The organism is Phytomonospora endophytica (assembly GCF_014202425.1).
GTDB classification, from domain to species: domain Bacteria; phylum Actinomycetota; class Actinomycetes; order Mycobacteriales; family Micromonosporaceae; genus Phytomonospora; species Phytomonospora endophytica.
This window is the reverse complement of sequence record NZ_JACHGT010000002.1, coordinates 458999-513647: the sequence shown is the minus strand read 5'-3', so window position 1 is coordinate 513647 and position 54649 is coordinate 458999. Positions and strand designations below refer to the sequence as shown.

Below are 54649 nucleotides of genomic sequence, written 5' to 3'. Positions count from 1 at the left end.
CGCGCTGGAGCGGCTGGCCGTGTCCACCTCACCGCCGGGCACGCTCGACCTGGCCGCGCTGCGCGCCCTCGACACCGAACTCCTCGCCGCCACCGACCCCGTCCGGCGCTGGCACCTCGACACCGCCTTCCACGACACGATCGTCGCCGCGTGCCCGAACGCGAGCCTGCGCGCGATGATCCACGCGCTTCGGGTGCGGGTCACGCGCTACGAACTCGCCTACATGCGCGACGGCGACCGCGAGAGCCACTCCGCCCCACTGCACGCGCGGATCCTCACCGCCTTCGGCGAAGGCGATCGCGAGGCCGCGGCCGACCTCATCGGCCGCAACTGGGACGGTTCGCACACGATGGTCCTGAACTGGCTGGAGGGCGGGAAGTGAACAGCATCGGCGTCATCGGTGTCGGTGAGATCGGCCGGGCCCTCGTCGAGGGCCTGTGCGGCGGGCCCGGGGAATCGCCCGAGGTGTTCCTGTCGCCCCGGGGCGCGCGCACGGCCGCCGAGCTCGCCGCGCGCTTCGAGCGCGTGCGGGTCTGCGCGGACAACCAGGAGGTCGCCGACCGCGCCGAGATCGTGCTCGTCGCCGTGCGCCGCGCCGACCGGCACGAGGCCCTGCGCGGCCTGCGCGTCGGCGAGGGCAAGGTCGTCGTCAACGTGATGGCGGGGGTCGGCAACGACGACCTGCGCACGCTGCTGGGCACCACGGCACCGCTGGTGCGCGCCATTCCGCTGCCGACCGTGCGCGAGCGCGCCTCGGTTACCGTCACCTACCCGGCCCACCCGGTCGTCGACGCGTTCTTCGACGGCCTCGGCGGCTCGCTGCCGGTCGCCGACGAGGCCGCCTTCAACGTCTTCTCCGCGCTGACGGGGACGCTGACCACGCACTACTCCTACCTGGCGACGCTCACCTCGTGGGCCGCCGGGCGCGGCGTGCCCGGCGAGGACGCCGAACGCTACGTGCGCGGACTCTTCCAGGGGGTCGGCCGCTCACTGGGCGACGAGTCGCGCTCCCTCGGGCGGCTCGCCGCCGACCACGAGACCCCGAAAGGCAACAACGAGCGCGTCCGCACGACCTGGTTCGACGACGCGAACGCGCGCGCCCTCGGCGCGGTCCTCGACGGGCTGCTCGCCGACCTCGGGTGACGGCTAGGTCCGGACGAGGCCTTCGCCCCGGGCCTCGCCGTACTCCACGACCACGCGGTACTCCGCGCCCGCGTCCAGCGTGAAGAGCACCCCGAGCGGCACGACGACGTCGAGCGTCTCGCCGGGTTCCAGTACGAGGTCGGGCCGCCGGAACGGTGTCGCCCACGTCGACACCGGGGCCTTGGCGACCTCCTCGCCGTCGCCGTCGTACACCGTCACGGCGAGCATCCCGAACGACGCCAGCAGGCTCGCCCGGTAGGCCTCGGTGGAGTACTCCCACGGCCCGGAGGGGCGGCCGAGGTCGGGGTTGGGGACGGTGGCCGGTGCCGTCGAGGTGTTGGCCACACGCAACCGGACCGCCGTCTCGCCTTCCGGTGCGGCGGTGGGTTCGACCGTCGCGGAGAGGGCGCTCATGACGGGTTGACGAAGTAGGCCCAGGACAGGCTGCAGTTGGAGTTGGCGCCCGGGTTCTTCGTCGGGGAGAGGCTGACCGGCCCGCCGGCCGGGGTGGCGTGGAAGGCGTCGATGTCGTTGACGACCCGCGTGGTGAAGGCGTCGGCGATCTCGTCGCGGGTGCCGCCCATGGCCGTCCACAGTGCCGCCTCGGCGGCCGCGGCGGTGGCCCCGTGGAACTTGGTCCCGGCGGTCTTGGCGTTGGTGACCTTCTGGTCCCAGGGGACGATGATGTCGTTGAACGCCGCCTGCATGTCGCTCGCGTGGTGGTCCTCGTGGCGGCGGTTGGCCGACTTCATGGCGGCGTCGCCGGGATCCCCGGCCGCACGGAAGCGGGTGGCCCCGGCCCCGGTGCAGCCCGGCACGGTCGGGAAGGTCGTGTGGAAGGCCGCCTTCGTCCAGGTCGTGCGCCACGGTCCGGCGCCGAGGACCAGTTCGTCGAAGCTGCCGACGTTGGCGGGCACCACGTTGACCTCGGAGTCGAAACCGCCGGCGGGGACGGCGGCGGTCGTGAGGGTCGGCGCGACCAGCGAGGACCGCACGAGGTCGCCCGTCGAGGTCACCGTGCCGTTGATCTTCGGGGTCGTCAAGCCGGCGGGTGCGCCGGTGGTGACGACCGTGGCGAGGTTGTTGGTCTCGCGGACCGTGCCGTTGGCCCAGGTCGCCGCGCGCTGCACGGGGAGGGCCTGGGCGCCCATCAGGGGCTCTTCGGCGACTTCCGCGATGCCCTGGCGGGCCGCGGTCTCCTCCTGCTCCGGTTCGCGTTCGGCGCAGCCGCCCGGTCCGCAGCGCTGGACGGCCGGCGCCAGCATCGCCGTGACGGCGCGGTTTCCCGCGCGGCGCTGGAGCGCGGCGACGCCACGGGCGTCCAGGGGTCCTTTGCCGACGGCGAACTCGTCGTCGGTGAGGCGCTGCACCAGCGGTGGGCGCCGGCGGACGTTCGGCTCGGCGCGCAGGCGAAGGAGCATGGTCGACCTCCCGGGGTTACCCGACCCCTCAAGGATGCGCGGGGGCTCAGGCGAAGGGGCTGCCCGAAAGGGCAGCCGTTCGGGAGGCGCGGTTGCGGGTTCAGATCGTCGTGACCGGGACGATCGGCATGGTGGCCTCGTTGTCGGCGTCGGTGAAGGCGAGGTCGTCGGCCGCCTTGATCACCGAGCCTCCGGCGCCGGCCATCCGCGTCTGCACCTGGTAGACGTGCTGGAGCCAGTTGAAGGAGGCGGTCGAGGAGGCCGGGACGGTGATGAAGCCGTCGTTGCCCTGACCGGCCTTCTCCATCCCGGGCTTGGCGGTGTCGGCGTTGGCCTGGGCCTCTTCGGCGATGGACATCAGCATCCCGCCGATGGTGCGCATCTTTGAGGGATAGGCGTGCATGTCGGCTCCTCACGTCGGGTCCGAGCGCATGCTATTCCCCTTCGTCAACACCTCTCCGGAGACTCGACCGGAGTGTCGCGGGGTCGGGGAGCGTGCGGATGTGGCGCCGCCAGTGCTCGATGGTCTCCTCGGAGTAGCCGCGCTCGTCGTCGAAACCGAGCTCGCCGTTCTCGGCGCGCACGGCGACGCGCTCGCACCAGTCGACGGTCAACCGCATCGCGTCGGTGGCCAGGCGCATGGCCTCCTGGACGTGCCCGGGGATGAACGAGCCCGCCGTGGGGTCGCCCGAGTCGGCGACGTCGAGCCAGGCGAGGTTCTGCCGCATCTGGGCGGTGATGAGGGCCGCGCGGTTGCGCAGCATCGCGGCGGCCTCACGCGGGCCCAGGACCGGCGCGAAGCTCCAGGCGACGAAGAAGGGGTCGACGACCGGTTCGATGCCCCACAGCTTCTCGCGCAGGACCTGCTGGAACTCCGTCTCGCCCTTGGCGGTGACGCGGTAACTGGTGCGGGCCGGGCGCTTGTCGACCTGCTCGGTGCTGACGACTTCCAGGCAGCCGTCGGTGGTGAGCTTCTTCAGGCCGTGGTAGACGGAGCCCGGTTTGATCTTGGCCCAATCCTCGGCGTTCCAGGAGGTGAGCTCCTTCAAGACGTCGTAGCCGTGTACCGGCTGCAACCAGCGCACGAGGCCGAGGATGAGCAGCCGGGTTGTCCACATGCATGAATCCTAGCCCAGTTTGAATATATGGATCATGGGGTCCGGCCAGCGCGTTGAGATACTTTTTATTCAACGTTGACTATCGCTTGAGGCGTGAGGTACTGTCGCGCTTGAGGGTACATTGACGCCATAGTGGCGTCGGATTACGTCTCGGCGGCAGTCACCGTCGGGACAGGGAGACAAGGATGCTGATCGAGACCAAGGGCCTCCGGAAGACCTTCCGCGCCCGAAAAGGCAACGTCGAAGCCGTCCGCGGCGTCGACCTCTCGGTCAAGGAAGGCGAGATCTTCGGCTTCCTTGGCCCCAACGGCGCGGGCAAGACCACCACCCTGCGCATGCTGTCCACCCTGCTGGAACCCACCGGCGGCTCCGCGCGCGTCGCCGGAGCCGACCTGCTCAAAGAACCCGCCCAGGTACGCCGCCAAATCGGCTACGTCGGCCAGTCCGGCGGAACCTGGGGCGAAGTCACCGCCCGCGAAGAACTCGTCATGCAGGGCCGCCTCTACGAAATGGGCAAGACCGCCGCCCGCGAACGCGCCGTCGAGGTCATCGAAGCCTTCGAACTCTCCGAGTTCGCCGACCGCAAGGTCAAGACCTACTCCGGCGGGCAACGCAGACGCCTCGACGTCGCGCTCGGCACCGTCCACCAGCCGTCCCTGCTGTTCCTCGACGAACCCACCACCGGCCTCGACCCCCAGGCCCGCGCGCACATGTGGGACGAGATCAAGAAACTCCGCGAACGCGGCACCGCCGTCTTCATCACCACGCACTACCTCGACGAAGCCGACGCGCTCTGCGACCGGCTCGCCATCATCGACCACGGCGAGATCGTCACCGAGGGAACACCGATCGAACTGAAACGCCAGATCGCCGGAGACATCGTCCTCGTCGGCGTCAACGGAGCCGCCGCGAAAGCCGTGGCACTCCTCGAACCCGCCGAATACGTCCGCGAAGTCCAAACCGACGAACCCGACCCGACCGGCGTCACCCTGCTACGCCTCTACGTCGAGAACGGCTCCGCCGCCGTGCCCGAAATCCTCCGCGCCCTCGACCGCGCCGAGGTCACGATCAGCTCCATGGAGCTCCACCGGCCCAGCCTCGACGACGTGTTCCTGCGGCAGACCGGCCGCTCCCTGCGGGAAAGCGACTAGGAGAACGCGACCATGAAACTCATCCGCGACACCTGGCTGGTCTACGCCCGGCAACTCGGACTCGTCATCCGGCAGCCGACCTGGGTGTTCATCATGCTCATCCAGCCCCTGTACTACCTGATCCTCTTCGGGCCACTGCTCAACGGCCTCGAAGGCATGCCCGGCTTCGAAGCCGGCGCCATGGAGACCTTCGTACCCGGCCTCGTCATCATGATGGCGATGTTCGGAACCCTCTTCTCCGGATTCGGACTCATCGCCGAAATCCGCGAAGGCGTCATCGAACGCTTCCGAGTCACCCCCATCAGCCGCCTCGCGCTGCTCCTCGGACGCTCCCTGCGAGACGTGACGACACTCGTGTTCCAGGCACTCATCCTGGTCCTGCTGTCCTCACCCATCGGCGGACTCACCATCTACTGGGACGGACTCGCCCTGATGATGCTCATCGTCATCGGAATCGGCCTCGCCCTGTCCGCCGCCTCGTACGGCGTCGCGATCGTCCTCAAGAGCGAAGACGCCCTCGCGCCCCTCCTCAACACCGTCACCCAGCCCGTCCTGCTGCTCTCGGGCATCATGCTCCCGATGGCACTCGCCCCCGACTGGCTCCAGACCGTCGCGAAGTTCAACCCCTTCGCCTACGCCGTCGACGCCGCCCGCGCCCTCTTCAACGGCGACCTCGCCTCCAACGCCATCTGGCAGGCCGCGGTCTTCATCGGCGCACTCATGCTGCTCCTCGTGTTCTGGTCCGCGCGCAAATTCAGTCGCGCCGCAGCCTGAACCCGCACCACCGACAAGGGCGGGAGACTCCTATGCGGAGTCTCCCGCCCTCGCGCGTCACTCCGCGCGCTCCCCGAAATCCTTCGCCGCCAACTCAGCGGCCTCCGCCTCCTCCGCCAGCCGCGCGTCCTCCTCCAACACCTCGATATCGAACTCGCCGTCCTTCGCGCCCGCCACGAACGCGTCCCACTCCGCCGGCGTGTAGATCAAAATCGTCTCCGGGTCATCGACGGTGCGCAACCCGACCAGGCCATCAGCGGCGAAACCCACCTCAAGCTGGCCAGGCGAACCATCCAGATTCGTCGACCGGCGCCAATCCGCCGCCTTCTCATCGAACTGACCCTTCAACGGATGCTCATGCATAAGGACTCCCTGCTTATCTTGGCGGCGCGGACGAAACCGCGTTGCGGGTATGGGATCGGGCTCGGCCCGCCGCCGGTGCCGGGTTCCCGGCGTGGGCGGGCGGGGGTTTGGTGTTTCGGGTGGTGTGGACCGCCGTGCTGGTTCTGGCGGTGCGGGCGGAATGCTTCGGTGGTCGGGTCGTGGGGGCTGTCGTGCCGGTCCGCGTGGTGCGGGCGGATCCGCGCGCCGGGGCGGCATCGGGCATCGCCCACGCCGAAGCCCGGCGGCTCCGTCGTCTCCTTCGTCCAACGACAGAACCGCCGGGATGGATGCGGCGGCGGACCTCAGCGGCGCTGCGCGAGAGTGAGCCCGTCCGAGATCGGGAGCATCACCACGTCGAAACGCTCATCGTCGGCGACGACCCGGTTGAACTCGCGCATCGCCACCACGTTCGCGCCCTGCTCCGCCTCGTCGATGATCCGGCCACCCTGGAAGACGTTGTCGACCACGATGATCCCGCCCGGCCGCATCCGCTTGCTCAACTCCGCCCAGTACGTGAGATACCCGGTCTTGTCGGCGTCGATGAAGCACAGATCGAGCTCGGGAGCCGGATCGAAGTCGCCCAGGATCTCCTTCGCGTCACCGATCCGCAACTCGATGCGGTCGGCGACACCCGCGCGCTCCCAGTACTTCCGGGCGACGCTCGTGAACTCCTCACTGATGTCGAAACAGACCAGCCGGCCGCCCTCGGCCATGCCCCGCGCGATCGACAGCGAGGACATGCCCGTGAACGTGCCGATCTCGACCGCTCGCGTCACCTTCAGCGAGCGGGCCAGCATGGTCAGGAACTTCGACTGGATCGCGCTGATCTGCATCTGCGCGTTCGACGGCAGCGACGCGCGCGTCTCGTCCGCGAGTTCGGCGAGCAGGTCGTCGGTACGCGTCGAATGCGCCTGGGTGTAGTCGTCGAGTTCGGGAATGAGGTTGATGTCGCGTCGGCTCATGGTTGCCGACGCTACCGCTTTCCCGGCCCGAAGGTCCGCTCCCGCGCGGCCCCGCCCGGGACCGCGCGGGAACCGCCCTCACCGTCCGAAGGGGACGATCGGGATGGCGAGGGCGAGCGCGGTGAGTTCGCCCATGTCCAGCGACGGGTCGAGCGGCCCGTCCGGTTCGGTGTCGTGGACGGGCGTCGGCCAGTCGCGGACCACCAGTCCGGTGCCGTCGGCGCGGATCACGACGACGGTGTGGACGGTGGTGACGCCCCAGTCGTTGCGCTGGTGCGCGGCGACGGTGAGGATCCGTTCCCCGCCGGGGCCGGCCGACTCGTCGCAGTCAAAGGTGTACGCGGCCCTGCCGCCCGTGTAGTTCCGGCCTTCGTAGGCGTCGCAGCCCTCGGTGAGGTATCCGTTCGCGGGCTGGGTGATGCCGTCGCGGGAGACGTTGTCCGTGCCCGGCAGGAAACCGCCGGAGGGGAACAGGGTCACGTCGAGCCAGTCCTCGACCTCCGCGTCCGCGCCGTCGATCGCGAGCCGCGCGCCGGAGTACATGCCGAACATCGCGAACACGGCGTCGGCGGTCTGCTTCGGTGAGGAGTCCCAGATCTGGTAGACGGGCTGGTCGTGGACCGAGGCGAAGGAGTCCATGTTGTTCGGGCTGTCCAGCGGGACCAGATAGGCGGTGTGGCGGGAGATCTGGAGATTCGCGTCGACCGGCCGCAGTTCGGGTCGCATCCCGCCGGTGCCGTCGGCGACCATGTCGACGCTCCTGGCTTCGGGGTGGTGCTCCCGCAGGTACGACACGAGTGCCTGCGTGAGTTCGGCGCCGGCGTCGTCGTCGACCCGGTCGTCGCCGAACCAGTAGTAGTCGCTCCCGGGGGGGAGCGGCGGCAGGTCCGACGACGGCGTGGGCTCGACCGGTGTCTCCGACGCGCTCGCCGCGCCGTCGGGCGTCGTGACGGCCGCGCCCGGGCCGACGAGCGCGGTCAAGGCGATGGTGGCCGCCGTGAACGCGGCGACGCCGAGGGCGGTGCCGCCGGTGAGAGCGAGCCGCCGCCGGCGGACGCGCCCGCGGCCGCGGGTGACGACGAGGTCGGCGTCGAGCGTTCGCGGCGGGGACTTCGCGGCGGCCCGGTCCAGCAGATCCCTGATGTCGTCGGTCATGACGACGCTCCCATCGTTCGTTCCGGCATGGCTGCGGACAGCAGGGCGCGCAGGGTCCGCAAGCCGCGCGTGCCCTGGGATTTCACCGTTCCGGTCGAGCAGCGCATGATCTCGGCGACCTGCTCGATCGGCAGGTCCTCCCAGTACCGGAGGACGACGACGGCGCGCTGCCGCGGCGGCAGCCGGGCGAGGGCGCTCATGACGGCTAAGGTGTCGGCGGTGGCCTCGCTTTGGTCGGGGATCTGGCGCTCGGGCGGTCTTTCACTGACCCGTTCGCGCCGGAACCAGCCCCGGCGGTGCTCGCTGATCAGCGTGTTGGCCACGATCCGCCGCACGTAGGCGTCGCAGGCGTTGTGGGAGATCCGTGTCCATGCCGCGTAGAGCTTGATGAGCGAGGTCTGGACGGCGTCCTCGGCGCGTTGCCAGTCGCCGCAGCACAAGTAGCCGAAACGCCGCAGTCGATCGGAGCGCGCGGCGACGTAGCGCCGGAACTCGGCTTCCTCTTCGGCCCGCATGAGCCCTCCCGTCAGCGATGGTCGCCGCTACCTACGCGCCGAAGGCGGCCCGGGGTTGCACCGGATCCGCACGAGCCGTGGCCCGAAGCCCCGAACGGCACGCGCTTTCCTCGATCTCACCGCCGTTCACCTCGTGTTCGAACCGCCCGGCCCCTGGTCTCCGTCGCCCCGGGCGTGTACTTTCACGTACCGAACGTCGCTGCCCGTCGCCGGGAGGCGGCGGGGGACCACGACGACCGTCCACAAGCGACCGAGGAGTCCGATGCGCTTAAGAGTGGGGTCGGCCGCCGCCGCGTCGGCCGCCGTACTGCTCCTGGCGGCCGGTTGCGTCGACGGTGGCGAAGCGCCCGCCGACAACAGCGGGCTGTCCGGTACGGGCGCGGGCGCGGACTGCGTGATCGAGGCGCCCGTCAAGGTCGGCCTCGTCATCAGCATCACCGGTGGTGCCGCGTTTATCGGCGGTTACCAGCAGCAGGGGCTCGAACTCGCCTTCGACGAGCTGAACGCCCAGCGCGGTGTCGAGTACCAGGTGCTCCTCGAAGACGACAAGACCAGTCCCGAGGAGGGCGTCGCCCACTACGCGAAGCTCATCGACAGCGAGAAGGTCAGCGTCATCGCCGGCCCGACACTGTCCACTGTGGCCTTCGCGGCCTTCCCCGACGCGCAGGAGGCGGGCGTTCCGGCGATCGGCATGTCCACCACCGCCGAAGGCATCCCCGATCTGGGCGACTACATCTTCCGCGACTCCCTCTCCGAGCGGGTCGCGCTCGGCGCGAGCATTCCCGCCGCCGTCGAGGCGCTCGACCTCAAGCGCGTGGCGATCCTCTACGACGGTGTCGACGAGTTCACCTCCTCGGCGTACCGGACGATGAAGGAGGCCCTCGAAGGCCTCGGCATCGACGTCGTCGGCGAGGAGGAGTTCGCCACCACCGACACGAGCTTCACCGAGCAGCTCAACCGCGTCAAGGCCGCCGAGCCCGACGCCGTCGTCCTCTCCGCCCTGCTCGGCGCGACCATCCCGCTGGTGAAGCAGGCGCGCGAGCTCGGGCTCACCGCGCCGATCATCGGCGGGAACGCCTTCAACTCCCCGGTCATGGTCGACGAACTCGGACCGGCGGCGGAAGGCCTGATCGTCGCCGGGGCCTGGAGTTCGGCGCTGCAGAGCGAGGGCAACGAGCAGTTCGTCGCGAACTTCACCCAGCGCTACGGCCGCCCGCCCGACCAGTTCGCCGCGCAGGCCTACACCGCCGCCCACCTCATCGACGTCGCCGTCCGCGCCGACTGCGACGCCAGCCGTGAGGCCATCAAGGACAACCTCGGCCAGATCCTCGAACAGGAGACGGTCCTCGGCACGCTCTCCATCGACGAGAACGGCGAGGTCTACCAGGATCCGGTCGTGCAGATCGTGCGAAACGGAGTACTGGTCCCGCTGGAAAGCTAGCGGACCGTCCAGAATGTACCGACCACTCAGCGCGACCGGGGCCCCGGTTCCGGTGCCCGCACGTGATCCCCATGAATCAATACGTGTAAACATTTGCCCCCTTCACTATTTCCTTCCCGGTATTCCTGTGGTGAGATCTGCGAGGGCACGTCGCGGGACACGCCGATCCGATACCGGCAGGACGGTGGGAGCGCCGGCCCCGACGACCGATCCGTGGAGGATCCATGCTGGATGATGACCGCAGCGCCGTGGACGACACGGGCCGGCCGCGGCGTCTCGCCCGATGGCGGCCCTCGTCGGTGCGCATCCGCACCAAACTGGCCCTCATGCTGCTCATCCCCGTCGTCGCCCTCGCCGGGATCGCCTCGGTGCGCCTCACCGACTCCGCCCAGGAAGCCGCCGACGCCACCGACACCGCCGAACTCGTCGAACTCGCCGGCACCGTCTCCCGCGTCATCCGTGCCATGCAGGACGAACGCGCGCAGGCCTCCGTGCAGGTCTTCAAAGACCAGCTCGACCTGCCCGACATGTCCATCGCCGGCTTCGACGACGCCGTCACCGCCTCGAACGACCGCCTCGCCGAACTCGCCACCGCCCGCGAGGCCTTCACCGACGACCCGCAGGTGACCGCGCTGCTCGCCTCGGCAGACAAGCCCCTGTCGCGGCTCCAGGTCGTGCGATCGGCGGCGCACCGCGACATCGAGCGCGTCCACCTGACCGTCTACAGTGCCGCCGTCAGCCGCCTGACGCGCCTGCTCGACCACGCCGTCGACCAGGCCGAGGCGCCCGGCCTCAACCGCAGCCTGCGGGCCGCGTCGCTGCTCAGCGCCGCCGACGAGAGCTCCGAGCAGCTGCGCGTGCTCACCCTGGAACTCAAGAACGACGAGCCCCTCGACGCCTCCTACCGGCCGTTCATGCAACTGATCGGCGACCGGCAGCGCGCCTTGAGCGAATACCGCCGGATCAGCGCCGACGGCGGCGGCTTCGACGCCGGCGGACTCGGTTCGCAGGACGCCCGGCCGATCAACAACTTCGAGCGGGAGGTGTCCACTTCCCGTTCCTACGAGCGGATCGACGTCGACCACACCGCGCTCGTCGCCGCCTTCGACGCCCGCCACGTCGCCACCGCCGGGGTCATCGACGAGACACTGAACGCCACCGTCGCCGAGTCCAAGGCGATCCAGGACGCCGTGACCCGCCAGGTGCTCATCGAGGTCGCGGTCGTCGTCATCACGCTCGTCCTGGCCGTGCTGACCGCCCTGTGGCTGGGCCGCTCGGTCACCCAGGGTCTGCGGCGGCTGCGCGACTCCGCCCGCCGCGTGGCCCGCGACGAACTCCCGACGGCCGTCCGCCAGGTCGACGAGCAGAAGGAACTGTCCGGCATGACGCCGGAGGAGTTCGCCGAGGCGACCACGCCTCCCCTGCGGGAGGCCGGATCCGACGAACTGTCCGAAGTGGCCGGTGCCTTCAACCTGGTGCACCGCGAGGCGATCCGCGTCGCCGCCCAGCAGGCGATGCTGCGTGTGCACGTCGGCTCGATGTTCATCCGCCTGGCCCGTCGCGGCCACTCCCTGACCGGCCGCCTCACCGCCGAACTCGACGCGGCCGAGCACGCCGAGAACGACCCCGATCAGCTGGAGCGCCTCTTCCGCCTCGACCACCTGGTCTCTCTGCAGGGACGGGCGAACGACAGCCTTCTGGTCCTCGGTGGCGCGTCGGCGGCGAAGGTCCGCACCTCCAACGAGAGGCTCGGCGACGTCCTGCGGGCCGCGCAGAGCCACGCCGAGCACTACACGCGCGTCGAGTTCACCACCGTCGACGACGGCGTGTGGGTCAAACCCGCGGCCGTCGACGACGCCGTGCAACTCCTCGCCGAGCTCATCGACAACGCGACCCGCTATTCCAGCGACCCGGCGCACGTCGCGGCCCGCTTCCTGACCGACAAGGTCGTCGTCGAGATCCGCGACCACGGCATCGGCATCGACGAGGGCCGTCTGGCGATGCTCAACGCCCGCCTCGGCGCGGCCTCGCCGATGGACCTGGAGTCCTTGCAGGCCATGGGTTTGACGGTCGTGGGCATCCTCGCCAACCGCATCGGCATCGCGGTGCGGCTGCGCGCGGCCCCCGACCGGGGCATCATCGCCGAGGTCGTGCTTCCGGCCACGCTCCTCGACTTCGCGCCGACGCCGGAAGCCCGTCGGCGCCTGGAACTGACGGCCGGTCCGGCGACGCCGCAGCGCCGGGAGGCGCCGCTGTTCCGGAAACGGGATCGTTCGGGTGCGACCGCCGTGGCGCCGAGGCGCGCGGGCGCGGCCGTCGCCGATCCGGTCGACGCCGACGAGGAGATCCCGGTCGTGCATTTCGCCTGGCAGGGTGTTCCGCCGAAGGAGCCCGAGCCGGACCTCGACGAGAACGGACTTCCCCGCCGACGCCCCATGTCCAGCCTCGCGGCCGGGACGACCGCGCCGGGGACGTCCCGGCCCACGCGGGGCCCGATCCGGCGTGATCCCGCCGCGATCGGCGCCACCTACCTCGCCTATGCCCGTGGCCTTTCCGGCAGCAGGCAGGGCCAGCCGAAGCAGCAGCCGAACAACAACCCGAGGACGCCCACGTGACCAGCAGCTACAACGTCGACTTTCTTGTCAACGACTTCGTCGACCGGGTCCCGCACGTGTCGCATGTACTCGCCGTGGCCGCGGACGGTCTGTTGATCGCCGCGAACCGCGAACTGCCGACGGACGAGGCGGAACGGCTCGCGGCGGTCGCGTCGGGCCTCACGAGCCTCCTGGCGGGCGCGGCCCGCTCGATGGGTGCCGATCCGGTGATCAGCAACCTGACGGAGATGAACGGCGGCTACATGTTCTCGATGGCGGTGTCGAACGGCGCGAGCCTGCTGGCACTGGCGGGTTTCGGCTGCGACATCGGCCAGGTGGCACACGAACTGGCGGATCTGATCAACCAGGTGGGTCCGGCTCTGACACCGCAGGCGAGACACAACATGCGTTAGACGAGAAGAACGAGAAGAACGAGACGAACGAGACGAACGAGACCGAAGGTCCCGGGCCTTCGGCCCGGGACTGAAAGTCCCGGGTCCAGGGACGGAGTCCCTGGTGGGGTCTGGGGCGAAGCCCCAGCGGGGGTCTCGGGGGCGGAGCCCCTGAGTGGGGTCTGGGGCGAAGCCCCAGCGGGGGTCTCGGGGGCGGAGTCCCTGGTGGGGTCTGGGGCGAAGCCCCGGCAGGGGTCTGGGACGGAGTCCCCAGCGGGGGTGCGGGGGCGGAGCCCTCCAGCCGGCCTCACCCGAAACGGCGGGCGCGGGCCCGTCCACAAAGGACGGACCCGCGATCTTCAGGCCTTAAACCCGCTCACCCCACCGCGACAGGCTCGGCCTCATTCGTGCTCGTCTCCTCCAGCGCACGTCCCGTCCGCTTCGCCTCCCGCCGTTCCCGTCGCCTTTCCTTCCGCCGCTCCACCATCGTGTACAGCGTCGGCACCAGCACCAGTGTCAGCAGCGTCGAGCTCACCAGCCCGCCGATCACCACCATGGCCAGGGGTTTCGAGATGAACCCGCCCCCTCCGGTCAACCCGAGCGCCATCGGCGTCAGGGCGAAGATCGTCGCCAGGGCCGTCATGAGGATCGGCCGCAACCTGTTGCGTCCCCCTTCGATGACGGCTTCGAACAGCGGCATCCCGTCGCGCCGGTACTGGTTGATCAGGTCGAGGAGCACGATCGCGTTGGTCACCACGATCCCGATCAGCATCAGCAACCCGATACCGGCGGCCAGTCCCAGCGGAGTCCCGGTCGCCAGCAGCAGCCCGATCGCGCCGGTCGCCGCGAAGGGGATCGACACGAGCAGGATCAGCGGCTGGATGAGGCTCCGGAACGTCGCCACGAGGATCATGAACACCAGCGCGATCGCGGCGACCGCGGCGAGGCCGAGGTTGCCGAAGGCCTCGCTCTGGTCCTGGCTGGCGCCACCGATCTCGTAGGACGCCCCGGCCGGCATGGTGACGCCGTCGAGCCGTTTCGTCAGCTCGGCGGTGGCCGTGCCGAGGGACTCGCCGGTGTTGGTGCCGGTCACCGTCGCGGAGCGTTCGCCGTCGGCTCGGGCCACGGAGACCGGCCCGTCGACCCGCGCGACCTCGGCGACGTCGGAGAGTTTCACGCCCGGCACGAGGACGAGCTTCTTGAGGTCGGCGATCGAGGCCGGGGCGTCGTCGCCGGACTTGAGGATCACGTCGGCGGTGGTCTGGTCGAAGGACAGTTGCGTGACGGTCGTGCCGCGCATGGCCTGTGTGACGAGCTGACCGATCATGACCTCCGACAGGCCCCGCTGCGCGGCGGCCTCCCGGTCGACGGTGACCTGAACGCGCGGCACCGTCTCGGCGATCGAGCTGGTCACCTCCGTCACGCCCGGCGTCCGCGCCATCGCGTCCTCCACAATGGACGACGCCTCCTTCAGGACCGCCGGATCGTCGGCGGTCACCCGGACCTCAAGGGAGTCGCCGCCGAAGCCGCCGGCCTCGCCGATGGCGATCTCGCCCAGATCCGCACGCGCGCCGAGGGTGTCGCGAAGCGTCTGCTCGACGGCGTCGGTGTCACCGTCCTCGTCGAGGGTCAGCGAGTAGCTCACCTTCGAACTCCCGCCGCCACCGCCGAACAGCGCCGCCAGACCACCGGCACCGCCGACGGTCACCTGGTACATCTCGACGTCGTCGATCCCGGCGATGACCGACTCGACCTCCTTGGCCTTGCCGTCGGCGGTCTCCAGCGACGTGCCCGGCGGCAGCGTCTGCGTGACACTGACCGTCCGCTGCCCGGCGTTGTCGATGAAGCTCGTCTCCAGCTGCGGGACCAGCGACAGCGTCCCGACGAGGATCACCAGTGCCAGTGCGACCGTCGTCAAACGGTGCTTCGTCGCGAAACGCAGCACCGGGACATAGGCGCGCTGCAGGAGACTGTTGCGCTCCTTGCGTTCCGCGGCCTCCCGGTCGGCGTTCTTCGGGGTCTTCATGAACCAGTACGCCAGCACCGGCACCGCCGTCAGCGACACCAGCAGCGAAGCCAGCAACGCGATCGTGACGGTGAAGGAGAAGGCGCCGAACAACTGCCCGACGAGCCCGCCCACGAAGGCGATCGGCAGGAACACCGCCACCGTCGTCAACGTCGAGGACGTGACCGCGCCCGCGACCTCCCGGACCGCGTTGAGGATCGCCTGCCGGCGCGGTTCCCCATAGGCCAGATGGCGGCCGATGTTCTCCAGCACCACGATCGAGTCGTCGACGACCCGGCCGATCGCGATCGTCAAACCCCCGAGGGTCAGCAGGTTCAGCGTGTAGTTCTGCGTCCACAGGGCGATCAGCGCGATCAGCACCGACAGCGGAATCGACACCGCCGTGACCAGCGTGGACCGCACCGAGAAGAGGAACACCAGAATGATCAGGACGGCCATCGCCAGACCGAGCAGGCCCTCCGTCGTCGTGTCCGCGATCGACTCCTCGATCGCCGGAGCCTGATCCGACACGACCGTCATCGTCGCGCCCGAACCCAGGCCGGAGGCCAACTCCGGCAGCGCGTCACGCACGTCATGCGAGATGTCGACGGCGTTCCCGTCCGGCGACATCGTGATCGACAAGCCCAGACTCGGCTGACCGTCGGTGCGAGTCAGCGACGTCGCCTCCGTCGTCTCCAGCGCGACCTCCGCGACATCACCCAGCCTCACCGGCGCCGGCGGCTCCGTCCCCTGTGGAGCGACCGGCGGAGTCAGATACAGATCCTCCAGGTCCTCGACCGCGTCGAAGGCCGCACCGACCTGCACCGTCAGCGAACCCTCGCCCTCCGACACCGAACCCGCCGGGAACGGCGTCCCCGCCGCCCGGATCGCGTCCGCGATCGACGTCGCCGTCAAACCCTTCGACGCGAGCTTTCCCGCGTCCGGCGTGATCGTCACGACACGCTCCCGCGCGCCCGAGACGGTCGCCTCCTTCACACCGTCGATCGCCGCCAACTCCGGCACGACCTGACGCTCCAGCCGCTCCGCCAGAAGCTGCTGATCCTCACCCGAACTCACCGCCAACTGCACCACCGGCAGATCCTCGGTGCTCCCCACCAGCGACCGTGGCTCCACGTCGTCCGGGAGCCCCACACTCGCCAGCGCCTTGTCGACGTCGGCCTGCGCCTCATCGAGATCGACACCGAACTCGAAGGCCACCAGCACACTCGAACTCGACTCCGACGACGTGGACGTGATCTCCGTGACCCCGTCGACACCCCGCAGAGCATCCTCAAGCGGAACCGTCACCTGCCGCTCGACGACCTCGGGAGCCGCACCCACATAGACGGCGCTCACCGAGACCATCGGAAAACTCATCTGCGGCAACAACTGCTGTTTCAAACTCGGCACCGCGAAAGCACCGAAACCCGCCACCACCAGGGTGACGAGCGCGACAAGGCCACGATTGGCCAGGCTCCATCGAGCCAGGAAGGACATGTCGGAGAAACTCCTCAAAGCGCCGGGACGAGAAACGCGCGGCGATGCGCACCCCAAGCCTCGCCACCGGCGGCCCCACCGACGTCCTCCTGCGGGACGGGAGGGGGGTACTGCGAGCGCAGTACTGGCCGGCTCGCGGTGCTCGGGATGCGGCTGGTCCCCTCACCGCCGTGGCCGCACGAGTCCCGTCTCGTAGGCGATGATCACCAGCTGGGCTCGGTCGTGCGCGCCCAGTTTCAGCATCGCCCGGTTGACGTGCGTCTTCGCCGTCGTGCGGCTGATGCCCAAGGCGTCGGCGATCTCGTCGTTCGTGCGGCCCAGGGCCACCAGCGTCAGCACTTCCCGTTCCCGCTCCGTCAGGACGGCCAGGTCCTCCGAGGTGTGCGCCCCGCCTTCGGCGGGGCCCGAGAGGAAGCGGGCGATCAGGCCCTTGGTCGCGGCGGGGGACAGGAGGGAGTCGCCGCCCGCGACGAGGCGGATCGCGTCGTGGAGTTCGGCCGCCGTGACGCTCTTGCCGATGAAGCCGCCGGCACCCGCGCGCAGCGCCGCGAAGACGTACTCGTCGATCTCGAACGTCGTCAGGACCAGCACCTTCACCGACGCGAGGTCCGGATCGGCGGTGATCTGCGACGTCGCGGTCAGCCCGTCGGTCCCCGGCATGCGGATGTCCATCAGGACCACGTCGGGCGCGAGGCCCTTCACCAGGGCGAGCGCCTCGTCGCCGTCGGCGGCCTCGCCGACGACCTCCATGTCGGGAGCGGCGTCGATGAGGACGCGGAAGCCGTGGCGCAGGAGCGCCTGGTCGTCGGCGAGCAGGACCCGGATCACGACGGCTCCCCGGCGGCGGGGAGCACTGCGCGGACACGGAATCCGCCGCCCGGGCCCGGCCCGGCGCTGAAGGTGCCGCCGACCGACAGGGCGCGTTCGCGCATCCCGATCAGCCCGTTGCCGGCGCCGAGGGTCGCACCGCCGGGACCGTCGTCGGTGATCTCGACGAGGACGTCGCCGGGCACGTAGGCGATGGTCAGGGCGGCGTTGGCGCCGGGCGCGTGTTTGTGCACGTTGGTCAGAGCCTCCTGGGCGATCCGGTAGGCGGCCAGCGCGACCTGCGCCGACAGCGGCCGCGGTGTCCCTTGCGTGAGGTGGGCGACGTCCATGCCGACGGCGGCGAACGACGCGAGCAGTCCGGGAAGACCGTCGAGGCCGGGGGAGGGGGCGGTCGGCAGGTCTTCGCCGCTGCCGGGCGCCCGCAGCAGCCCGACGGTCGTGCGGAGCTCGTCGAGCGCCTCGCGGCCGGCGTCGCTGACGTGACCGAGGGCCGTGCGGGCCTGCGCGGGTTCGGTGTCGAGGACGTGCGCGGCGACCTGCGCCTGCACGTTGATGAGGGCGATGTGGTGGGCGAGGACGTCGTGGAGTTCGCGGGCGATGCGCAGCCGCTCGGCCATGACCCGCCGCTCGGCCTCCTCCTCGCGGGTCGCCTCGGCCTGCCTGGCGCGTTCCTCGACGGCGGCGATGTAGGCGCGGCGGCTGCGCCGGGCGTCGCCGATGCCGGTGGCCATGCCGACGGTGAGGACGGGGCCGAGCAGGTCGGACAGGAAGGGCTGGTCGACGGTCGAGATGAGGTTGGCGACGAGGAGGGTCGCGCAGGTGACGGCCGCGGCGGTCCAGGCGGTGCGCCGGGGCGTGCGCAGGGCCACGTTGTAGAGCGCGAAGGCGCAGATGAGCTCTATGGGGGCGCGCTGCCGGTCGCTGCCGATGAGGAACGCGACGAGACACAGCAGGCACGCGGCGAGGACGGCGATGGGGTACTTGCGGCGGAAGAACAGCGACGCGGCCATCGGCGCGCCGAAGACGGCGGCCAGTGGCGGCGTCGGCGGGAACTTCCCGAAGCGCATCGCCAGCAGCAGCCCGGCGTAGACCCCGGCCACGACGGCGGCGTCGGCCAGCCGCGGATGGCGTTGGGCGAGGTCGCGGGCGATGCGGGCCGGGTTCACGGCGACCACGGTACGCGGGCCCCGGCGCGCGGGGCCCCGGCCGCAGGTGCCTACGCCTCGACGTCCTGCGGGTACCACCGCAGCTCAACGGTGTTGCCGTCCGGGTCGCGCACGTACAGGGAGGTCGCGTCGCCGCGCGCGCCGAAGCGCTGGACGGGGCCCTCGACGACGTCGAAGGTGCCGGCCGCGATGACCTCGTCCCAGTCGAGTGGGTCGACGACGAGGCAGATGTGGTCGACGTTCGACTCGCCGCGCGGGCGGCTGCCGAGGTCGATGATCGTCTCGGGCGTGACCCGCACCGACGGGAACGGGACCTTACCGGCCCGCCACTCCTCGACACGGACGGGTTCGAGGCCGAGCGTGCCGCAGTAGAAACCGAGCGAGCGCTCGACGTCGGTGGAGTTGATGACGAGGTGGTCGAAGGCCTTGACGCGCATGTTGTCTCCTTGGTGTTTCCCCAGGTCGTCCGGGGCGTTGGAGTCCACTCTCCGGCAATCGGGGTCGACCATCAAGCGATCTCCCGGCTACGGTCGTTGCCACAGAGGCAACGATGGGAGGGCGTGTGCTGGAACGTCAGGAGGTCGAGACCTTCCTGGTCCTCGCCGAGGAGCTGCACTTCGGCCGGACCGCCGTACGGCTGCGGTTGACGACGGGGCAGGTCAGCAAGACGGTGAAGAAGCTGGAGCGGCGGGTCGGCGCGCCCCTGTTCGAGCGGACGAGCCGGGTCGTGCGCCCGACGGCGATCGGGCGGCGGCTCGCCGAGGACCTCGCGCCGCTGGTGGACGCGATGGAGGCGGCGGTGCGGCGGGCCGTCGACGCCGGGCGGGGGATCAGTGGGGAGCTGCGGGTCGCGCACGTCGGTTCGGGGACCGACGAGTTGCTGCTCAAGGCCGTCGCGCTGTTCACGCGGCGGCATCCCGAGTGCGAGGTGCACGTCCGTGAGGCGCCGCTGTTGAAGACGCGGGCGAGTCTGCTCGACGGTTCGGTCGACGTGCTGTTCGCGTCCTTTCCCTTCGACGGGATGGCGAACGGTCCGGTCCTGCTGCGGGAGCCGAGGGTGCTGGCGGTCGCGGCCGGGCATCCGCTGGCGGCCGAGGAGTCGGTGACGCTGGAGGTCCTCGGCGATCATCCGGTGGTGCAGTACCCGGAGGTGACGTCGGAGGCGTTCAAGGCGGACCGGACTCCGCGGGCCACGCCTTCGGGACGGCCGGTGCCGCGGGGGCCGGTGGCGGAGAGTTTCTCGGACATTCTGACGCTCGTGGCGTTGGGGAAGGGCGTGTGCCCGGTGGCGGAGTCGACGCCTCGGGTCTATCCGCGTTCGGGCTTGGCGTACGTGCCGATCAGCGATGCGCCGCCGATCGAGCGCGGCCCGACGTGGCTGGCGGCGAACACGACGGAGCGGATCACGGCCTTCGTCCGCGCGGCGGTGGACGCGACGGGGTGAGGGCGGGGCGAGCCCGATCCCTTACCTCTCAGGCGTTCTCGTCGGCGTCGCCCAGCCCGGCGGAGTCACCGTTCCCGATACGATCTGTCCATCATGGATGGAGGGTCGCCGATGAGTGACGCGCGTGCACTGCTGGAGGAGTACGTCTCGGCCGGGAAGGCCTTGCAGCTGGCCACTTTGGACGGTTCGGGTGCGCCGGTGGTGTGCAATCTCTGGTTCGCCAGTGCTTTCGCCGCGGACCGTCTGTGGTTCATCTCGCGGCCGGATCGGGCGCATTGCGTCAATATCCGGGCTGATGAGCGGGTCGCGGGTGCGATCGTGGCGATCGAGTTGTCGGTCTTGAGCGAGCCTGTGCGGGGTGTCCAGTTCGTCGGTACGGCAAGGGAACTGCCGGTGTCGGGCATCGACGAGGACATCGCGGCCTATGTCGGGCGGCATCCGAGTGCGGCGAACGCGATCGATCCGGCGCGGTTGGCGTCGGGGGAGGCCCATCACCGTGTCTATCGCGTGGACGTGACGGGCTGGGTCCTCTATGACGAGGTCAATTTCAAGCCGCCGCGGCAGGATGTGCCGGCGATCGTCTAGCCCGCTGGGAGACCGGGGCGGGCGGGAGCTGGAACCCGCCCGCCCCGGGGTTTCGGCGCGGGCGTTCAGCCCGCGATCGCGGCGGTGTACCGGGCGGTGACGTCCTGCCAGTTCACCACGTCCCACATCGCCTTGACGAAGTCCGGGCGCACATTCTTGTACTGCAGGTAGTACGCGTGCTCCCACGCGTCGAAGGCCAGCAGCGGCACGGATCCCTGGGCCACATTGCCATGGTGGTCGTAGACCTGCTCCACGATCAACCGCTTCGACAGCGGTTCATAGGAGAGCACACCCCAACCCGAGCCCTGCACGAGCGTCGTGGCCGCCGACAGCTGGCCGTGGAAGGCCTCGAAGGACCCGAAGTGCTCGCCGATCGCTTCGGCGAGCACGCCTTCGGGCCGGTCGCCGCCTTCGGGGCTCATGTTCTGCCAGTACAGCGAGTGCAGCACATGTCCGGAGAGGTTGAAGGCCAAGGTCTTCTCCAGGCCGACGATGGCCGAGAAGTCGCCCTTGTCGCGGGCTTCGGCGATGCGTTCCTGGGTGTCGTTGGCGCCTTTGACGTAGGCGGCGTGGTGCTTGTCGTGGTGCAGTTCGAGGATGTGGCCGTTGATGTGGGGTTCGAGCGCGGCGTAGTCGTAGGGCAGGTCGGGGAGGGTGTAGATCTCCATCGATGGGCTCCTCAGTGGTCGGACGCTCTTGCAACACCGTACCTATTGCAAGTTACTGGCAATAAGCGGCGCCGACTCGCTAAGGGTCCCCTCTGTCCCGGTGATGTCGCCTACAGCGTGTCGATGCCGAACAGCGCCCGGCGCATCTTGCCCACGGCGCTCTCCATGTCGATGAGCGTCCGGATCGTCAGCACGATGTCGTCGGTGACGCCGAGGCGCCTCGCCGCGCGGGTCACCTTGCGCTGGGCGGGAATGTCGAACGAACCGTCCACAGTGCACATCTGGATCGCGTGATAGATCAGGTGCGGCGCCGGCGACCAGGTCGGCACGTCGGTGACGATGTCCTTCACGAGCGTCTCCAGATCGGCGTCCCGGTGGTCGTAGTCGAGGTAGGCGTCGAGAACGTCGTCGGGCGCGCCGAAGCGGCGCTGATGGCGGATCAGCCAGTCGCGCTGGGTGGGCGACACCTCGCCCTCCTCTCCGGCGATGGCGAGCAGCACGAAGCCGTAGTGGAGCATCGCGGTGGCGGTCGCCGCCGCGATCCCGTATTCGCTGCGCGAGAAGTCGCTGACGGCGAGCATGACTTCGCCTTGCATGGTTCCTCCTGCTGAGGCCGTTTCTCCGTACACAAGAGACCACTCTGCGTTATGGACACCGCCATCGGCCACTCCCACGACGAAAACAGGTCTTTGGTCCCGCCCGGCCGCGGTTATGGTGTCGCGATGCAGGAGCGACCGAAAGGTCTCGACGAAGCCGACCTCGCCGCCGTCCTCGGCGAACACTGGGCGGCGCGGGACGACCTGACCTACGCGCCGGTCGGATTCGGCGGCTACCACTGGACGACGGCCCGGCACTTCGTCACCGTCACCGACCTCGAACACACCGACACCGCGACCCTGACCGCCGCGATGGACACCGCCCTCGCCTTGGCCGGCCTCGACTTCGTCGTCGCGCCCCTGCCGGCGAAAGACGGCCGGAGCGTCGTCCCGCTTGGCGAACGCTGGGCCGTGACGCTCTTCCCGCTCGTCGCGGGCGAGCCCGGTTCCTTCTTCGACGTCCCGAGCCCGCGGCAGCGCGCCGACATGGCCGCCGTCCTCGCCCGGCTCCATCGCGCCGCTCCGCCCGCACCGCCCCGGCACGATCCCGCGCTCGCCGCCCGCGTCCATCTCGACGAGGCACTGACCGCGCTGGAGACGCCCTGGGGCAGCGGCCCCTACGGTGACCGCACCCGGAAGCTCCTGAGGGAGCGGGAGAGTGGCGTGCGGGCCGCGCTCGCCCGCTTCGATACCGTCGCCGCGCGCATCGCCGCGATGAGCGATGCCGAACTCGTCGTGACGCACGGCGAACCCCATCGCGGCAACGTTCTGGCCGACGGCGAGCGCCTGCTGCTGATCGACTGGGACACCGTCCGGCTGGCGCCGCCGGAGCGGGACCTGTGGATGGGGCTCGGTGACGACGGGCCGGCGCGTGAGCTCTACGCGCGCGTGACCGGGCACGAGGTCTCGGCGGAGCTGATGGCGTTCTACGAGCTGCGGTGGGCGCTGGACGACGTCTCCATCTACGTGCGGGACTTCCGCGCGGGGCACGGCGAGTCGGCCGATTCCGGGCAGGCCTGGACGGGTCTGGACGGGTCGGTCCGCTGGCTCGCGCGCGACGAGAGCTGAGTTCGTCTCGCATCTCCGGCCCAGGCGCGTGTGGCATTCGCGTGCTTTGACTGATTTGCAAAAAATGTCCGAACAGTCCGTATCCAAACTCCATCGGCCTCGTTTTTCCAGACAGTCAGGTATTTGGATCTGTCGGCGTCGTCAACACGAGGTGGGCATGCGGTTCATCGGTCTCGGCACACGCGGCTCCCGCCGCGTGCCCGTCGGCCGTTCGCGCGCCCACCTGCTCGGGCTCGGCCTGGGCGCGCTCGTCCTCGGCGCCCTCATCGGCGTCGGATGGGCGCTCGCCGACACGGGGTCCCGTGCCGAAGCGGCCGAGACGGGGGAACCCTCGCTCGATCTCACATCCGCGGTTCTGCTCGACGAGGTCACCAGCGTGGTGGAGCCCGTCGTCGAGGAGACGGCCGACCGGGTCGACCCGGTCGTCGAGGAACTGCTCGGCACGCTCGGGTGCGGCGAACCCGTCCGCGCGTGCGCCGAGGAGTCCCCCACCGCGGTGGTGCGGACCACGACGGACCTCGTCGGTGAGCTCGTGACACACGCGGCCGGGACACCGGCCGCGGTCACCGCCACGGAGACCTCGGTGCGACCCGCCCGGGGCGTCCTCCAGAACCTGACCGGCGTGCTCGCCTCCTTGACGGGCGCGCCGGATGCGGCCTCGACGGGCGGTTCCGCCGACGTGGCGGCCCCGGCCGAGCGAGCCGGGACGGCCGACACGAGCCTTCCTCGAACGGCCGCCCGCCCGCCGGACACCGGAACGACCGGGGCGAAGTCCCCGAGCGTGCGTCCGGCCTTCGACGGGCAGCCGCATCCCACGGCGACCACCGGTAAGGCGGGACACCACCCGCCCGGCGGTCCCGTCGCTCCGCTCACCCCGTGCCCCGATGCGGGCACCTCGGGTGGCGCGAGCGTCGTCCGCTGCCCCGGCGGCGGTCAGCACGGTGACGGAGCCGTCCTGCCTTCAGCAGAGGCATGGTTCGGCTCCGCGCAGTCGGACGCCCTACTCGCCGCGGGGGCGCACGCGCCCCCGGCCGAGCGGGCCTCCGAGCACACGGTCGCTCCCGACTAGGGACGCCTTCCACGCGCGTTCGCGCGCGTTCATCCCGGCCTTCGGCCGGACCATCGGATCCGGGCACTCCGCCCTCCGGTGTCGTCTGAAAAACAATGGGGGAAAACGCATCATGCGCAAGCTCTTCACGACCGCGGCCGTCGCCGCCGGCATCGGCGCCTTCGCTCTGGCGGGCGTCGCCCAGGCGGGAAACTCCGGCGCCTACGCCGGTGACCTCTCGCTGGTCAACGTCGACGCGTCCAGCGCCGCGCACTGGCAGATCTGTGGTCAGAACGTCCTGACCCAGTCCTACGGCCAGGACTGCGACAACCGCGACCACATCGGCATGGGCCCGCAGTCGGGTGCCTTCGCCGGCCCGCTGTCGCTGGTGAACCTCGACGCCTCCGACGCCGCGCACTGGCAGATCTGCGGCCAGAACGTCCTGGTCGCGCCGTCGCTCGACCAGCAGTGCCAGAACAGCGACCACAAGGGCCACTAGGCACGCCACACGGGCGGGCCCGCGGAAGGCCCGCCCGTGTCCACGACCTTTCTCGAACGATCCACAAAGGAGTCACGAATCATGCGCAAGTCCTTCGCCATCGCCGCGGTCGCCGCGGGCATCCTCAGCCTCGGCCTGAGCGGCGTCGCCCAGGCGGCGAACTCCGGCGCCTACGCCGGTGACCTCTCGCTGGTCAACGTCGACGCGTCCAGCGCCGCGCACTGGCAGATCTGCGGCCAGAACGTCCTGACCCAGTCCTACGGCCAGGACTGCGACAACCGCGACCACATCGGTGACGGCCCGCAGTCCGGCGCCTTCGCCGGCGCCCTGTCGCTGGTGAACCTCGACGCCTCCGACGCCGCCCACTGGCAGATCTGCGGCCAGAACGTGCTGACCGTGCCCTCGGCCGGCCAGCAGTGCCGCAACTACGACCACGTCGACGGCGACGCGCAGCACCCGAAGCACCACACGCACCACCAGCACGGCAAGTGACGAACCGGGGGCGGGGACGCACGTCCCCGCCCCCGGCCAACGAGAGGACGCGGAATGAAACGCGCCATCGTCACCGCGGCACTGGCCGCGGGCCTGCTCGGCCTCGCCGCACCGGCACAGGCCGACACCGTCTACTACGTGACCGCCCAGGGCGACCGCGTCGCGATCCCCGACGGCGGAATCCAGCTCGCCTACGTCGACGCCTCCGGCCTCGCGCACTGGCAGATCTGCGGGGTCAACGTCCTCGGCGACACCGTCGCCCAGGACTGCGACAACAGCACCGGCGCGACCCCGCCGGCAGGGCCCCGGTCCCCGATGTCGCTGGCCAACGTCGACCTCGGCGACGCCGCGCACTGGCAGATCTGCGGCGTGAACGTCCTCAACGACGGGCCGCCGGCGACCTGCGATTCGAGCACCGGCTGAAAGCGGACGGCGGGGCCGTGGCTGGTCCACGGCACCGCCGCCCGTGTCGTCCGATCGGATGAACGCCGCGTCGTCCCCGGCGACCACGCCGGGACCCGCCGGCGGCGGCAGGCTTGCCCCATGAACGCTCGACATTCGCGTCGCGGCCTGCTGACCGCGGCATTGGCCGTACCGTTGCTCGTGGCGTGCGGCGGGCCCGTGACGGCGCCCGCGCCTTCGGACGGCTCCTCGCCGCCGGACGCGCCGTCACCGTCGACGAAGGAGCCCGACCCCATGACCAACGCCGCCCTGCTCACCGCCGCCCGCGACGGCGACCTGAGCGCCGTCACGGCCGCCATCGCCGACGGCGCCGAACTGGAGACCCGCGACTCGCACGAGCGCACGCCACTGCTGCTCGCCGCTACGCAGGACCACGTCGACGTCGCCACCGCCCTCGTCGCGGCCGGAGCCGACGTCGACGCCCTCGACGACCGCCACGACACGCCGTGGCTCGTCACCGGCGTCACCGGCAGCGTGCGGATGATGCGCGCGCTCCTGCCCGCCGAACCCGACATGACGATCCGCAACCGCTTCGGCGGGATCGCGCTGATCCCCGCCTGCGAACGCGGGCACGTCGGCTACGTCCGCGAGGTGCTGACGACCGGCATCAAGGTCGACCACGTCAACGATCTCGGCTGGACCGGCCTGTTGGAGGCCATCGTCTACGGCGACGGCGGGAAGCCCTACCAGGAGATCGTCGAACTGCTCATCGACGCCGGAGCCGACGTCAACCTCGCCGACTCCAACGGGGTCACGCCCCTGGCCCACGCCCGCGAGCGCGGGCAGGACACGATCGCGGCGCTACTGCGTCAGGCGGGCGGGCGCTGAGCCCACAGGCTCGGCAGGGAGACGCCGAATTCGGCGAACATCCGCCGCAGCAGGGGAAGCGAGACGCCGACGACGTTGCCGTGGTCGCCTTCGATGCGCTCGACGAAGGGTGAGGCGTAGCCGTCGATGGTGAAGGCGCCCGCGACGTACAGCGGCTCGCCGGTGGCGACGTAGGCGGTGATCTCCTCGTCGGAGATCTTCGCGAAGTGGACGGCCGTCGAGGCGACTTCGAGCAGCCGCCGGCCGCTTGACGTGTCGATCAGGCAGTGCCCGGTGTGCAGCACGCCCGAGCGGCCGCGCATCGCGCGCCAGCGGGCGGTCGCCTCCTCGGCGTCATGGGGTTTCCCGCAGGGTTTCCCGTCGAGTTCCAGCAGCGAGTCGCAGCCGAGGACATAGGCCGGGCCCTCGATCCGCGCGGCGACGTCGACGGCCTTCAGGCGGGCGAGTTCGGCGGTCAGGGAGGCGACGTCGTCGGCGGTGACGCCGTCCTCGTCGACGCCCGAGACGATGACCTCGGGGGTGAGACCGGCGGCCGTCAGCAGCCCCAGGCGGGCCGGTGAGGCCGAGCCGAGGATGAAGCGGGCCGTCACCGGGGCAGTCCGCTCGAACGCCAGTCGCGGACCGCGCCCAGGCGCAGGCCCGGGTCGCTCCACGGAAGGGCCGGTGGTGGGGGCGCGGCGGTGCCCGCGTTCGCCTTCGCGGCGAGCACCACGTACAGCGCCGCCAGTTCCTCGGGCGTGACCTCGCCCCTCACCACCTGCATGTTCACTCCCTACCAGGGTTTCCCGTCGTGATCGAACTCGCGGTACACCCGGTCCCAGAACCCGTCGCGCACCCAGATGCGCGCCTCGGGCAGATCACGCAGCGAGTATCCCAGGGTCTTCTCGGCCTCGACGAGCAGCTCCTTGTCGATGACCGTCGGCAGCGTCGGGCCGGGCAGGAGATCCCGTATGTTGTCCTGCCCCCGGGTGAGGATCCATTTGTGGGCGACGTACTCGCCCGTCTCCTCGATCGCGGCCCGGTCGGCGGCTTCCTTGGTGGTCAGTCTCGGTTTGGCGCGTTCGAGGTTCTCCCACGCGTCGGCGGCGCTCATGGTGACCGCGACGGAGTGCCGCGCGCCGAACACCGAGGCCGGTGACGGCGGTCCGAGCGTCGGCTCGGGAAGCACCTCGCCGGGCTGCGGTGCCGCGGCGACCCGGGCCGCGCCGGCCGCCGCCGTGCCGATCTTGGTGAAGTGGGCGCGGCAGAAGTCGGCGGGCAGGATCTCGACGGTGTCGGCCTCCCAGACCAGGCGTTCGGCCTGGTTCGTGCCGTAGGGCGGTTCCACGCCCCAGAGGTGGACGCGCACGCCGTAGGCCTGCGCGATCTCGACGGCCGGGACCATGTCCTCGTCACCGGCGAGGAGGATCGCCTCGTTGATGGCGCGGTGGCGGGCGAGTTGTTCGAGGTCGGCGCGGATCATCGCGTCGACCCCTTTCTGCTGTCCACGCGAGTTGAGGTTGCCCAGTCGTACCTTCACGTAGTCCATTTGCGCGATGACGCGCTGGTCGACGGTGGGGACGCGGTCGCGCGCGGCGTCGAACCAGTAGACCCGCAGCAACTCACCGTCCATGAGGCGCTCGGCGGCGCGGGCAATTAAAGTCCCGATCAGTTTTTCGGCATCCACTTTGTATTCGCGACGGGATGTGGCCCCAAGCAGCACTTCGGCGGCGGCGGCGTACAGATATCCCACATCAATCAAGATCGAATAACGTCGACTGGCCTTACTTCCACAGTCATGGTCGAGTCGGGACATGAGCGGCTCCAATAGTGCGCAATGAGTGGCAATTGCCTCCTGCGGAAACGCTACCGGAGCAGGCGGTCGAGATGAGCCGCCGACACGGACGGGCTCGGGCGGGCGAAGCGCACCCGCACCACCAACCCGCCGTCCGGATCGGCCTGCGCGGACAGTTCGGCGCGGTGGGCGGCGGCGACGGCCCGCACGATCGCCAGGCCGAGCCCGTGGCCGTGGCGGGTGCCGGCGACGCGGCCGCCCGGGCGGTGGAAGGGCTCGAAGAGCCGGTCGACGGTGGCGGGGTCGACGTGCGGGCCGGTGTTGTCGACCTCGACGACCACCCCGCCGTCACGGTAGACGGCGACGGTCGCCTCACCGCCGTCGTGGTTGTAGGCGATCGCGTTGCGCAGCAGGTTCGCCAGCATCATGCGCAGCAGCTCGGAGTTTCCCGCGACCTCGCCGTCCTCGTCGGCGTCGACCTCCACGGTCACGCCCGCGGCGGCGGCCTCGGCGGCGAGGGAGGCGGCGGTCTCGGCCGCGAGGCGGCCGAGTGGGACCGGCGCGGGGTCGGGTTCGGCGTGTTCGGCGGCGGCGAGGTCGAGCAGGGCGGTCACCACCGCGATGTTGCGCTCGTTGGTCTCGGCCAGCATCGGTGCCAGCTCGTCGAACATGTCGGCGGTGGCGACCTGGAGGATCGCGCGGTTGGCCGCCAGCGGCGTCATGAGCTCGTGGGAGGCGTTGGCCGCGAAGCGCCGGTGAGCGTCGAAGGAGTTCTCCAGGCGGGCGAGCATCGCGTCGAAACCGTCGGCGAGCTGGGTGATCTCGTCGGGCGGCCCGGTGGCGTTGATGCGGTACCCGAGGTCGCCGTCGGCGGCCCGCACGGTGGCGCGCCCGACGGCGCGGATGGGCGCCAGCGAGCGGCGCGACACGATCCACCCGGCGGCCAGCCCCGCGGAGACGACGACGGCGAGCGCGGCGACCGAGGCGGTCAGGACCGTCGCCCACACGTCTTCCTTGCTGCGGATCTCGACGGTGCGGGCGTACCCGGCGTACTCGGGCGCGACCTCGCCGGTGGCGACGGGAGCGTCGGGCGTGGCCTTGACGGGTCCCCCGAGTTCGTAGGAGGGGATGAAGCGGATCGCGAGGTAGATGACGGCGACCATGAGGATCCCGGCGACGGTGAGGGTCACGCCGAAGCCGAGGAACAGGCGGGTGTGGATGGTGAGGCGGCGTTTCACGCGTCGGTGCCCAGCCGGTAGCCCGCGCCGACGGCGGTGTGGACGAGGGCGGGCCGGCCGAGTTTGCGGCGGAGGGTGTGCACGACGAGCCGGACGGCGTTGGTGAACGGGTCGGCGTGTTCGTCCCAGGCCTTCTCCAGGAGCCGTTCGGCGCTGACGACGCCGCCGTCGGCGCGCATGAGGAGTTCGAGGACGGCGAGTTCCTTCGGGGTGAGCCGGACTTCGCGTCCGCCGCGGGTGACGGACCGGCGGTGGGTGTCGAAGACGACGTCGGCGAAGGTCAGGACGGGCGCGTGCGCGACGGGCGGGCGGCGGTGGAGGGCGCGCAGGCGGGCGACGAGCTCGGGGAAGTCGAAGGGTTTGGCGAGGTAGTCGTCGGCGCCGAGGCCGAGCCCTTCGACCTTGTCGCCGAGCCGCCCCGCGGCGGTGAGCATGAGGATCCGGCAGGACGGGCGGATCGCGGCGGCGCGGCGGCACACCTCGTCGCCGTGGACCTCGGGGAGGTCGCGGTCGAGGACCATCGCGTCGTAGTCGTGCACGGCGAGGTTGTCCAGCGCGGCGGCGCCGTCACCGACGACGTCGACGGCGAACGCCTCCCGCCGCAGCCCGATCCGCAGCACGTGGGCCATGAACTCCTCGTCCTCGACGACCAGGACACGCATCGGCTCTCCCTTCACAGGCGGCCGATGGTAGCCGAAGTACCTGGTCAGAGGCTGTGCGTGAGCCGGGCCTGCGGGTATGTGAGCGGTGTATGAGCGCACGCCCCGGCGGGCGCCCGCGCGAACGCCCGCCATAACCCCGGCCGCCTAACGTCGGCGCCCGCACCTGATCACTCCTGCGGAAGTGGAGACGATGAATCTGTTCAAACGGGCCTGGTGGCACCTGCGCGTCAGGATCGGCCGGACGCTGCTGATGACGGGGTTGTTCCTGGTCATCTGCACGCTGTCGCTGTCGGGTTTCCTGATCCAGTCGGCGGCCGCGCGGGCCGCCGACGAGGCGAAGCGGCGGGTCGGCGCGGTCGCCACGATGGAACTCGACCTGAACGCGCTGCTGGCGAAGCAGGGGCGCGGCGACGAGGGCGGCGGACCGTCGGGCATGGCGATCGGGGCGGGCGGCGACCTGCACCGCGACCTCGCCGACCGGATCGGCGCCTCCCCGGTCGTCACCGGCTACAACTATCTCGCCGAGGGCGCCGCCGTGCCGACCGCGAGCGCCGCGTTCTATCGCGCCGTACCGCCCCCGGCCGACCTCGACCTGGGCTCGATCGCGGAGTTCTTCCCGGTCTTCGGGGTGCGGGACACCGGCCAGGAACCCGGGTTCCGCAACGGGACGCTGTCGCTGCTCTCCGGGTCGGGGATCGCGCCGGACAGCACGGGGAACCTGGCGCTCATCGAGGAGCGCTTCGCCGGGGCGAACGGGTTGTCCGTCGGCGACGTGTTCACGCTGTCGAGCGGGAAGTGGAACCCCGAGGCCGCGGACGTGATGGTCGAGTTCACCGTCACCGGGATCTACCGCGACGAGAAGAAGTCCGACCTGGAGCGCTACACCCCGCCCGGGTCCGACCCGGGCAACACGATCTACAGCACCGTCGAGGGTTCCTCGCGGCTACAGGGCAAGGACCCCGCCGACGGCGGCGGCGTCATCCGCCGGGCCACGTTCACGCTGGGAAACCCCGACGACCTGGACCGCCTCAAGGCCGACGCGGCCGCGGCGGGCGCCGACCTGGAGGTCTTCCCGCTCACCGTCAACGACAAGCAGTACCGGGCGCTGGTCGGGCCGATCGGCGAGACCGCCGGTTTCGCGACCGTCACGGTGTGGCTGGTGTCGGTCGCCGGGCTCGTCATCGTCGGACTCATCGCCGCTTCCTCCCTGCGTGAGCGGCGGCCCGAACTGGGCGTGCTCATGTCGCTCGGCGAGGGCAAGGGCCGCATCCTCGGGCAGCACGTCGTGGAGATAACCGCCTGCGCGCTCGTCGCGATAGCCCTCGCGGCCGGGGTGAGTCAGGTCCTGTCGAAGGCCGTCGGCGACGCCCTGCTGTCCGGTGAGGTCGCCAGCGCGTCGGCCGAAGCGCAGGCGGAGGGACCGAGCCTCAGCGACACCAGCGGTGGCGCGGGCGGGCCGGAGGCGCCGGAGGTCGCGCCCGTCGACCGTCTCGACATCCGCCTCGGTACCGGTGACCTGGTCAAGGTCGGTGCCGCCGGGATCGGTATCGCCCTGCTGGCGACGGTCGTCCCGGGCATCGGTGTCCTGCGGCTGCGGCCGCGCGAGATCCTCACGAAAGGCGAATGACGTGACGGCACCCGTCCTGCGGCTCACCGATGTGGTCCGCGTCTTCCCGAGCGGCAACAAGAAGCGCACCGTGCTCAAAGGGGTGACGTGCGACTTCGAGGAGGGCCGCGTGTACTCCGTCGTCGGCCCCTCCGGCAGCGGGAAGACGACGCTCCTCGCCCTCGCCGGAGGCCTCGACGCCCCCACGTCGGGCACGGTCTCCTTCCGCGGCCGCGACGTCGCCGACATCGGCCTGGCCGCCTACCGCAACAAGAACGTGGCGACGGTCTTCCAGTCCCTCAACCTCCTGGGCTACCTCACGGCGACGCAGAACATCACCTCGGCCATGGAGATCACGGGCGTCCGCGGTGTCTCGCACAAACGCCGCGCCGCCGAACTCCTCGACCTCCTCGGCATCGACGAAACGGACCGCCGCCGACGCCCGGCCCGCCTCTCGGGCGGACAACAGCAACGCGTCGCGATCGCCCGGGCCCTGGCGTGCGACGTGGACGTCCTCCTGGCGGACGAACCGACGGGCAGCCTGGACCAGGACACGGCGGGCGAGATCATCGAGACGTTCCGCCGCCTGGCCCACGAGGAGGGGAAGTGCGTGGTGATCGTGACGCACTCGCCTCAGGTGGCGGCGGCGAGCGACGAGGTGCTGCATTTGAGGAGGGGGAAGCTGGGGAGGCGGTGAGGGGGGTGGGGGGTTGCGTGGTGGGAGGCCGTGCGGGTGGCCGGGCGGTGGCGTGATGGGTGGCCGGGCGGGTGCTTCGGTGTTGTGCGGACGCCTGCGCGAAACGTGAATGGCGCCAGGGGCCTCCCGGCCTCCGCCCTAAATCTGACCGTAGCGCCGGTCCAGGCGTGGGTGGCGAAGGTGAGCGCGGCTCGCTGTGGATGACCGGGCGGTTGTGGACAACCACCCGCGCGGCCCCCAACCCGCACGCCGAACACCCGCGCGACCACACCCCCCGGGGCCGAACGGCCCGCGCGGCCCTCACCCCTCGGGGTCGAACTCTGCTGCGTAAGGCGTGGTGGTCGCCAAAGCCGCCCCGCAACCCCCACCCACCAAACACTCGCCCCAGGCCAGCCCCCACCCGGTAAAGGCGGCGGAGACCCCCACCCCACCCAGCGGCAAGCGGCCCGAGCCCGGAGGCGAAGCCGCGCAGCGGCGCCAGCCGCATCGCGAGCGCAGCGAGCCAACCAGCGCAGAGCCACTACAACGGAATGTTCCCGTGCTTCTTCGGCGGCAACGTCTCCCTCTTCGTCCGCAGCGCCCGCAACCCGCGCACGATGTGCGCGCGTGTCGCCGACGGCTCGATCACCGCGTCCACGTATCCGCGTTCGGCGGCGAGGTAGGGGTTGGCGAGGGCGTCTTCGTATTCGGTGATGAGTTCGGCGCGGCGGGTGTCGACGTCGTCGGCTTCGGCGAGTTCGCGACGGTAGAGGATGTTGACGGCACCTTGGGCGCCCATGACCGCGATCTGGGCGGTGGGCCAGGCGAGGTTGAGGTCGGCGCCGAGGTGTTTCGACCCCATGACGTCGTAGGCGCCGCCGTAGGCCTTGCGGGTGATGACGGTGACCTTGGGGACGGTGGCCTCGGCGTAGGCGTAGATGAGTTTGGCGCCTCGCCGGATGATCCCGTTCCATTCCTGGTCGGTGCCGGGGAGGAAGCCGGGCACGTCGACGAAGGTGAGGACGGGGATGTTGAACGCGTCGCAGGTGCGCACGAAGCGCGCGGCCTTCTCGGAGGCGTTGATGTCGAGGCAGCCGGCGAAGTGCATGGGCTGGTTGGCGACGACGCCGACGGAGCGGCCGTCGACGCGGCCGAAGCCGACGATGATGTTCTGCGCGTAGAGGGGCTGGACTTCGCAGAACTCGCCGTCGTCGAGGACGGTCTCGATGACGGTGTGCATGTCGTAGGGCTGGTTGGCCGAGTCGGGGATGAGGACGTCGAGGGCGAGGTCCTCGCCGGAGCGTTCGAGGGACGTGCCGGCGTCGTAGACGGGGGCTTCGTCGAGGTTGTTGCTGGGCAGGAAGCTGAGGAGCTGTTTGACGTAGTCGACGGCGTCCTCCTCGTCGGCGGCGAGGTGGTGGGCGTTGCCGGAGGTGGCGTTGTGGGTGCGGGCGCCGCCGAGTTCCTCCATGCCGACGTCTTCACCGGTGACGGTCTTGATGACGTCGGGTCCGGTGATGAACATGTGTGAGGTCTGGTCGACCATGACGGTGAAGTCGGTGACGGCGGGGGAGTAGACGGCTCCGCCCGCGCAGGGCCCCATGATGAGCGAGATCTGGGGGATGACGCCGGAGGCGCGGACGTTGCGGAAGAAGATCTCGCCGTAGAGCCCGAGGGAGACGACGCCTTCCTGGATGCGGGCGCCGCCGGAGTCGTTGATGCCGATGATGGGCCGGCCGGTCTTGACGGCGAGGTCCATGACCTTGACGATCTTCTCGCCGAAGACCTGTCCGAGGGAGCCGCCGAAGACGGTGAAGTCCTGCGCGAACACGCACACCTGGCGTCCGTCGATGGTGCCGTAGCCGGTGACGACGCCGTCCCCGTAGGGCCGGTTGGCCTCCATGCCGAAGGTCGTCGACCGGTGCCGCGCGAGTTCGTCGAGTTCGACGAAGGAGCCTTCGTCGAGGAGCAGCGCGATGCGCTCGCGGGCGGTCTTCTTGCCGCGCGCGTGCTGCTTCTCGACCGCGCGGGAACTGCCGGCGTGCGTGGCCGCGTCGAGGCGTGCGCGCAGGTCGGCGAGTTTGCCCGCGGTGGTGTGCGTGTCGATCTTCGGCTGCTCGGTCACGCACGCGATCGTACTGTCACCGACCGATGCCGTATGCGGCGAGTCGTGTCGGCAGGGGGCGCGCGGGCTCACCGAAACGCATGGGGGAGCGGCGCTCGCCGAGCCCGCGACCGAACCCCCGGGGGGTGTTCCCGCACCCCTGGAACCGCCAGGTGGTGAGATGGACCCATGCCGACACCCGGACGCGAACCCCTCGACGAGCCCGCCCTGCGCGCCGCCGTCCTCAACGGCGGCCTGTGGACCGGCCTGCGCGTCCTCGCCGTGACCGGCTCCACCAACGCCGACCTCGCCGAACTCGCCCGCCAGGGCGCCCCCGAGGGCGAGGTCCTCACCGCCGACCGGCAGGACGCCGGCCGTGGGCGCCTCGGCCGGGGCTGGACGTCGCCGTCGGGCGCGGGCGTCGCCGTCAGCGTCCTCCTGCGCCCGACCGTCCCCGCCTCCCGCTTCGGCTGGCTGCCGCTGCTGGCGGGCGTCGCCCTCGCCGACACCGTCCGTGAGGTGGCCGGGGCCGAGGCGCGGCTGAAGTGGCCCAACGACCTGCTCGCCGGCCCCGAGGCGCGCAAGAGCGCCGGGATCCTCGCCGAGCTCGTCCCCGGCAGCGGCAACGGGGGCACGCCCGCCGTCGTCCTCGGCATCGGGCTCAACGTGACACTGACCGTCGAGGAGCTCCCGCGCCCCGACGCGACATCGCTGGCCCTCGCCGGCGCGCGCACACTCGACCGCACACGCCTGCTCGCCGGGCTCCTCGACCGCCTCGACCGCCGTTACCGCGCCTGGACCTACGTCGGCGGCGACCCGGAGGCCTCCGGACTCGCCCCCGACTACCGTGCCGCCTGCGCCACGCTGGGTGCCGAAGTGCGCGCTGAGCTGCCCGACGGGGGCGCTCTCGTGGGCCGCGCGGAGACCGTCGACGACGACGGCCGCCTCGTCATCGCCCACGACGGGGGCCGGACCGCGGTCGCCGCGGCCGACGTCGTGCACCTTCGCCCCACAGTGGACAGGTAACGACTGTGTCTCAGGTGCAACGATTACCACTGGATTTTCGTGATCCCTTTTGGAATGTTCCTAGACGTGAGTTGCGACCCCGGCGGGTAGTACGGTTGGCTCGCGGGCATACGGGGAGGTGCCGTGGCCGAAGAACAGAACGGCGGGCATTCGTTGCACACCATCGGATTGGCCGCCGAGGAGGAGCGCGCCTACCGCGCCCTGATGAATCTGGCGCGCACCGACGCCGCGACGCTGGCCGCCGCCCTCGACCTCGACGTCGCCGAGAGCGCCGCCCTCCTCATCGCCCTCACCGAGCGCGGCCTGGCCCGCATGCACGCCGACGACCTCTTCACCGCCGTGCCCCCGGACACCGCCCTCGGCGGGCTCCTCGCCGACCGTTTCGAAGCGCTTCGACACGGTTACGACGCCCTTCACGGTCTCGTCAGCGCCTACCGCGACGCCCAGCGCCGCCACGGCGGCGACGAGGCCGAGACGATCTCCGGCGAGGCGGCCCTGCGCTCCCGCATCGACCAGATGCAGCGCCGCGCCACCCGTCAGATGCGCGCCTTCGTCCGGACCCCGCGCATGACCGCGCGCTCCGACCTCACCATCCACGACGAGGCGCTCGGCCGGGGCGTGCGCTACCGGATGGTCTACGAGAAGGCCATGCTCGACCTGCACGGTCAGGTCGACCGCATCCGCGAGCTCACCGCCCGCGGTGAGGAGGTCCGGTTCGCGGCCGCCGTCCCCCTCAAGATCATCATCGCCGACGACGAGGCCGCGATCATCGCCGAGCCCGGCACGCAGCCCGTCGCGCTGGCCACCGAGCATCCGGCCCTCGTCGCGCTGGCCGCGGCCCTGTTCGAGCAGGTCTGGACCGACGCGGTCCCCGCGCCCCAGTCCGACGAGGACGCGCCGTTCAGCTCCGAGGAGGACCGGATGCTGCTGTCCCTGCTGCTGGCCGGACTCACCGACCAGACGATCGCCGCGCGGCTCGGCGTGGGCCTGCGCACGGTGCAGCGGCGGGTCCGTGACCTGATGGACGTCGCCGGCGTCGACACACGCATCCAGCTCGGCTGGCAGGCGGCCCGGAGGGGCTGGGTCTGACCCGGTTCGGCCCCATCCGGCCGACCCCGCGCGGTTCGGCTTGAGGGGCTGGTTTCGGCACGGTACGTTGCCAAGCATGGGCTTCCCGAACAACCTGCTCCAAGACGACGAGGAACTGATCCTCCACACGCATCCGCACTGGAAAGAACTGTTCATGCCGATCGTGTGGTTCGTGCTGATCGCGGCGTTCGGGACGGTGGGGATGCTCGCGTTGCCCGACTCCTGGGGCTCGATCGCGCAGGCCGTCGGCTGGGCCGTCATCGCCGTGCTCATGGTGTGGCTGGTCGTCGCGCCCTACGTGCGCTGGGCCACGACCCACTACGTCTTCACCACCCACCGCGTGCTCCTCCGCACCGGCGTCATCACCCGCAAAGGCCGCGACATCCCGCTGGCCCGCATCAACGACGTGTCCTTCGAGCAGGGCGTCATCGAACGCATGTTCCGCTTCGGGACGCTCGTGGTGGAGTCGGCGGGCGAGCGCGGCCAGCAGGTCCTGAAGGACATGCCGCAGGTCGAGAACGCGCAGTCGACGCTGTACCGCCTCGTCGAGGAGGACCACGACCGGCGCATGGGGGCCGGCGACGACGAGCCGCCGCTCGCCACGCAGCCGCCGCCACGGGTCTAGCCCGTCGGAACGGACGAGGTGGGCGCCGCCGGGTCACCGGTGGCGCCTTTCGTCATTCCGGGGTCTCCTCGCGCATCGCGAACCAGCCGCGGAAGCGGGTGCGCAGCACCTGGCGGCCGGTGGCGGTGTTGGTGAGCGTCCCGGCGAGGGTGAGGGTGCCGAGTCCCGGCCTGGCCTCGGAGGGGCGGCGGTCGAGGATCTCGACCTGCCCGGCGAGGTGGTCGCCGGCGTAGACGGGTGCGGGCCAGCGCAGTTCCTCCACGCCCGGGGAGGCGTCGGCGGCGGCGTGCACGAGGACGTTGTCGACGTAGGCGCGCATGAACACCGAGGCGGTGAACCAGCCGCTGGCGGTGACCGCGCCGAAGGGGCCTTTCGCGGACAGTTCGGGGTCGAGGTGGTACCACTGCGGGTCGAAGCGTTCGGCGAAGGCGAGCATGTCGGTCTCGGTGACCTCGACGACGCCGAGGTCGAAGACGCGGCCGGGGTGGAGGTCCTCGTAGAACCAGAGCGGTTCGCTACCCGACAGTGGCGGCATGCCGGGCCGTCACCGCAGGCGCTGGGAGGTCGTGGTGTCGGTCTCGTCGAGTGCGTCGGCGGCGAGTATCTCGGCGAAGGCGTCGTCGACGGCCTCGGCGGCCTCGGGGGTGACCGGTCCGCCGGGGGCGACCATGGCCGCGCCGGCCGGGGCGGGCGAGACGGGTGCGGGGTCCTCGGCGGTGGTGACGGCGGGCCCGTTCTTGGTGGCGCCGAACACGAAGGTGCGGTAGGCCCAGAAGCGGAAGATGGTGCCGATGCCGAGCGCGCCGAGCTTGAAGATGTTGTAGGCGAGCACGTCGCGCTTGGGGTCGAAGCCGAGTCCGTAGGTGGCCAGGCCCATGAAACCGGCGTCGATGAGCATGCCGACGCCGTTGAAGAAGGCGAAGAGCACGTATTCGCGGCGCAGGGCCTTCTTCGGCAGATGGCGGTAAGTCCAGTGCCGGTTGAGGAAGTAGGAGGCCGTGGTCGCGACCACCGTCGAGATGACGGTCGCCTTGATGGCGCCGATCCCGAGGAATGCGTTGAACACCACGAAGGTGATGACGGTGTTGACGCCGCCGATCAAACCGAATTTGGCGATCTCCTCGGCCAGAGATCGCCACTTTGGGGGCAGCTTTTCAAGCAAACGCACCCGGCCACGGTACGCGCCTTCGCTGATGAGTTGCTGACAAGCGCTCACATGAGCGAGGGAACTCACCAGTTCATGGCGTAATCGGGTCTCTTTCGGTGACATGACCGACGCGCAAGCGATGCGCGACCGTGACGCGCGACGCCGGTCACAGGTCGCGGAAAACCCAGCGGCGATAGGCGTGGAAGCGAAAGAGGGTGCCGAGTCCGACGCCGACGACGTTCGCGGCGATGTTGGCGGCGAGGGGCCCGCCGAACACGCCTGGCCATTCCCCGGCGAGGAGGCGGTTGACGCCGAGGCAGCCCAGCGCGATGCCGAGCCCGATGGCGTTGAACAGGAAATACAGCGCGTATTCGCGGTGCAGGCCGGAGCGGGCCCGGTGCCGCCAGGTCCAGAAGCGGTTGCCGGCGAAGGCCAGTGTGGCCGCGATCGCCGTGGAGAGGCATTTGGCGGCCAGGTCGGGCCAGTGCAGGGCGAGCATCCCGACGTTGAACAGCCCGACGTCGACGGCGTAGGCGAGCACGCCGACGGTGCCGAACTTGCCGAACTCGGCGGCCAGCGCGCGCAGGCGCTTGCGCGTGCCGCCGGTCGTCACGCCGCCGTCGCCAATACGCCGATGTCGAGCGGGTCCCAGCCCGTCGAGACCGTGAGCGTCTCGTTGGATGGCGAGGTGTTCACCTTGTAGGTCGTGGCGTCGACGCCGAAGGTGTGGTCCTCGCCGGAGCCGTTGGCGTGGCTGGCGCCGAGGTTGCCGCCGTCGCCGACGGTCGCCGAACCGAGTTTGGCGCAGTCGCCGCCGAGGGTGCGGTCGCCGTCCCAGAGGACGAAGCCGACGGTGACCGGACCGGAGTGCTCGATCTGGAGGTCGAGGGTGTGGTCGTGGCGCGGCTGGGCGAGGCCCTCGTAGACGCCGACCTCGTTGTCGGGGCCGGTGTCGTAGGCGACGACGAGGCTCCACCCGGCGTACTTGGTGATGCCCGAGGGGAGCAGGTCGGCGTCGAGGGAGACCTTCCAGTTCCCCGCGCGGATCAGGTCGGTGACCTCGGCCATCGCCTGCGTCACGGCCCGTTCGGTGCCGCTGAAGACGCGGTCGGCGCTGAGTTTGCGGCTCCCACCGGGACCGCTGAGCTGCACGTGGCGGGGGACGCTGTCGCCCGAGGAGGTCCAGTAGAGACCCGCCCAGGTCACCGCGGCACCCGAGGGCAGGCTCAGTTTCGCCGAGCTGACCGCGACGTCGGGGTCGGAGCCGACGTAGGGCGCCATCCGCCGCGTGTGGTTGTCCAGCAGCGGGCCTTCGAGGCAGTGCGGCTGCTTCTTGCAGGTCATCAGGGTGTCGCCGGCGATGGCGATCCCGGTGGCCTTCGTGCTCGCGTAGGCCGTCGACATGCCCTTCGGCGCGATGGCGATGCGCAGCCGCGCCTCGCCCTGCCGGTCGGTGGTGTCGACGGTGACCTTCACGCTCTGGAAACCACTGACCTGCTTGGGGATGTCGAGCTTGAGCCGGGCGGTACTGCTCGTGCCCGGCTTGAGCCGCGCGCGTTTGCAGGTGATGTCGTTGGTCTTCGGCCCTTCGGGACCGTCCACGCAGGACCAGCCGTCGCCGGCGTCCTTCCCTTCGAGCTTCACGCCCTTGGGCACGGACGCGACGAGCACGACGTCGTCCGGTGCCGCCTTTCGTCCGGTGAGGACACCACCGCCCTCGCCTCCTTCGGTGCCGACGGAGGCCCGCTCGGGGGAGCGCACCGTGATCGGCAGTGTCCCGGCGTCCCCGGCGACGAGATCGCTGCCGATCTCCGGCGTGAAGATCGCGAAGTCCTTGGCCGGCTTGTCCGGCGGAGGCGGCGTCGCGCCCGGCTTCGACGGTGTCGGATCGGGCGTCGGCGGGTCGTTCGGCGGGGGCGGCGGCGGATCGGCGGGATCGTCCGGCGGGGGAGGTGGATCCTCACCTGCCGGGACGTTCGCCGGCGGCGGATCGGCGACCGGCGGGGGAGGCGGCGACTCGTTGGCGATGAGGATCAGCGCGACGACGGCCGCGACGACCGCGACACCGCCGCCGACGGCCGCGCCCTTCCCGCCCATCTGCTGCGCGACCTGCCGGACCTTGTTGCCCGCCTTGAGGACCCACAGCCAGTAGGCCTTGACGAGTGTGCCCAGACCCGCGCCCGCCGCCACTGCCTTCACACCGACGCCCAGGTACGGCACCGCGGCCGTGCCCAGGACGATGAAGGCGATCTCCTTCGGGATGGAACGGTTGAGTTCGCCCAGTTCGATGAACAGCAGCTTGCAGTGCGCGCAGTCCTCCAGGTGCGTGTCGACCTTCTGCGAGTCGCGCGGTGACAGGCCGGCGCGCACGCGCGCGCCGAGGCGGTCGGCGGTCCACTGGCAGTCGGCGTCGGAGGTGTCGGCGGCGTGCTCCTGGAGGAAGGCCTGCCGCAGCCGCTCGCGCGCCCGGTAGGCCAGCGCGGACACGCCGTTGGGGCTCAGCCCGAGCAGGACCGCGACGTCCTTCGGGGACTCCTTCTCCACCTCGGTGTGCCACAGCACGACCTGCCATCGCTCCGGAAGGCGCTTGAAGGCGCGCGCGGCGTAGCGGCGCTCCATGCCGGCCACCGCCGGGTCCTCGAAGGTCTCGCCGCGGTCGTGGCGGGTCATGTCGTCGGTGAACTCGATCTTCTTGTCCCGCTTGGTGCGGTCGTAGAAGGTGTGCCGCAGCGTCGTCAGCAGATAGGCGCGGAAGGCCAGGTCCGGACCGCGCCCGTTGCGCATGGTGGTCAGGACCTTGGCGAAGGTCTCCGAGACGAGGTCGTCGGCCTCGGCGCCGTCCCGGGCGAGGATGCGGGCCAGGCGGTTCGCCGCTCCGACGTGCCGCGCGTACAGCTCGCCGTACGCCGTGGTGTCACCGCCGCGGGTGGCGAGGATCAGGTCGGCGTCGCTGACGATGTTGTCGGCGTCGGTGGGCGGCTCTCCGCCGGGGTGCGGTGCGGTCGCCATCGGCGTGGAGTCTTTCGCTGGTCGGGCTTCGAGCATGTGACTGTCGGTCGTGCACCTGTCACCAGGCCATCACAGACTAGGGGACAATGCGGCCGTATGCGGGCTGGGACGCGCAATCTCGACAGTCGCTTAGGCGACTATCATCGACCGGTCGGTCCCTATTGGACAGATAAGTGGCCGAAACGTTATGTAATGAGGGGCGCACTCAGCGGTTGAAATGACCGGAATCGTTGTGGTTTCAACGCTTTCGGGAGGTGGGCGAGAGTTGATCGTCTGCCCTATCCTCGCCCTGATAGTCGACTGTCGAACTATCGGGGACGGAGGACCGGTAAATGAAGAATCTCGCGCCACGTACGGCGCGGCTGGCCGGAGCCGGTGCGGCTGCTTTTGTACTCGCCCTCGCGGCTCCCGCGATGGCCTCGGCCGATGAGAAGTTCAACTGCACTTCGAAGACGGAATCGGGTCTGGGCGAGCACACCTTCCAGACCAAGGACTCGTGCTCGCCCGCTGAGACGCTCACGATCACCGGCCTGAACTGGGACCAGGGTCTCGGCACCGCGAGCGAGGACGACGCCTCGGTGACGGTGACCGGCCTGCCCGGCGTCGGTGGCGACCTCGTGGTCACCGCCGATGTCGAGAACGAAGCGGGCGATGAGGCTCAGTGGATCATCACGATCACGCTGTTCGACGAGCCCGAGGTGCCCCAGGCCAACAACGACTCGGGTTTCCCGGCCGTCAAGGCCGGTGGGTCGCTGAAGGGCAACGTCAAGGACAACGACGGCACCGAAGACGTGCCGGCCGGCGACTGGGACGCGGTCCTCGTCGGTGAGCCCGGCAAGGGAACCGTCACGCTCAGCGCGAACGGCGCCTTCACCTACAAGGCGAACGCCAACGCGTCGGGCAACGACACCTTCTCCTACAAGCTGGAGAACGACGGCGAGTCGAGCAACATCGCCACCGTCAGCGTCAAGATCACGGCCGCCGGCGGCGGCGGTGGCGACGACGACGGCGATGACGACGGCAACAACGACAACGGCGGCGACAACAACAACGGTGGCAACAACGGCACCGACAACAAGGCCGACAAGGACAAGCTGGCCAAGACCGGCATGTCCCTGCCGACCGTCGCCGTGACCGGTGCGGGCGCCCTCGGCGCCGGTGCGGTCGCGCTGTGGTTCACCCGTCGCCGCAAGGAGTCGGGCTCCGCGATCTAGCGGGGATCTCCACCCGGCATTGTGCGCGCAAAGGCCCGGATCGCCGAAAGGCGATCCGGGCCTTTTCCTTGATCCTTTACGGGGCAAAGAATGTGGCGCAACCGTAGGAGAATTCGAAACGTGTTCACACCACAGTGGACTGCCTACGGGGAGGAATGCCCGATCATGACCCGCACATCCCGAAACACCGTCCGTGCCCTAGGGGTGGGCGCGGCCGCCTTCGCACTGGCGCTGGCGGCGCCGGTGATGGCCTCGGCGCACGATGGTGAGAACCACGCGCCGACCTGCGACACGGCCGAGACCGACTTCGTCGGTGCGGCCCTGACGTTCAACGTCGAAGACAGCGGCGGCTGCAACGACGATGACGGCGACGAGCTCAAGGTGCTCAGCGTCGGCTCCGTCACCGGCCCCGGCTCGGCCAAGGTCGGCGACGGCGCCACCTCGGTCGTGTACACCGGCACCGACGACCTTGACGGCACGGCGACCTTCACCGCCCTGGTGAGCGACGGCCACGACGGTGAGCCCACCGAGTGGAACTTCAAGATCACCTACAACGTCGCCTTCAAGCTCGAAGCCATTGACGACGAGTTCCCCGGCAAGGTGAACACGCCGATCACCGGTGACGTCGACAGCAACGATGTCGGCGCCGACCGCGCGGCCATCACCCTTCTCAGCGAGCCCCAGCACGGCAAGCTCGACTTCAACGAGAAGACCGGCGAGTTCACCTACACGCCGGACAAGGACTGGAGCGGCACCGACACCTTCACCTACCAGCTGAAGGCCGGCAAGTTCACCGACACTGCCACGGTGACCATCAAGGTCAGCCCCGAAGGCGGCGCCGGCGGCCCGGGCACCAGCCCGAGCCCCAGCCCCAGCAAGACCAAGGGCCCCCTCGCCAAGACGGGTTCGTCCCTGACGACCCTCGGCTTCATCGGCGGCGGCGTCCTCATCGCCGGTGCCGGCGCGCTGCTCGTCGCGCGTCGTCGTCGCATCGAGGTGTAACCCACACTCCATAACGAGGCCCGCCCCGGTCAAGGCCGGTGCGGGCCTCGTTACGCTTCACCGCGATGGACCAGCACACGCAACTCCCCAAGGTCGGCATGGTCGGCGGCGGACAACTCGCCCGCATGACCCACCAGGCGACCATCGCGCTCGGCCAGTCCCTGCGCGTCCTCGCCGAGTCCGAGACCGACGGCGCGGCCCTCGTCGCCGCCGACGTCCAGATCGGCTCGCACACCGACCTCGACGCGCTGCGCGCCTTCGCCAAGGACTGCGACGCCGTCACCTTCGACCATGAGCACGTCCCCGGGGAGCACATCCGCGCGCTCGCCGCCGAGGGCGTCAACGTGCAGCCGTCGGCAGACGCGCTCATCTACGCCCAGGACAAGCGGGCCATGCGCGAGCGCCTCACCGAACTCGGCGCACCCGTCCCGCGCTGGGCACCGGTCGGGTCGCTCGCCGACGTCGAGGCCTTCGGCCTGCCGTGCGTGCTGAAGGCGACCCGCGGCGGCTACGACGGGAAGGGCGTGTGGGTCGTGTCGACCGCCGACGAGGCCGCCGAGGTCGTCGCCGGCGGCGTCGGGCTCATCGCGGAGGAGAAGGTCGAGCTCGCCCGCGAACTGTCGGCCGTCGTCGCGCGCTCGCCGTTCGGGCAGGTCGCGGCCTACCCGGTCGTGGAGACCGTGCAGCGCGACGGGATCTGCGTCGAGGTGATCGCGCCCGCGCCGGGCCTCTCGGAGGACCTGGGCGCGCAGGCGCAGCGCCTCGCCGTGTCGCTCGCCGGCGAGCTGGGCGTCACGGGGATCATGGCCGTCGAGCTGTTCGAGACCGCCGACGGGCGCATCCTCGTCAACGAGCTGGCCATGCGCCCGCACAACAGCGGGCACTGGACGATTGAAGGCGCGCGGACCTCGCAGTTCGAGCAGCACCTCAGGGGTGTGCTCGACTACCCGCTGGGGGAGACGGCGCTGACGGCGAAGTGGGTCGTGATGGCCAACGTGCTCGGCGGCGAGCCCGGCGGGATGCGTGTCGACGAGCGGCTGCACCACCTCATGGCCGGTGACCCGGGCGCGAAGGTGCACCTGTACGGGAAGGCCGTGCGGCCCGGCCGCAAGATCGGGCACGTCACCGTCCTCGGCGACGATCTGGACGGGCTGCGGGCGCGAGCCCAGGCGGCGGCGATCTGGCTGCGCGACGGGGTTGGCCACATCGAGCACTGAGTCTGCGACGATGTGGGCATGACTGAAGGTGCGCACCCGCTGGTCGGGATCATCATGGGCAGCGACTCCGACTGGCCGACGATGCAGCCCGCCGCCGAGGTGTTGGACGAGTTCGGCGTCACCTACGAAGTGCGGGTCGTCTCGGCCCACCGCACGCCCCACGGGATGTTGTCCTATGCCGATTCCGCCGTGGACCGCGGCATGCGCGTGATCATCGCGGGTGCGGGCGGTGCCGCCCATCTTCCCGGCATGGTCGCCTCGGCGACCACGCTGCCGGTCATCGGAGTGCCCGTGCCGTTGAAGTACCTGGACGGGATGGACTCGCTGATGTCGATCGTCCAGATGCCCGCCGGGATTCCGGTGGCGACGATGGCGATCGGGGGCGCGAAGAACGCGGGCATCCTGGCCGCGAGGATCCTCGCCGTCGCCGACGAGACCCTGACGGCGGCGCTGCGCGACCACCAGGTGGGGCTGGAGCGGATGGTCGCGGAGAAGGATGCCGTGTTGAGAGCGTCGCTGAAGAAGTAGGCGACGGACGTTGAAGTGCCCCACCGCGACCGGTGGGGCACTTGGGTTGTCAGCGCTTGAGAGTGGCTAGGAGACCGGACCACTCGGCGGGGGTGAGAGTGAGGATCGGGCTGTCCGCGAGTTTGGAGTCACGGATCTGGAAGAGGCCGGTGTTCGCCCTGGCCTCCACGCATTGGCCACCCTGCTGGCTCCGGCTGGACTTCTTCCACGGCGAGGTGCCAACCATCAGAACTCCTCAATCGGTCGTCCTCGGTCCCATGACCGTGTGAAGACACGATGATAGATCTCGGCCGTGGCGGGCTTCTCCTCGTACCGGCTGCCGTCCGGGCCTTCCTCGTAGACGCAGTCCGGCTCCTCGCCGCTGAACCGCAGCAGCGTGAAAGGGCCCCGCAGAAAGGGATGCGGGCCGCCGCCGATGGGCAGGACGCGGATCTCGGCGGTGGCTTCCCGCAGGCGTTCGAGCTGCGTGGGATCGGCTTCGCGTAGCGCCCATTCCCCCATGAGGACCTTGAGCGCCGGGACGGGCGTGCGGTCCCAGAATGCCCGCTGTCTGCGCTCCATGATCTCCAGCGATCGCCGGATCTCGACCTCCCCGATTTCATGGCGGCGATACAGCTCAGTGGAGTACGCCTCGGTCTGAAGCAGCCCGGTGACCAGGTTCGGCTCGTAGATCAGCAGCTCACTCGCCGTCTGCTCCAACTCGATGAACAGGGAGAAGCCTTTGATCATCGAGTCCGTGTAGCTATCGCCCCAGGGGCGGTCTGCGGCTTTGAACATCTCCTCCAGCTCTTTGCAGAGCTCTGGTGGAGCGCCGTAGTACTCGGCGAGTCTTCCGATCGCGGGGAAGGTGAGCGAGATGGACTGCCCGGATTCGAGTCGCTGGATCGTCCGGGTGGAACCGGCGATGCCTGTCGCCTCCACTTCGCGAAGGCTTCGTTGGCCCCGCAAGCGCTTCAGACGGCGCCCGAGCTGGCGCCTGGTGAACGTGACTGCCATTCGCGCAGTGTGGCAGGAATTGCCACGTGGCGGATCGCGACACGCAGAACGGCACGCGTCCTATTGTCTGCGGCATGTCCGCAATCTACCGTCCCTTGTGTACCGGTGTCATCACCGCCGGTCATACATCGAGGTAGGGGCCCATGCTCACATCCACGCTTCTCCGCTGGATCGACACGATCCTCCGCGCCACCGTGGCCGGAGGCCTCGTCGGGCTCACGTGGTTCAGCAGTGTCGACGAGGGGCCGTTCTGGTTCGCCTGCGGCACAACGCTCACCGCCGGGGCCGCGTTCCTCGCGGGCCGATTGGCGTGGGTGCTCCCCGACCTCCCCGACACCGCCGACCACGACGAGGAGGCCCGGTCATGAACCACACCGACCGCACCGACCACACCCGTTCCCTCCCCACCCCTCTCCCTATCCCTCTCTCCACCGCCCTCCCCACCGCACTCCCCGACATGTCCACCCACGCCGCCGCGTGGCGGGCCGCCGGAGCCGCGTCCGGCACCCTCGCCCGCGAAGCCGCCCGCGACCGCCGCGCCCTCCAACTCCGCGAGAGCCTGCGCGTCCTCCTGGCCGTCGCCTCGTCCCTCGGCGTCCCGCTCCGTGACACGCCTCCCGCGACCGGTGTCGCACTCACCGAACCCCAGCAGCGCCAACGGCTCCTCTTCGGCCTCTCCTCCCGCGAAATGCAGGTTCTGCGCGGCATGAGCGAAGGCAAGAGCAACGCGATGATCGCCCGCGAGCTCCACATCGCCGAGGACACGGTGAAAACCCACGCCCGCCGCATGTTCAAGAAAGTCGGGGCGAGGGACCGAGCCCACTCCGTGGCGATCGCGTTCCGGACCGGCCTCATCGCGTGAGCCGGTGACGCCGGCCCCCGCCCCCGCACCTTCGAACGCGGTATCGCCGGGCATACCCGGTCCCTGCGGTTTCCCGCAACGTTCCCTGGGATCGTCCGCAATGTCGCGCGCCGTGCCCATCCGTAGCTTTCCGGGCATGACCAGAAAGCGAATCCTCACCGCAGTCCTCACCCTCGCCGTGGCCGCCGGCCTCGGCGTCACCGCACTCGACGCGAACGCCGAGGCGCCCCCGAAGCTCCCCGGCGCCGAGCTCCAGGCCGGGCTCGACGCCCTCGTCGACGGCGGGGCGGCCTCGGCGGCGCTCCTGCGCGTCGACGACGGCCGCTCGCACTGGTCCGGCGCGGCCGGAACCGCCGAACTGAACGGTTCCGCGCCGGCCGACCCGCGCGGGCACTTCCGGATCGGCAGCGTCACCAAGAGCTTCGTGGCCACGGTCGTGCTCCAGCTCGTCGACGAGGGCCTCCTCGGCCTCGACGACCCGATCGGCGAGCACCTGCCGGGTCTGGTGCCCGGCGGCGGCGACATCACCGTCCGGCAGATCCTCGACCACTCCAGCGGTCTGCACGACTACATGAGCGAGCCCGGCATGTCGACCAACCGCTGGCGCGGCGACGCGCGCTTCGACTCCTACGAGCCGGGCGAACTGCTCGACATCGCCTTCGCGACCACCCCCGATGAGCCCGAGCCCGGTTGGCACTACTCGAACACGAACTACATCGTCGCGGGCGTCCTGGTCGAGCGCCTCACCGGCAACACCCTGGCCGACGAGATCGGCGCACGGATCCTCGACCCGCTTCGCATGCGCCACACCAGCCTTCCCGGCGACGACCCGTCCGTCCCCGAACCGCACGCGCACGGATACACCACAGTGGACGGTGCCTTCGTCGACGCCACCGAGCAGAACCCGTCGCTCGACTGGGCCGCGGGCGAGATGATCTCGACGACCGCCGACCTCAACCGCTTCTTCGGCGCGCTCCTCGGCGGCCGGCTCACCAGTCCCGAAGCCCTGCAGGCGATGCGGACGACCGTGCCGACCGGAACGATCTTCGAGTACGGGCTCGGGCTCCAGGAGTTCGCGCTTCCCTGCGGTACCACCGCAACAGGGCACGGTGGTCAGCTCCTCGGCTACCTCACCTACAGCCTGCGCACCGACGACGGCCGCGTCGCCACGCTGAACTACAACCCTTACGAGCGCGGGGCAACGCAGGAGGAGATCACGTCGATCCTCGCCACCGCGCTGTGTCGGGCCGCCTAGATAGAGTCGCCGACCATGACGACGTTCCACCCATTCCGTGAGAGCCGGCTCCCTTCCCGCGGCGGGATCGACGACTTCGACCTGGTCCACCACGACGGCCGCCTGCTCGCCGTCTGCGCCGACGCCGGAGGTGCCGTCCACACCTGGGACCCCGCCGCCGACGAATGGCGGCACCACCCGCTCGACATGCCCTTCCGCTCCGGCGACGGCATGGACTTCACCGAGATCGACGCGATCGCCGCGGTCGTCGCCGACGGCCGGATCGTCGTCGGGGGAGGCGCCCAGCACCAGCCCTTCGCCCTGTGGGACCTGGAGACCGGCGCGGTCCGCTCGCACGCCAGGCTCGGGCACGCCGGGGTCGGCCGCGCGCGCGGCGGTGCACTCGGTGGGCGGCCGGTCCTGCTCGCCGGCGACAGCAGCGCCCCGCCGCGCCTGCGGGTCTGGGACGCCGACGGCGGCGACGCCGCCGAACCGCCGGAGTTCCTCGGCGGCTTCGACGGGACGGGCGACGTCGCGGTCGCCGAACTCGGCGGCGTGCCGGTCGTCGTGTGGGGGCAGTGGGACGGGACCGTGTCGGTCTGGGACGTCGAGAAGGGCGAGTGCGTAAGGAACTTCGCCGAGCCCGACATCGCGGTCCACGGCGTCGGAGTGGCCACCGTGGACGGAGCCGAGCGGGTGGTCGCCGCCGGGCACGACGTCGTCCTGCTCGGCGACCCGGCCACCGGCGTGTGGTCCTCACCCGCGGAGGAGGACGAGGAGGCCGACGACTTCGACGAAACCGGGATCCGCTGCATGGACACCGGTGCCGTCGCCGGGAGGCCGATCGCGGTGACCGGCACCGCCGGCGGCCGCGTGCGGATGTGGGACCTGACGGAGCTGCGGCCGGTCGCGGAGGCCGACGCCCACGAGCGCGACGTCCACGCGGTCCGCGTGACCGTCCTTGATGGACGGACCGTCGCGGTCACCGGCGGCCGCGACGGTTTCCTGCGCCTGTGGGACCTCGATTCGGTCGCTTACCGATAACGCGAGATCACTCCCGGCCCGAATCGTTGCACGGTCGTTACCTCGCGCGCTCGAAAACGACCTCCGCGGCACTCGCGGTGATCTCCGCGCCGGTGCTCAGCGCCCACTCCGCCGCCCGCGCGGCGACCGCCGCCGGGACGACCTCGTCGAGCCACGGCACCGCCGGGATGTCCTGCGTGGCGTGCGCGTCGTGCGGCAGGACGACCCGGTAGCCGAGGTCGAGGGCGGTGCGGGCCGTCGCGGACACGCAGACGTCGGACATCACGCCGCACACCGCCAGCGAGGCGACGCCGTGGCCGCTGAGGAACCCGCGCAGCGAGGTGCCCTCGAAGGAGTCGGCGCGGGTCTTGCGCAGGACCGTCTCGCCGTCGGCGACGGGCAGGCGCAGCTGCCAGCCGGGCGTGCCGGGTTCGTCGGCCTCACCGGGCTTCCCGTCGTTCTGGACGTGCACGACGGGCACGCCCGCCGCCCTCGCGCGGTCGAGCAGCGTCGCGACCGCCGCCAGGAGCGTGCGGGCGGCGGGGACGGCGCCGTCACCGGTAACGCCGGCGTGCTGGACGTCGATGACGAGGAGCGCCTGGACGGGCGCGGCGGGGGTGTTCACCCCGAACATGATCGACGACCCGTCGCGGGCATGGAGAAGCGCCCCACCGGTCGTCCGGTGGGGCGCTTCGGGGCTCGCTACTTGGCGCCGCTTTCGAGCTGGTCGCGGCGGAAGATCTTCCGGCCCAGCCAGGTCAGCGGGTCGTACTTGCGGTCGACGACGCGCTCCTTCATCGGGATGATCGCGTTGTCGGTGATCTTGATGTGTTCGGGGCAGACCTCGGTGCAGCACTTGGTGATGTTGCAGAACCCGAGACCCTGCTCTTCCTTGGCGAATTCCTTGCGGTCATCGCGGGCGTCGAGGGGGTGCATGTCGAGTTCGGCGGCGCGGATGAACAGCCGGGGGCCGGCGAAGGCCTCCTTGTTCTCCTCGTGGTCGCGGATCACGTGGCAGACGTTCTGGCACATGAAGCACTCGATGCACTTGCGGAACTCCTGCGAGCGCTCCACGTCGACCTGCTGCATCCGGTACTCACCGGGCTTGAGGTCGGCCGGGGGCGTGAACGCCGGGATCTCGCGGGCCTTCTCGTAGTTGAAGGACACGTCGGTGACGAGGTCCTTGATGACGGGGAAGGTCCGGACCGGCGTGACGGTGACCGTCTGGTCCTCGCCGAAGGTGTTCATGCGGGTCATGCACAGCAGGCCGGGTTTGCCGTTGATCTCGGCCGAGCAGGACCCGCACTTGCCGGCTTTGCAGTTCCAGCGCACGGCCAGTTCGGGGGCCTGGGTGGCCTGGAGCCGGTGGATGATGTCGAGGACGACCTCGCCCTCGTTGACCTCGACGTCGTAGTCGGTCAGCTGACCGCCCTCATCGTCACCCCGCCACACGCGGAAGTGCCTGGTGGTGCTCATTCCTTGTCACCGTCCTTCGAGCCGTTCGAGTCGAACGCCGCGATCTCTTCATCGGTGAGGTACTTCGCCAGCTCCGACCGCTCGAAGAGGCTCAGCAGCTCGTGGGGCATCGTCGGGACCGGCTGGCGGCGCAGGGCGACACCGTTGTCGGCGTAGGAGCAGACCAGGTTGACCTTGCGCCAGGACGGGTCCATCTTGCCGTGGTCGTCGCGGGTGTGACCGCCGCGGCTCTCGGTGCGCTCCAGCGCCGCCTTGGCGACGGCCTCGCTGCACAGCAGCATGTTGTGCAGGTCGATCGCCAGGTGCCAGCCCGGGTTGTACTTCCGGCCGCCGCCGACGCGGACGTTGGCCAGCCGCTTCTTGAACTCGGCGATCTTGACCAGCGCGTCTTCGAGCTCCTCGGCCCGGCGGATGATGCCGACGAGGGAGTGCATGATGTCCTGGAGCTCGTACTGGACGGTGTACGGGTTCTCGCCGTCCGACGGGTCGTCCACCAGCGGCGCGAGCGCCTTGGCGACGGCGGCGTCGAGCGCCTCCTGCGACACGACCGGACGCGCGTCGGCGAGCCGGTCGACGTGCAGGGCCGCGTACTCCCCGGCGCGCTTGCCGAAGACGAGCAGGTCCGACAGCGAGTTCCCGCCGAGCCGGTTCGAGCCGTGCATGCCGCCGGAGACCTCACCGGCCGCGAAGAGACCGGGCACGGCCGACTCCGCCGAGTCCGGGTCGACTTCGACGCCGCCCATGACGTAGTGGCACGTCGGCCCGACCTCCATGGGCACCTTGGTGATGTCGACGTCGGCCAGTTCCTTGAACTGGTGGTGCATCGACGGGAGGCGCTTGATGATCTCCTCGGGCTTCATGCGCGTCGAGACGTCGAGGAAGACGCCGCCGTGCTCGGTGCCGCGGCCGGCCTTCACCTCGGAGTTGATCGCGCGGGCGACCTCGTCACGCGGGAGCAGCTCCGGAGGGCGCTTGTTGTTGTCCGGGTCGGTGTACCAGCGGTCGCCCTCCTCCTCGGTCGTGGCGTACTGCGCCTTGAAGACCTCGGGGATGTAGTCGAACATGAAGCGCTTGCCCTCGGAGTTCCGGAGCACGCCGCCGTCGCCGCGAACCGACTCGGTGACCAGCAGGCCCTTGACCGACAGCGGCCACACCATGCCCGTCGGGTGGAACTGGAGGAACTCCATGTTGACCAGGTTCGCGCCCGCGCGCATGGCGAGGGCGTGACCGTCCCCCGTGTACTCCCAGGAGTTGCTGGTGACCTTGAAGGACTTCCCGACGCCGCCGGTGGCGAGAATGACCGCGGGCGCCTCGAAAAGCAGGAACTCGCCGTCTTCCCGGCGGTATCCGAAGGCGCCGGCGATCTTGCCGTCGTCCAAGATCAGTTCGGTGATGGTGGTCTCGGCGAAAACGGCCAGTCGCGCGTCGTAGTCGCCGAACTCGCGGAAGTCGTCCTGCTGAAGGGAAACGATCTTCTGCTGGAGGGTGCGGATCAGTTCCAGGCCCGTGCGGTCGCCGACATGGGCGAGACGCGGGTATTCGTGACCGCCGAAGTTGCGCTGGCTGATCTTGCCGTCCTTGGTGCGGTCGAAGAGCGCACCGTAGGTCTCCAGCTCCCAGATCCGGTCCGGCGCCTCTTTGGCGTGGAGTTCGGCCATCCGGTAGTTGTTGAGGAACTTCCCGCCGCGAATCGTGTCGCGGTAGTGGACCTGCCAGTTGTCGTTGGAGTTGACGTTCCCCATCGCGGCGGCGGCGCCGCCCTCGGCCATGACCGTGTGGGCCTTGCCGAACAACGACTTGGAGATGATCGCGGTCTTCTTGCCCGCCAGCCTCGCCTCGATCGCCGCGCGCAGGCCGGCACCGCCGGCGCCGATGACGACGACGTCGAAGGAGTGACGCGTGATGTTGTTGTCGACCATGTCCAAAGCTCCTAGTTGAAGATCCGCAGATCGGTCATGCCCGCGGAGACGGCCCAGACATAGGCGTCGGCGGCGACCACGGAGAACATCGACAGCCACGCGAACAACTGGTGCCGCTTGTTCAGCTTGCCGACCTGGGTCCACATCCAGTAGCGGATCGGGTGCTTCGAGAAGTGCGTGAGGCGGCCGCCGACGATGTTGCGGCAGGAGTGGCAGCCGAGCGTGTAGGCCCAGATCAGGACCACGTTGAGCCACAGGATGACGGTGCCGAGGCCGATGCCGAAGCCGCCGTCCTTGCCGTGGAAGGAGAGCGTGGCGTCGTAGGTCAGCACCGCGCCGACGAGGACCGCCGCGTAGAAGAAGTAGCGGTGGACGTTCTGGACCAGCAGCGGGAAGCGCGTCTCACCGGTGTACTTCTTGTGGCCGTCGGGAACCGCGCACGCGGGCGGCGAGAGCCAGAAGGAGCGGTAGTAGGACTTCCGGTAGTAGTAGCAGGTTGCGCGGAATCCGCCGGGCAGCACCAGAATGATCATGGCGGGGCTCATCCATGACGGCAACTGCGGGAAAGGCGAACCCAGGAAGTGCGACGAGCCGGGGACGCAGCTGTCGGCGAGACAGGGGGAGTAGAAAGGCGCGAGGTAGTGGTAGGCGTCGACCCAGTAGTCGGTGTCGACGAAGATCCGCACCGTCGCATAGACGAGGAAACCGGCGAGACCGAGGAATGTCAACAGTGGAGTGAGCCACCATCGATCGGTCCGCAGGGTTCGCTCGGCGATCGCAGCCCGCGGACGTGGCGGCGTCGCTGCCGTTGTTGTCATCCTTCGTACGCTCCCTGAGCGGTGAGTGCGAGCCAGGCACAGTGTCGCCGTACGTAAACGACATAGCTCGCATGCCGGTGCACACGTTACGCCGCGGCTCTTCCTACAGATGTGGCAGGCAGCATACTCAGAGGGCTCGCGGGGGGCGTGCGCTGAGCCCGGAAAATCGCCGAGTGGTCACACATTGGACGGTGCCGAGGCGGGCGGGAATGTGTAAGGGGAGCCTTAGTTCGGGGTGGGATCGGGGGTTGGGAATGGGGGTGTGGGCGGTTTTTCGGGGTGCGGGTTTTGCTTGGAAGGCGGGTGGGGGAGTTGCACGTGGACGGTGGGGCGGGGCGGGTCGCTTGTGGAGGGACGGCGCGGCTGCGGCGGGACGGTGCCGACCGGCCGCTCGCGCCGGGCGGGTCGCGAGGGCGGGCGAACGCCGGGTCGTCGAGCGGGCCCGAATGAGGCCGGCGTAGGGAAGGTGGTTCGCCGGTCGAGCCCGGGGTGACTTGCCGTCGCTGCGGCTGCGGCCGAAGCTGCGGTGGCTGGGTGGCTGGGTGGCTGGGTGGCTGGGTGGCTGGGTGGCTGGGTGGCTGGGTGGCTGGGTGGCTGGGTGGCTGGGTGGCTGGGTGGCTGGGTGGCCGGGGCGACGGCGGCCGGGCGGCCGGGTGGCCGGCGGCTGGGCGGTCGCAGCCGCGGCGCCGAGGCGCCCGGGCGGCCGGGGTGACTCGCCCGGCGCCTCGACTGCGGGTCCGGACGGCGGGGGTCGGCCGGGATGCGGGTCGAAGCGGGTTGCGGAGGGCAGCGGCGGATACCGCGCAAGGAGCCGGGAGCGAGCCTGTGGATTACTCGCGGGTTGTGGATAACCCTGTGGGCACACGCCTCCCCATGCCGCAAGGGGGCCCCAAAAATCACTCTACGGGCGTGATGTGACAGTTCCGCCGGGGTGAAAGATCTTCACGTGCGGGTGGATGTCCCGAGCGGGCGGTCATCACTGTCCGGTGGCCGGTGAAGTCGCCGGCGTCGGGTGGCCCGCCCGTGGGCCCCTCCATCTGCACGGCGTCCATTGCCCGTCCCCGGCCATGGCCGCACCGCTGCCGCGCGCTCCGTCCCAACCGCCCGCTCCGGAGTTGCGCCCCAAGCCGCTGCGGCGGCCGCGTTCCGGCGTTCTGGCCGCGTCCCG

Annotated in this window: 55 protein-coding genes and 3 pseudogenes (1 of these 58 only partly in view); 28 read left to right on the top strand and 30 right to left on the bottom strand. The window is 70.2% G+C overall.

Annotated features, from left to right (window positions below; all coding sequences use genetic code 11):
* Together HNR73_RS05680 and HNR73_RS05675 are read left to right on the top strand one after the other, a co-directional pair.
* Positions 1–382, top strand: partial view of a GntR family transcriptional regulator gene (locus tag HNR73_RS05680; RefSeq protein WP_184786187.1) — the 3' portion only. The gene continues 272 nt to the left of window position 1, outside the view; only the last 382 of its 654 coding nucleotides appear in the window; the start codon falls outside the window, past its left edge; it ends in the stop codon at positions 380–382.
* Positions 379–1143 (top strand): NAD(P)-binding domain-containing protein, encoded by a 765-nt coding sequence (locus tag HNR73_RS05675; RefSeq protein WP_184786186.1) that lies wholly within the window; start codon positions 379–381, stop codon positions 1141–1143. Before HNR73_RS05680 ends, HNR73_RS05675 begins: the two co-directional genes overlap by 4 nt.
* 3 nt (positions 1144–1146) lie before the next feature.
* On the opposite strand, the gene HNR73_RS05670 is transcribed toward HNR73_RS05675, so the two are convergent.
* The 4 genes from HNR73_RS05670 to HNR73_RS05655 all read right to left on the bottom strand — a co-directional run bounded on the left by HNR73_RS05670 (position 1147) and on the right by HNR73_RS05655 (position 3682).
* Positions 1147–1557: a hypothetical protein gene (locus tag HNR73_RS05670; protein ID WP_184786185.1), complete on the bottom strand. Its 411-nt coding sequence runs from the start codon at positions 1555–1557 to the stop codon at positions 1147–1149.
* Positions 1554–2564 (bottom strand): hypothetical protein, encoded by a 1011-nt coding sequence (locus HNR73_RS05665; RefSeq protein ID WP_184786184.1) that lies wholly within the window; start codon positions 2562–2564, stop codon positions 1554–1556. Before HNR73_RS05665 ends, HNR73_RS05670 begins: the two co-directional genes overlap by 4 nt.
* 100 nt (positions 2565–2664) lie before the next feature.
* A complete protein-coding gene (locus tag HNR73_RS05660) occupies positions 2665–2967 on the bottom strand; it encodes a hypothetical protein (protein ID WP_184786183.1) in 303 nt (100 codons plus the stop codon).
* A gap of 31 nt (positions 2968–2998) precedes the next feature.
* Positions 2999–3682, bottom strand: a complete 684-nt coding sequence (locus HNR73_RS05655; protein WP_184786182.1) for a PadR family transcriptional regulator — start codon at positions 3680–3682, stop codon at positions 2999–3001.
* 188 nt (positions 3683–3870) lie between these two features.
* On the opposite strand from HNR73_RS05655, the gene HNR73_RS05650 reads away from it, so the two are divergent.
* Both HNR73_RS05650 and HNR73_RS05645 read left to right on the top strand, forming a co-directional pair.
* Positions 3871–4833: an ATP-binding cassette domain-containing protein gene (locus HNR73_RS05650; RefSeq protein WP_184786342.1), complete on the top strand. Its 963-nt coding sequence runs from the start codon at positions 3871–3873 to the stop codon at positions 4831–4833.
* Positions 4834–4845: 12 nt separating this feature from the next.
* Positions 4846–5607 (top strand): ABC transporter permease, encoded by a 762-nt coding sequence (locus HNR73_RS05645; RefSeq protein ID WP_184786181.1) that lies wholly within the window; start codon positions 4846–4848, stop codon positions 5605–5607.
* A 57-nt stretch (positions 5608–5664) separates the two neighbouring features.
* Here the strand turns inward: HNR73_RS05645 and HNR73_RS05640 are convergent, their stop codons facing one another.
* From HNR73_RS05640 to HNR73_RS05625, 4 genes are all read right to left on the bottom strand, one after another.
* Complete coding sequence (locus tag HNR73_RS05640; RefSeq protein WP_184786180.1) at positions 5665–5970, bottom strand: DUF397 domain-containing protein; 306 nt, start codon at positions 5968–5970, stop codon at positions 5665–5667.
* A 323-nt stretch (positions 5971–6293) separates the two neighbouring features.
* Positions 6294–6953 carry an O-methyltransferase gene (locus HNR73_RS05635; protein WP_184786179.1) on the bottom strand — a complete coding sequence of 220 codons (660 nt, stop codon included), beginning with the start codon at positions 6951–6953 and terminating at the stop codon, positions 6294–6296.
* Positions 6954–7031: 78 nt separating this feature from the next.
* Positions 7032–8108, bottom strand: a complete 1077-nt coding sequence (locus HNR73_RS05630; protein WP_184786178.1) for a hypothetical protein — start codon at positions 8106–8108, stop codon at positions 7032–7034.
* On the bottom strand, positions 8105–8623 hold the full coding sequence (locus HNR73_RS05625) for a SigE family RNA polymerase sigma factor (protein ID WP_184786177.1): 519 nt from the start codon (positions 8621–8623) through the stop codon (positions 8105–8107). Before HNR73_RS05625 ends, HNR73_RS05630 begins: the two co-directional genes overlap by 4 nt.
* A gap of 262 nt (positions 8624–8885) precedes the next feature.
* Here HNR73_RS05625 and HNR73_RS05620 point away from each other — a divergent pair, with 262 nt between their 5' ends.
* The 3 genes from HNR73_RS05620 (at position 8886) to HNR73_RS05610 (ending at position 13071) form a co-directional block, all read left to right on the top strand.
* Positions 8886–10064 (top strand): ABC transporter substrate-binding protein, encoded by a 1179-nt coding sequence (locus HNR73_RS05620; RefSeq protein WP_184786176.1) that lies wholly within the window; start codon positions 8886–8888, stop codon positions 10062–10064.
* A 224-nt stretch (positions 10065–10288) separates the two neighbouring features.
* Complete coding sequence (locus HNR73_RS05615; protein ID WP_184786175.1) at positions 10289–12679, top strand: sensor histidine kinase; 2391 nt, start codon at positions 10289–10291, stop codon at positions 12677–12679.
* Positions 12676–13071, top strand: coding sequence for a roadblock/LC7 domain-containing protein (locus HNR73_RS05610; protein WP_184786174.1), 396 nt, complete (start codon positions 12676–12678; stop codon positions 13069–13071). The genes HNR73_RS05615 and HNR73_RS05610 overlap by 4 nt, the downstream gene beginning before the upstream one ends.
* 355 nt (positions 13072–13426) lie before the next feature.
* Here HNR73_RS05610 and HNR73_RS05605 read toward each other — a convergent pair whose 3' ends face one another.
* The 4 genes from HNR73_RS05605 to HNR73_RS05590 all read right to left on the bottom strand — a co-directional run bounded on the left by HNR73_RS05605 (position 13427) and on the right by HNR73_RS05590 (position 18983).
* On the bottom strand, positions 13427–16552 hold the full coding sequence (locus HNR73_RS05605; RefSeq protein ID WP_184786173.1) for an efflux RND transporter permease subunit: 3126 nt from the start codon (positions 16550–16552) through the stop codon (positions 13427–13429).
* A gap of 162 nt (positions 16553–16714) precedes the next feature.
* The gene (locus HNR73_RS05600; protein WP_203685980.1) at positions 16715–17380 is read right to left on the bottom strand and encodes a response regulator transcription factor; all 666 of its coding nucleotides are present in this window, start codon (positions 17378–17380) and stop codon (positions 16715–16717) included.
* Positions 17377–18546: a sensor histidine kinase gene (locus HNR73_RS40620; RefSeq protein ID WP_203685978.1), complete on the bottom strand. Its 1170-nt coding sequence runs from the start codon at positions 18544–18546 to the stop codon at positions 17377–17379. The genes HNR73_RS05600 and HNR73_RS40620 overlap by 4 nt, the downstream gene beginning before the upstream one ends.
* Positions 18547–18596: 50 nt before the next feature.
* A complete protein-coding gene (locus tag HNR73_RS05590) occupies positions 18597–18983 on the bottom strand; it encodes a VOC family protein (protein WP_184786172.1) in 387 nt (128 codons plus the stop codon).
* 125 nt (positions 18984–19108) lie between these two features.
* On the opposite strand from HNR73_RS05590, the gene HNR73_RS05585 reads away from it, so the two are divergent.
* Positions 19109–19990 carry a LysR family transcriptional regulator gene (locus tag HNR73_RS05585; RefSeq protein ID WP_184786171.1) on the top strand — a complete coding sequence of 294 codons (882 nt, stop codon included), beginning with the start codon at positions 19109–19111 and terminating at the stop codon, positions 19988–19990.
* A 111-nt stretch (positions 19991–20101) separates the two neighbouring features.
* The gene (locus HNR73_RS05580) at positions 20102–20575 is read left to right on the top strand and encodes a pyridoxamine 5'-phosphate oxidase family protein (protein ID WP_184786170.1); all 474 of its coding nucleotides are present in this window, start codon (positions 20102–20104) and stop codon (positions 20573–20575) included.
* A gap of 65 nt (positions 20576–20640) precedes the next feature.
* On the opposite strand, the gene HNR73_RS05575 is transcribed toward HNR73_RS05580, so the two are convergent.
* Positions 20641–21243 carry a superoxide dismutase gene (locus tag HNR73_RS05575; RefSeq protein WP_184786169.1) on the bottom strand — a complete coding sequence of 201 codons (603 nt, stop codon included), beginning with the start codon at positions 21241–21243 and terminating at the stop codon, positions 20641–20643.
* A gap of 110 nt (positions 21244–21353) precedes the next feature.
* Positions 21354–21839, bottom strand: coding sequence for a tellurite resistance TerB family protein (locus HNR73_RS05570; protein ID WP_184786168.1), 486 nt, complete (start codon positions 21837–21839; stop codon positions 21354–21356).
* A gap of 126 nt (positions 21840–21965) precedes the next feature.
* Between HNR73_RS05570 and HNR73_RS05565 the strand changes: the two genes are divergently transcribed.
* The 6 genes from HNR73_RS05565 (at position 21966) to HNR73_RS05540 (ending at position 26236) form a co-directional block, all read left to right on the top strand.
* Entirely contained in the window at positions 21966–22907 is a 942-nt protein-coding gene (locus HNR73_RS05565; RefSeq protein ID WP_184786167.1) for a phosphotransferase enzyme family protein, read from the top strand.
* A 157-nt stretch (positions 22908–23064) separates the two neighbouring features.
* Entirely contained in the window at positions 23065–23976 is a 912-nt protein-coding gene (locus HNR73_RS05560) for a hypothetical protein (RefSeq protein WP_184786166.1), read from the top strand.
* 112 nt (positions 23977–24088) lie between these two features.
* Complete coding sequence (locus tag HNR73_RS05555; RefSeq protein ID WP_184786165.1) at positions 24089–24454, top strand: hypothetical protein; 366 nt, start codon at positions 24089–24091, stop codon at positions 24452–24454.
* 81 nt (positions 24455–24535) lie between these two features.
* Positions 24536–24946: a hypothetical protein gene (locus HNR73_RS05550; protein WP_184786164.1), complete on the top strand. Its 411-nt coding sequence runs from the start codon at positions 24536–24538 to the stop codon at positions 24944–24946.
* Between the two features lie 54 nt (positions 24947–25000).
* Complete coding sequence (locus HNR73_RS05545; RefSeq protein ID WP_184786163.1) at positions 25001–25369, top strand: hypothetical protein; 369 nt, start codon at positions 25001–25003, stop codon at positions 25367–25369.
* 120 nt (positions 25370–25489) lie between these two features.
* Entirely contained in the window at positions 25490–26236 is a 747-nt protein-coding gene (locus tag HNR73_RS05540) for an ankyrin repeat domain-containing protein (protein WP_239122035.1), read from the top strand.
* On the opposite strand, the gene HNR73_RS05535 is transcribed toward HNR73_RS05540, so the two are convergent.
* The 5 genes from HNR73_RS05535 to HNR73_RS05515 are packed head-to-tail and all read right to left on the bottom strand — an operon-like array spanning position 26218 to position 29910.
* On the bottom strand, positions 26218–26826 hold the full coding sequence (locus HNR73_RS05535) for a Maf family protein (protein ID WP_184786162.1): 609 nt from the start codon (positions 26824–26826) through the stop codon (positions 26218–26220). The genes HNR73_RS05540 and HNR73_RS05535 overlap by 19 nt on opposite strands.
* Positions 26823–26999, bottom strand: coding sequence for an acyl-CoA carboxylase epsilon subunit (locus HNR73_RS05530; RefSeq protein ID WP_184786161.1), 177 nt, complete (start codon positions 26997–26999; stop codon positions 26823–26825). Before HNR73_RS05530 ends, HNR73_RS05535 begins: the two co-directional genes overlap by 4 nt.
* Before the next feature lie 9 nt (positions 27000–27008).
* Entirely contained in the window at positions 27009–28031 is a 1023-nt protein-coding gene (locus tag HNR73_RS05525) for an NYN domain-containing protein (RefSeq protein WP_184786160.1), read from the bottom strand.
* A gap of 50 nt (positions 28032–28081) precedes the next feature.
* Complete coding sequence (locus HNR73_RS05520; protein ID WP_203685976.1) at positions 28082–29248, bottom strand: sensor histidine kinase; 1167 nt, start codon at positions 29246–29248, stop codon at positions 28082–28084.
* Positions 29245–29910, bottom strand: coding sequence for a response regulator transcription factor (locus HNR73_RS05515; RefSeq protein ID WP_184786159.1), 666 nt, complete (start codon positions 29908–29910; stop codon positions 29245–29247). The genes HNR73_RS05520 and HNR73_RS05515 overlap by 4 nt, the downstream gene beginning before the upstream one ends.
* Before the next feature lie 190 nt (positions 29911–30100).
* On the opposite strand from HNR73_RS05515, the gene HNR73_RS05510 reads away from it, so the two are divergent.
* Together HNR73_RS05510 and HNR73_RS05505 are read left to right on the top strand one after the other, a co-directional pair.
* Positions 30101–31537: an ABC transporter permease gene (locus HNR73_RS05510; protein ID WP_184786158.1), complete on the top strand. Its 1437-nt coding sequence runs from the start codon at positions 30101–30103 to the stop codon at positions 31535–31537.
* Position 31538: 1 nt separating this feature from the next.
* Complete coding sequence (locus HNR73_RS05505; protein ID WP_184786157.1) at positions 31539–32213, top strand: ABC transporter ATP-binding protein; 675 nt, start codon at positions 31539–31541, stop codon at positions 32211–32213.
* 520 nt (positions 32214–32733) lie between these two features.
* Here the strand turns inward: HNR73_RS05505 and HNR73_RS05500 are convergent.
* The gene (locus tag HNR73_RS05500; RefSeq protein ID WP_184786156.1) at positions 32734–34317 is read right to left on the bottom strand and encodes an acyl-CoA carboxylase subunit beta; all 1584 of its coding nucleotides are present in this window, start codon (positions 34315–34317) and stop codon (positions 32734–32736) included.
* Between the two features lie 168 nt (positions 34318–34485).
* Here HNR73_RS05500 and HNR73_RS05495 point away from each other — a divergent pair, with 168 nt between their 5' ends.
* The 3 genes from HNR73_RS05495 (at position 34486) to HNR73_RS05485 (ending at position 37036) form a co-directional block, all read left to right on the top strand.
* Positions 34486–35322, top strand: coding sequence for a biotin--[acetyl-CoA-carboxylase] ligase (locus tag HNR73_RS05495; RefSeq protein ID WP_184786155.1), 837 nt, complete (start codon positions 34486–34488; stop codon positions 35320–35322).
* A 123-nt stretch (positions 35323–35445) separates the two neighbouring features.
* Complete coding sequence (locus HNR73_RS05490) at positions 35446–36411, top strand: helix-turn-helix domain-containing protein (RefSeq protein WP_184786154.1); 966 nt, start codon at positions 35446–35448, stop codon at positions 36409–36411.
* A 76-nt stretch (positions 36412–36487) separates the two neighbouring features.
* Positions 36488–37036, top strand: a complete 549-nt coding sequence (locus HNR73_RS05485) for a PH domain-containing protein (RefSeq protein ID WP_184786153.1) — start codon at positions 36488–36490, stop codon at positions 37034–37036.
* 52 nt (positions 37037–37088) lie between these two features.
* Here HNR73_RS05485 and HNR73_RS05480 read toward each other — a convergent pair whose 3' ends face one another.
* The 4 genes from HNR73_RS05480 to HNR73_RS05465 all read right to left on the bottom strand — a co-directional run bounded on the left by HNR73_RS05480 (position 37089) and on the right by HNR73_RS05465 (position 41192).
* The gene (locus HNR73_RS05480) at positions 37089–37571 is read right to left on the bottom strand and encodes a MaoC/PaaZ C-terminal domain-containing protein (protein ID WP_184786152.1); all 483 of its coding nucleotides are present in this window, start codon (positions 37569–37571) and stop codon (positions 37089–37091) included.
* 9 nt (positions 37572–37580) lie between these two features.
* Positions 37581–38204, bottom strand: coding sequence for a GtrA family protein (locus HNR73_RS05475; RefSeq protein ID WP_275414555.1), 624 nt, complete (start codon positions 38202–38204; stop codon positions 37581–37583).
* A gap of 145 nt (positions 38205–38349) precedes the next feature.
* The gene (locus HNR73_RS05470) at positions 38350–38796 is read right to left on the bottom strand and encodes a GtrA family protein (RefSeq protein ID WP_239122033.1); all 447 of its coding nucleotides are present in this window, start codon (positions 38794–38796) and stop codon (positions 38350–38352) included.
* Positions 38793–41192: a sigma-70 family RNA polymerase sigma factor gene (locus HNR73_RS05465; protein WP_184786150.1), complete on the bottom strand. Its 2400-nt coding sequence runs from the start codon at positions 41190–41192 to the stop codon at positions 38793–38795. The genes HNR73_RS05470 and HNR73_RS05465 overlap by 4 nt, the downstream gene beginning before the upstream one ends.
* Before the next feature lie 332 nt (positions 41193–41524).
* On the opposite strand from HNR73_RS05465, the gene HNR73_RS05460 reads away from it, so the two are divergent.
* The 4 genes from HNR73_RS05460 to purE all read left to right on the top strand — a co-directional run bounded on the left by HNR73_RS05460 (position 41525) and on the right by purE (position 45153).
* Positions 41525–42406, top strand: coding sequence for an Ig-like domain-containing protein (locus HNR73_RS05460; RefSeq protein ID WP_184786149.1), 882 nt, complete (start codon positions 41525–41527; stop codon positions 42404–42406).
* A gap of 165 nt (positions 42407–42571) precedes the next feature.
* Positions 42572–43408 carry an Ig-like domain-containing protein gene (locus HNR73_RS05455; protein WP_184786148.1) on the top strand — a complete coding sequence of 279 codons (837 nt, stop codon included), beginning with the start codon at positions 42572–42574 and terminating at the stop codon, positions 43406–43408.
* Positions 43409–43473: 65 nt separating this feature from the next.
* Positions 43474–44625, top strand: a complete 1152-nt coding sequence (locus tag HNR73_RS05450; RefSeq protein WP_184786147.1) for a 5-(carboxyamino)imidazole ribonucleotide synthase — start codon at positions 43474–43476, stop codon at positions 44623–44625.
* An 18-nt stretch (positions 44626–44643) separates the two neighbouring features.
* Entirely contained in the window at positions 44644–45153 is a 510-nt protein-coding gene (gene purE / locus HNR73_RS05445; RefSeq protein ID WP_184786146.1) for a 5-(carboxyamino)imidazole ribonucleotide mutase, read from the top strand.
* 49 nt (positions 45154–45202) lie between these two features.
* Here purE and HNR73_RS05440 read toward each other — a convergent pair whose 3' ends face one another.
* Both HNR73_RS05440 and HNR73_RS05435 read right to left on the bottom strand, forming a co-directional pair.
* Positions 45203–45379, bottom strand: a complete 177-nt coding sequence (locus HNR73_RS05440) for a DUF397 domain-containing protein (protein WP_184786145.1) — start codon at positions 45377–45379, stop codon at positions 45203–45205.
* Complete coding sequence (locus HNR73_RS05435) at positions 45379–46149, bottom strand: helix-turn-helix domain-containing protein (protein WP_184786144.1); 771 nt, start codon at positions 46147–46149, stop codon at positions 45379–45381. The genes HNR73_RS05440 and HNR73_RS05435 overlap by 1 nt, the downstream gene beginning before the upstream one ends.
* 143 nt (positions 46150–46292) lie before the next feature.
* On the opposite strand from HNR73_RS05435, the gene HNR73_RS05430 reads away from it, so the two are divergent.
* The 4 genes and pseudogenes from HNR73_RS05430 to HNR73_RS05415 all read left to right on the top strand — a co-directional run bounded on the left by HNR73_RS05430 (position 46293) and on the right by HNR73_RS05415 (position 49289).
* The gene (locus HNR73_RS05430) at positions 46293–46517 is read left to right on the top strand and encodes a hypothetical protein (protein ID WP_184786143.1); all 225 of its coding nucleotides are present in this window, start codon (positions 46293–46295) and stop codon (positions 46515–46517) included.
* Positions 46518–46819: 302 nt separating this feature from the next.
* Positions 46820–47011 (top strand): annotated as a pseudogene (locus HNR73_RS39515) (response regulator transcription factor); the annotation flags it as partial.
* A gap of 136 nt (positions 47012–47147) precedes the next feature.
* Positions 47148–48266: a serine hydrolase domain-containing protein gene (locus tag HNR73_RS05420; RefSeq protein WP_184786142.1), complete on the top strand. Its 1119-nt coding sequence runs from the start codon at positions 47148–47150 to the stop codon at positions 48264–48266.
* A 15-nt stretch (positions 48267–48281) separates the two neighbouring features.
* Positions 48282–49289 carry a WD40 repeat domain-containing protein gene (locus HNR73_RS05415; protein WP_184786141.1) on the top strand — a complete coding sequence of 336 codons (1008 nt, stop codon included), beginning with the start codon at positions 48282–48284 and terminating at the stop codon, positions 49287–49289.
* A gap of 37 nt (positions 49290–49326) precedes the next feature.
* Here the strand turns inward: HNR73_RS05415 and HNR73_RS05410 are convergent.
* The 4 genes and pseudogenes from HNR73_RS05410 to sdhC form a co-directional block, all read right to left on the bottom strand.
* Positions 49327–49806 (bottom strand): annotated as a pseudogene (locus HNR73_RS05410) (isochorismatase family protein); the annotation flags it as partial.
* Positions 49807–49809: 3 nt separating this feature from the next.
* Positions 49810–50744 (bottom strand): annotated as a pseudogene (locus HNR73_RS05405) (succinate dehydrogenase/fumarate reductase iron-sulfur subunit); the annotation flags it as partial.
* The gene (locus HNR73_RS05400; RefSeq protein WP_184786138.1) at positions 50741–52663 is read right to left on the bottom strand and encodes a fumarate reductase/succinate dehydrogenase flavoprotein subunit; all 1923 of its coding nucleotides are present in this window, start codon (positions 52661–52663) and stop codon (positions 50741–50743) included. The gene HNR73_RS05400 and the pseudogene HNR73_RS05405, both read right to left, overlap by 4 nt.
* Before the next feature lie 11 nt (positions 52664–52674).
* Entirely contained in the window at positions 52675–53481 is an 807-nt protein-coding gene (gene sdhC / locus HNR73_RS05395) for a succinate dehydrogenase subunit SdhC (protein WP_184786137.1), read from the bottom strand.
* Positions 53482–54649: the final 1168 nt, after the last annotated feature.

Bases quoted from the DNA above. Each gene is read 5' to 3' on its own strand.
- HNR73_RS05415 (WP_184786141.1), top strand. From the start codon at position 48,282: ATGACGACGTTCCACCCATTCCGTGAGAGCCGGCTCCCTTCCCGCGGC.
- purE (WP_184786146.1), top strand. From the start codon at position 44,644: ATGACTGAAGGTGCGCACCCGCTGGTCGGGATCATCATGGGCAGCGAC.
- HNR73_RS05590 (WP_184786172.1), bottom strand. From the start codon at position 18,983: ATGCGCGTCAAGGCCTTCGACCACCTCGTCATCAACTCCACCGACGTC.
- HNR73_RS05670 (WP_184786185.1), bottom strand. From the start codon at position 1,557: ATGAGCGCCCTCTCCGCGACGGTCGAACCCACCGCCGCACCGGAAGGC.
- HNR73_RS05605 (WP_184786173.1), bottom strand. From the start codon at position 16,552: ATGTCCTTCCTGGCTCGATGGAGCCTGGCCAATCGTGGCCTTGTCGCG.
- HNR73_RS05635 (WP_184786179.1), bottom strand. From the start codon at position 6,953: ATGAGCCGACGCGACATCAACCTCATTCCCGAACTCGACGACTACACC.
- HNR73_RS05545 (WP_184786163.1), top strand. From the start codon at position 25,001: ATGAAACGCGCCATCGTCACCGCGGCACTGGCCGCGGGCCTGCTCGGC.
- HNR73_RS05460 (WP_184786149.1), top strand. From the start codon at position 41,525: ATGAAGAATCTCGCGCCACGTACGGCGCGGCTGGCCGGAGCCGGTGCG.
- HNR73_RS05665 (WP_184786184.1), bottom strand. From the start codon at position 2,564: ATGCTCCTTCGCCTGCGCGCCGAGCCGAACGTCCGCCGGCGCCCACCG.
- HNR73_RS05630 (WP_184786178.1), bottom strand. From the start codon at position 8,108: ATGACCGACGACATCAGGGATCTGCTGGACCGGGCCGCCGCGAAGTCC.
- HNR73_RS05625 (WP_184786177.1), bottom strand. From the start codon at position 8,623: ATGCGGGCCGAAGAGGAAGCCGAGTTCCGGCGCTACGTCGCCGCGCGC.
- HNR73_RS05400 (WP_184786138.1), bottom strand. From the start codon at position 52,663: ATGGTCGACAACAACATCACGCGTCACTCCTTCGACGTCGTCGTCATC.
- HNR73_RS05565 (WP_184786167.1), top strand. From the start codon at position 21,966: ATGCAGGAGCGACCGAAAGGTCTCGACGAAGCCGACCTCGCCGCCGTC.
- HNR73_RS05455 (WP_184786148.1), top strand. From the start codon at position 42,572: ATGACCCGCACATCCCGAAACACCGTCCGTGCCCTAGGGGTGGGCGCG.
- HNR73_RS05575 (WP_184786169.1), bottom strand. From the start codon at position 21,243: ATGGAGATCTACACCCTCCCCGACCTGCCCTACGACTACGCCGCGCTC.
- HNR73_RS05550 (WP_184786164.1), top strand. From the start codon at position 24,536: ATGCGCAAGTCCTTCGCCATCGCCGCGGTCGCCGCGGGCATCCTCAGC.
- HNR73_RS05655 (WP_184786182.1), bottom strand. From the start codon at position 3,682: ATGTGGACAACCCGGCTGCTCATCCTCGGCCTCGTGCGCTGGTTGCAG.
- HNR73_RS05450 (WP_184786147.1), top strand. From the start codon at position 43,474: ATGGACCAGCACACGCAACTCCCCAAGGTCGGCATGGTCGGCGGCGGA.
- HNR73_RS05570 (WP_184786168.1), bottom strand. From the start codon at position 21,839: ATGCAAGGCGAAGTCATGCTCGCCGTCAGCGACTTCTCGCGCAGCGAA.
- HNR73_RS05480 (WP_184786152.1), bottom strand. From the start codon at position 37,571: ATGCCGCCACTGTCGGGTAGCGAACCGCTCTGGTTCTACGAGGACCTC.
- HNR73_RS05510 (WP_184786158.1), top strand. From the start codon at position 30,101: ATGAATCTGTTCAAACGGGCCTGGTGGCACCTGCGCGTCAGGATCGGC.
- HNR73_RS05540 (WP_239122035.1), top strand. From the start codon at position 25,490: ATGAACGCTCGACATTCGCGTCGCGGCCTGCTGACCGCGGCATTGGCC.
- HNR73_RS05620 (WP_184786176.1), top strand. From the start codon at position 8,886: ATGCGCTTAAGAGTGGGGTCGGCCGCCGCCGCGTCGGCCGCCGTACTG.
- sdhC (WP_184786137.1), bottom strand. From the start codon at position 53,481: ATGACAACAACGGCAGCGACGCCGCCACGTCCGCGGGCTGCGATCGCC.
- HNR73_RS05530 (WP_184786161.1), bottom strand. From the start codon at position 26,999: ATGCAGGTGGTGAGGGGCGAGGTCACGCCCGAGGAACTGGCGGCGCTG.
- HNR73_RS05485 (WP_184786153.1), top strand. From the start codon at position 36,488: ATGGGCTTCCCGAACAACCTGCTCCAAGACGACGAGGAACTGATCCTC.
- HNR73_RS05615 (WP_184786175.1), top strand. From the start codon at position 10,289: ATGCTGGATGATGACCGCAGCGCCGTGGACGACACGGGCCGGCCGCGG.
- HNR73_RS05440 (WP_184786145.1), bottom strand. From the start codon at position 45,379: ATGGTTGGCACCTCGCCGTGGAAGAAGTCCAGCCGGAGCCAGCAGGGT.
- HNR73_RS05420 (WP_184786142.1), top strand. From the start codon at position 47,148: ATGACCAGAAAGCGAATCCTCACCGCAGTCCTCACCCTCGCCGTGGCC.
- HNR73_RS05660 (WP_184786183.1), bottom strand. From the start codon at position 2,967: ATGCACGCCTATCCCTCAAAGATGCGCACCATCGGCGGGATGCTGATG.
- HNR73_RS05640 (WP_184786180.1), bottom strand. From the start codon at position 5,970: ATGCATGAGCATCCGTTGAAGGGTCAGTTCGATGAGAAGGCGGCGGAT.
- HNR73_RS05495 (WP_184786155.1), top strand. From the start codon at position 34,486: ATGCCGACACCCGGACGCGAACCCCTCGACGAGCCCGCCCTGCGCGCC.
- HNR73_RS05580 (WP_184786170.1), top strand. From the start codon at position 20,102: ATGAGTGACGCGCGTGCACTGCTGGAGGAGTACGTCTCGGCCGGGAAG.
- HNR73_RS05465 (WP_184786150.1), bottom strand. From the start codon at position 41,192: ATGGCGACCGCACCGCACCCCGGCGGAGAGCCGCCCACCGACGCCGAC.
- HNR73_RS05555 (WP_184786165.1), top strand. From the start codon at position 24,089: ATGCGCAAGCTCTTCACGACCGCGGCCGTCGCCGCCGGCATCGGCGCC.
- HNR73_RS05525 (WP_184786160.1), bottom strand. From the start codon at position 28,031: ATGTCCCGACTCGACCATGACTGTGGAAGTAAGGCCAGTCGACGTTAT.
- HNR73_RS05430 (WP_184786143.1), top strand. From the start codon at position 46,293: ATGCTCACATCCACGCTTCTCCGCTGGATCGACACGATCCTCCGCGCC.
- HNR73_RS05645 (WP_184786181.1), top strand. From the start codon at position 4,846: ATGAAACTCATCCGCGACACCTGGCTGGTCTACGCCCGGCAACTCGGA.
- HNR73_RS05515 (WP_184786159.1), bottom strand. From the start codon at position 29,910: ATGCGTGTCCTGGTCGTCGAGGACGAGGAGTTCATGGCCCACGTGCTG.
- HNR73_RS05560 (WP_184786166.1), top strand. From the start codon at position 23,065: ATGCGGTTCATCGGTCTCGGCACACGCGGCTCCCGCCGCGTGCCCGTC.
- HNR73_RS05435 (WP_184786144.1), bottom strand. From the start codon at position 46,149: ATGGCAGTCACGTTCACCAGGCGCCAGCTCGGGCGCCGTCTGAAGCGC.